Raw genomic sequence first — 40,958 nt, forward strand, 5'->3', positions numbered from 1 at the left:
TCGACGTGCTCACGGGGTGCTCCTCAGTTTCGGGCATGGCGGACCGGGCCGTACGGCTCCGGGGGCTGGCCGGCCGGAGCCCTTCCAGGGGCGTCCGGCCGTACCTCCATGCTCCTTCCGGTGATCATGGTTTCTCGTCGCTCCGCCGGACGGTTGGCCCGACCACCGCTGGGCGTACGCCCAGGTGACGCCCTCCTCCTGCGGTATGACACCGACCCTGATCGGAAGGCCGATGGCCGGATCGGGCGGGTCGAGTGGCCAAATCACGAACTGTTCGTCAGATGGCAAGGAAACATGACAACTTCCCCGCCTCGGAACATGCGAAAGGGGATGCCGGGCGACTAGGCTCAGGGGAGGCCCGCACGGGGGCGGAGCGCTGCTCTCGGTTCCGTCGGCAGGGCCGGGTCCGCAGAAGCCCAGATGGTGGAACGCAGACACGGGCAGCTTAAAACTGCTTGGCCGAGAGGCCGTGCCGGTTCGAGTCCGGCTCTGGGCACCGATTCGCGGGGGCGCCGACCGGCGTCCCCGCCGGACGTCAGCGGCCGAATCCTTCTCGCGGCGGATGCCGATCCCTTTGCCAAGCCATTACCCTTGTGCTGCGGGCGGTGCAGTGCCGCCACGGAGGGAATGAGCAATGAGAAGCAGCAACCCGGTCTTCTCGCGGGAGGGGTCCTTCACCCGCGAGTCCGGCTACGCGGGTTTCGGGACCACCCAGGCCCCGCCGGCCGGGAGCCCCTACGCGGGCAGCCCCACCGGCGACAATCCGTACGGCAACAACCCGTACGCCAACAACCCCTACGGCCAGCAGTCCCGGCCGGGGGCGCCGCTGACCGACCAACAGCTCGCCGAGATGTACGACGCGCCCTCCGCCGGTCCCGCGGCGACGGGCCGGATGACGCTGGACGACGTGGTCGCGCGCACCGCGATGACGCTGCTCACCCTGGTCGCGGCCGGCGGTCTCGCCTGGTTCGCGCTGCCGGAGCGGAACTTCGGCCTGGCCGGCGTCGCTTCGCTGATCGCGTTCGTGGTCGGCATGGTGGTCTCCTTCAAGCGGAGCGTCAGCCCGCCGCTGATCCTGCTCTACGCGGGCCTCCAGGGCTTCGCGCTCGGTGCGATCACCAAGATGTTCAACAGCATCTGGGAGGGCATCGCGATCCAGGCGGTGCTGGGCACCGCGGCGGTGTTCGCGGCGATGCTGATCGCGTACAAGACCGGGCGGATCCGGGTCACCGCGCGCTACACCCGGATCGGCATCGCGATCGCCATGGGCTTCGTGCTGCTGATGCTGGTCAACATGGTCGCCTCGCTGGTCTTCGGCGCCGACATGGGGCTGCGCAACGGCCCGCTGGGCATCGTGGTCGGCCTGGTCGGCATCGGCCTCGGCGCGTTCTTCCTCTCGCTGGACTTCGCGGCGGTCGAGGAGGCCATCGCGCAGGGCGCGCCGCAGAAGGAGTCCTGGCGGGCGGCCTTCGGGCTCACCCTGTCGCTGGTCTGGATCTACGTCGAGATGCTGCGGCTGATCGCGATCCTGCGCGGCGACGACTGATCCTCCGCCGTATCAGCACCGCTGTACCACCACTGCCCCCGGGCCCCGGAGCGACCGCTCCGGGGCCCGGCGGCTTTCCTTCCCGGTGGCCCGTATGCTCGCGGCATGTCCGAGACGTCCGATGAGAAGACCCTGGCCGAGGCCGTCGACGCCCTGGCCGACCGGTTCCGTGCGATGCCGCAGAGCCGGCTGCTCGGGGCCGTCGCCGGACACTCCTCCCGGGCCGCGGCCGGACTGGCGCTGGCCCGCTGGCTGGCGGTGACGGCCCGGGCCGCCGAGGCGGTCGGGGCGGACGGCGGGTCGGAGGCCGGGTCGGACGGCGTGCCCGCGCACGAGCTGCCGGACGCCGGGGCGTTCGCCGTCGGCGACCAGCTCGCCGTGGTCGGGCACGACCTGGCGGCGGCACTGGCCGCGCTCCCCGGGGACGCCGCGGTGGCCCTGCCGGACGGCCCGGTGGCGGCCGAGGCGGTGCGGGCCCTGGCCGTGCGACGGCTGGCGGAGGTGTCGGCGGCGCTCTGACGGGCGCCGGCGGCGTCGCCGGCCCCAAGCCCAGTCGCCGCCCCCCCGAGGGCCAAGGCGCCACCCCGAGGACCAAGAAGACGCGCCGAGGGCCGGCCGGATCGGTAACCCCTCGATCCGGCCGGCCCTCGGCGTTCGCGCGCCCGGGTCGGCGCGCTCGGGTCAGATGCTGGCCACCACCCGGTCGGCGAGCACGTACACGGCGTCCTCGTCGGTGGAGAAGGTCAGCGAGTAGGAGCCGGAGAACCGGGAACCGCCGAGCAGTCGGACGTTCTCACCGGCCCGGACGGCGTCGATCAGCCGGTACGCGGCCTCGCGGTCGCCCGGGGCCACGCAGAGCGTGGTGCCGTCGGCGAAGGCGTAGACGTCCAGCGTGCCGAGCGGTCCGGGGCGGACGTCGACCAGTGCGGTGCCCTCGTCGGCCAGCGTGGTCAGCCGGGTGTCGGTCCACTCCCGGGACGGCGTCTGGCTGGGCACGAAGTCGGGGTGCGAGGGGTGGCGGCGCGGGTCGGGCGCGGTGGCCGGGGCCTCCTCGACGGCGGCCTCGGCGTCCAGCAGCCCGGACTCCAGGCCGGTGGCCAGCAGGTCGGCCTCGCGGCGGGCCCGGGCGTCCCCGGTGCCCTCGCCGACCGGGTGGCCGCCCGCGGGGTGGCCGGCCGGGTGCGTCGGGCGCAGCGGGCTGCCGCCCTCGGGACCGGTCTCGCCGGGCCGGGTGCCGCCGTCGCCGATGAGGTCCTCCAGCGCCGAGCGCAGGGCCTCGCCGAACTCCGGGTCCATGGTGCCCGGGTGGTCGGCGTTGTCGGCGGCCTCGTTCGGCCCGGTGGGGCGGGGGAAGAAGAGCGGCCACTCCTCGGTGGTGCTGAACACACCGGCGAACGGGGAGTCGAACAGCGGCGCGTCCTCGGCCGCGCGGGCCTCCTGCTCGGCCCAGAACGCCCGGGCCTCGGTGATCTCCCGCTCGCGGTCGGCGGCCAGGGCCTCGGCGACGGCCCGGCGTATCGCGGCCTCGTCGGGGGCCGGGGCGACGGCGTCCCGTGCGTCCAACCGGCGGGAGATTCCCCGGAGGTGGACCAGCACGGTGGTCGACACGGCGATCAGGATCAGCAACAGGATGGTGTAGACGGCGCTCACGGAACGTACTCCTAGGGAGGAGTGGAACGGGGTTACCTCTCCACACTGCCCCATCCGATGCTGTTACCGCAGTGGCCAATGTCCAATTTGTCAGTGACTTTCGCTGTTGTCCCCAAATTGTTAGGTAGGACCGCTCTACGCAGCGGAGTTGATCCGCTCCGCACCGTCGATTTCCGGGCCGAAAACGAAAGAAAAGAGGGCCGGACCGACCTCGCGGTGTGATCCGGCCCTCAATTACGCTGTGTCACTCCAAATGGGTGGTCTGGACCCTTCGGGGTTGACAGCGCGAGACCTTTCGGGGTTGACGGCGCGAGGTCAGCTGAGGCGCTCCAGGACCATCGCCATGCCCTGGCCGCCGCCGACGCACATGGTCTCCAGACCGAACTGCTTGTCGTGCCACTGCAGCGAGTTGATCAGGGTGGTGGTGATGCGGGCGCCGGTCATGCCGAAGGGGTGGCCGACCGCGATCGCGCCGCCGTTGACGTTCAGCCGGTCCAGGTCGACGCCGAGGTCCCGGTAGGAGGGGATCACCTGGGCGGCGAAGGCCTCGTTGATCTCGACCAGGTCGATGTCGCCGATGGACAGGCCCGCCCGCTTCAGTGCCTGCTTCGAGGCTTCGACCGGGCCGTAGCCCATGATCTCGGGGGAGAGCGCGCTGACGCCGGTGGAGACCACCCGGGCGAGCGGGGTGATGCCCAGCTCGCGGGCCTTGGTGTCGGACATGACGACCAGCGCGGCGGCGCCGTCGTTCAGCGGGCAGCAGTTACCGGCGGTCACCGTGCCGTCCGGGCGGAACACCGGCTTGAGCCCGGAGACGCCCTCCAGCGTGACGCCCGCGCGCGGGCCGTCGTCCGTCGAGACCACGGTGCCGTCGGGGGTGGTGACCGGGGTGATCTCGCGCTGCCAGAAGCCGGCCTTGATCGCCGCCTCGGCGAGGTTCTGCGAGCGCACGCCGAACTCGTCCTGCTCGGCGCGGGTGATGCCCTTGAGCGCGGCGAGGTTCTCGGCGGTCTGGCCCATCGCGATGTAGGCGTCCGGCAGCAGCCCGTCCTCGCGCGGGTCGTGCCACGCGCCGCCGCCCTCCTCCGCCCGCTCGGCCGTGCGCGCCCGGGCGTCGTCGAACAGCGGGTTCATGGTGCCCGGCATGCCGTCCGAGCTGCCGTGGACCGACCGGGAGACGGTCTCCACGCCGGCCGAGACGAAGACGTCGCCCTCGCCGGCCTTGATCGCGTGCAGGGCCATCCGGGTGGTCTGCAGCGAGGAGGAGCAGTACCGGGTGATGGTGGTGCCGGGCAGGTAGTCCATGCCCATCTGCACCGCCACGATGCGGGCCAGGTTGTGGCCCTGCTCGCCGCCGGGCAGGCCGCAGCCGAGCATCAGGTCGTCGATCTCGCGCGGGTCGAGCTGCGGGACCTTGGCCAGTGCGGCCTGGATGACGTGCGCGGTCAGGTCGTCCGGGCGGACGTCCTTCAGGGAGCCCTTGAAGGCCCGGCCGATCGGCGAACGGGTGGCGCTGACGATGACGGCTTCGGGCATGGCGGGCTCCTCGCTGAGTGGCGGCGGACAGGCGTCCGGGAGGAAAGTTACCGTCTGGTAGCTCAGTCGTCACCCGCCCCGGTGTGTGAGCTGGCCGACGTGTTGCCGGGCACCGGACCGGCCTTGCCGGAGAGCCCCCCGGGCAGGCCCTCGGAGAGCGCCCCGGGCAGGCCCTCGGGCACCCCGTCGGAAGGCCCGCCGACCGGCTCCCCGGCGGCCCAGGAACCCGGCAGGCCGACCCGCAGCCGGTGGCGCAGCAGCGCCCAGCGCCCGGCCGCGCCGTCCTCGCCGCCGACCGCCGCCACCTCGCTGCCGGCCCGGTCGGCCGCGGCGGCCGCGGCCACCGCCACCGGCAGTACCGCCTCGCCGCGGACCGGCCCGTCGGCGTCCCGCTCCTGCGGCCAGAGGCCCAGCGCGGCGCAGACCGAGGGCAGGACGGCCATCGCGGCCGTCGCGTAGCCCTGGGCCGAGGGGTGGTAGCGGTCGGCGGCGAACATCTCCGGCCGGGCGGCGAACTCCGGGCCGAGCAGTGAGCCGAGCGAGACCGTCCGACCGCCCGCCTCCACCACCGCGATGGTCTGCGCGGCGGCCAGCTGGCGGCTGACCCGGCGGGCCACCCAGCGCAGCGGCGGCCGGACCGGCTTGATGGTCCCGAGGTCGGGGCAGGTGCCGACCACCACCTCGCAGCCGGCGGCGCGCAGCGCCGCGACCGTGTCGCCGAGCTGGCGCACCGCGAGCTGGGCCGGGCTGTGCCGGGTCACGTCATTGGCGCCGATCATGATCACGGCGATGTCCGGGCGGCACGACAGGGCCTGCTCCAGCTGGCCGGGCAGATCGGCGGAGCGGCCGCCCGAGAACGCCACGTTCACCAGCCGGACCGGGCGCTCGGCGACCGAGGCGAGGCCCGCGGCGAGCAGCGCCCCCGGGGTGTCCCGGGCCCGCAGCACCCCCAGGCCGGCCGCGGTGGAGTCGCCCAGGAAGGCCAGCACCAGCGGCGGCTGCGGCGCGGCGGCGCTGTCGGCGAAGGCCTCGCCGTAGACGCCGTCGGCCCTCGGCGGGTCGCCGTCCAGAATGCCGATGGCCTGGACGGCCAGCTTGCTCTCGGTCAGCAGCAGGCCGACCAGGCCCACCCCCAGTACCCCGAGCCCCCCGCCGCCGTACGCCGCCGCGGTGGCGATCCGCCGGGCCACCCGGGCCCGCGACTGCTGTGTTCCTGGCACCCCGTGCCCCCTTCGCGTCCTCGTGCCACCCCGACGGGTGCCGTTCCCGATGCGTGTACACCCCTAGTACCCGCCTCGGGCGCGGCCTACGACGGGGCGTGGGCCGTTCGTGGTGCGGCACGGGCTCTCCGGGGCGGCCGGTACGCCCTAGGCTTGCGGTACCGACAGCACTCGTATGCCCACACATCGGGAGGACCCCCGTGCGGTACCACAATTCGATCATCGACCTGGTCGGCAACACGCCGCTGGTCAAGCTGAACAAGGTCGCCGAGGGGATCAGCGCCACCGTGCTCGCCAAGGTCGAGTACTTCAACCCCGGCGGCTCGGTGAAGGACCGCATCGCCGTGCGGATGATCGAGGCGGCCGAGGCGTCGGGCGCCCTGAAGCCCGGCGGCACCATCGTCGAGCCGACCTCCGGCAACACCGGTGTCGGTCTGGCGATCGTGGCCCAGCAGAAGGGCTACAAGTGCATCTTCGTCTGTCCGGACAAGGTGTCCACCGACAAGATCAACACCCTGCGCGCGTACGGCGCCGAGGTGGTCGTCTGTCCGACCGCTGTCGCCCCCGAGCACCCGGACTCGTACTACAACGTGTCCGACCGCCTGGTCCGGGAGACCCCGAACGCCTGGAAGCCGGACCAGTACTCCAACCCGGACAACCCGGCCTCGCACTTCCACTCCACCGGTCCGGAGCTGTGGGAGCAGACCGGCGGCCGGATCACCCACTTCGTGGCGGGCGTCGGCACCGGCGGCACCATCTCCGGCACCGGCAACTACCTGAAGGAGGTCTCCGGCGGCAAGGTCAAGGTGATCGGCGCCGACCCGGAGGGCTCGGTCTACTCGGGCGGCACCGGCCGGCCGTACCTGGTCGAGGGCGTCGGTGAGGACTTCTGGCCGACCGCCTACGACCGCGACGTCGCGGACGGCATCGTCGCCGTCTCCGACAAGGACTCCTTCCAGATGACCCGCCGCCTGGCCAAGGAGGAGGGCCTGCTGGTCGGCGGCTCCTGCGGCATGGCGGTCGTCGCCGCACTGGAGGTGGCACGCGGGCTCGGCCCGGACGACGTCGTCGTGGTGCTGCTGCCGGACGGCGGCCGGGGCTACCTGTCGAAGATCTTCAACGACGACTGGATGGCCGACTACGGCTTCCTGCCGTCCGCCACCGACGAGGCGCACATCGGCGAAGTGCTGGCCCGCAAGGACGCCATCGAGCACGAGGGCATCCCGCAGTTCGTCCACATGCACCCCAACGAGACCGTCGCCGAGGCGGTCCGGGTGCTGCGCGAGTACGGCGTCTCGCAGATGCCGGTGGTCTCGCCGGGCGCCGGCCACCCGGACATCATGGCCGGCGAGGTGATCGGCTCGGTGGCGGAGAAGCTGCTGCTGGAGGGCGTCTTCGCGGGCGACATCCAGCTGACGGACACGCTGGACCGGGTGATGTCCAAGCCGCTGCCGGTGGTCGGCTCGGGCGAGACCGTCACCAACCTGATGTCGGTGCTGGAGAAGGCCGACGCCGCGGTGGTGCTGGTGGAGGGCAAGCCGCAGGGCATCGTCACCCGCCAGGACCTGCTCGGCTTCCTCGCCGGCAGCCGCGCCGGCCACTGAGGCCCGCCGTGCGCCGACCCGCGGTCAGCCGCCGCCCCCGACCCGGTGGCTGAGGAACCGTACGGTACGGGTTCCGTTTCCGGGCGAACCGGTACACCGGCGTCATCTCCGTGCAGCACGGGCTTAACACGACTGCGGCATGGTTGTGCACACGGCAAGACGCCGAACGGGACGACAACGACCGGCCGGGAGCGGCTCCCCGGCGGCACGTCCGTCCCGGGCACGACGGTCGGTCCTGACCCGACCGGTGGTGTCCCTGTCCGCGGAGGCGCCGTCGTCCCGCCCCTGCCCGGCTCCGGCCGGCTGCCAGGGTGAGGCGGCTCCCGGACACCCGCGCCGCTCGGCGCGTCCGCACGGCTCCCGGGTGGGGGAGCAGGGCGGAAGCGGTGGGGCCGGTCCCTCCTCGAAGGGGGGACCGGCCCCGCTGCTTTTCTCCGGCGCCTCCCGGTGAACGGGATCCCGTAGTCTCGGCGCATGACCAGCACTGACACGACCGGCCAGGACAGCCCGCGCTACGTCCGGCTCAGCATCGAGCTCATCGCCGAGATCACCGACGAGGGCGCCCTCAAGGCGGCGGCGCTCGAGCAGGTGACCGCGGACGAGTACCTCGACGACGAGGAGCGCGCGCAGTCCGTCGAGGCCATCGAGGTGGACCCGGCGGGCTCGCTCGCCCACTTCATCGACCCGGTGGCGCTGCTCGGGGACGTCCCGGGCGTCGAGCTCGCCTCGGCGACCTGGGAGTCCGCGAACACCGACTTCGACCCCGAGGACGGGGAGTGGGACGAGTACGCGGTGGAGGAGTCGGCCGAGTAGGGCTCGCCCGCCACTTCCGACGAAAGCCCGGCCTGCTGTCCGCAGGTCGGGCTTTTTGTCCATATTTGGCACTTGGTTTCGTCTTCTCATACGATCGCAAGCCGTTGGTGTTGGAACCGTGAACGTACGGATTGCGTTTTTGTATCCGTAATGCCCGGATGAAGCAGTAGGGAGTGGGCGACGTGACGGCACGGGACGGTCAGGGCCGGTCGGCCGCGAGCAACTGGAGCCGGCGCGGCGTACTCGCCGGCCTGGTCGGCGCCCCGGTGCTGCTGCTGGCGGCCTGCAACGACACCAAGGGCGCGGACAGCGGCGCGGGCACCGGAACGCCGGGCACCGCGGGTTCCGGCGGCACCGGCAGCACCGGTTCCGGAGGCGGTTCCGGAGGCGGAGAGCCGACGGCCGTCGCCACCAGCACCCCGAAGACCTCCGTCGCGGTGATCACCGTCACCCCGGCCGACGGCACCACCGCGGCCGGCTTCAGCGACCCGGTCCGGGTCGCCGTCGCCGGCGGCACCCTCACCTCGGTCAAGGTCACCGACTCCACCGGCAAGGCGCTGGCCGGCGGGCTGTCCGACGACGGCACCGTTTGGACCTCCGCCGCCTCCCCGGCCAGCGGCACCAAGTACACGGTGACCGCCGCCGCCGTCGACAAGGACAAGCTGGAGGCCGATGCCAACGCGGTCTTCACCACCGCGACGCCGGCCAACACCTTCGTGGGCTACTTCACCCCCGAGGACGGCTCGGTGGTCGGCGTCGGCATGCCGGTCTCGATCAACTTCAGCAAGCCGGTCACCGACCGCAAGACCGTCCAGCAGGCCATCACCGTGGTGGCCGAGCCGGGCGTCGAGATCGTCGGGCACTGGTTCTCCAGCACCCGCCTCGACTTCCGCCCGCAGGACTACTGGGCCAAGGGCACCAAGGTGACCGTCAAGCTCCGGCTCAAGGACGTCCAGGGCGCCAAGGGCGTCTACGGCACCCAGTCCAAGGACGTCCGCTTCACCGTCGGCCGGGCCCAGACCAGCGTCGCCGACCTCGCCGCCAAGAAGCTCACCGTCACCACCGACGGCCAGGTCAGCGCCGTCTACGCGATCTCCGGCGGCTCGCCCGAGTTCCGCACCTGGGGCGGGAAGATGGTGATCACCGAGCAGTACCAGCAGACCCGGATGAACTCGCAGACCGTCGGCCTCGGCAGCGAGTACGACATCCCGGACGTGCCGCACGCCCAGCGCCTCAGCACCTCCGGCACCTTCATCCACGGCAACTACTGGTCCCCCGCCTCGACCTTCGGCAGCCAGAACACCAGCCACGGCTGCGTCGGCCTGCGCGACGTCAAGGGCGGCCAGGACGCCAACGCGGACGGCTACAAGTTCTTCAAGAGCTCGATGGTCGGCGACGTGGTCGAGGTCACCAACTCCGGCGACAAGACCGTCGTCCCGTCCAACGGCCTCAACGGCTGGAACATGGCCTGGGCCGACTGGAAGGCCGGCAGCGCGGTCTGACGCCCCGGGCGCCGCGGCAGTGCCACCCGCGCGGATCCCGACACCGATCTCGACGCGGCTCGCGGACCCGGCTAGCGGACCCGATCGGACTGATCGGGCTGGTCGACCTGCGGCCGGCCGGCGGAGCCTGCGGATCGCCGCCGAACGCGAGGGCCGAAATCCGCCGGACTCCCGGGGGCGGCGGCGGGAGGGTGGGCGTATGACGACCACCACTCCTCCCGTCCCGACCGCCCGAACCTCCCCGACCGTCCCGACTTCCCCGCCCGTCCTGACCGTCCGGGCGATCGACCCGGCCGTGCACCGCGCCCTGCTGGTGCGCGACGACGCAGGTCGCCCGCCGGTCCGCTCGGTCGACGACACCGGCGGCGCCCCGCTGCGCTGCTGCCTGGCCCGGGCCGCGGCCGGGGAGCGGATCGCCCTGCTGAGCTACGCGCCGCTGCGGCGCTGGGCCGCGGAGACCGGGGCCGAGCCCGGCCCGTACGAGGAACTCGGCCCGGTGTTCGTGCACGACGGCCCGTGCGAGGGCCCGGCGACCGGGGAGGGCTGGCCGGAGGGCTTCCACGGCGGGCAGCGGGTGCTGCGCGCCTACGACCGGCGCGGGCACATCCTCGGCGGCGTCGTGGTGCTGCCGGAGACCGCCGAGGCGGGCGCGGCGGAACTGCTCGCCGACCCGGAGACGGCCGTGGTGCACGTCCGGGCGGTGGAGTTCGGGTGCTTCATGCACGAGGTCCGTCGGGGCTGACCGGCCCGGCCGGCCCAGTGCTCACGAGCGCTTGGCGTAGTCCCCGTAACCCTGCCAGTCCAGGACGACCGCCGGCTCGTCGCCGACCACCCAGGCGTCGTGACCGGGTGGGCAGACCATGAAGTCGCCGGGGCCGAACTCGCTCTCCTCGCCGTCGTCCATGACGATCTTCAGCCGTCCCGAGATCATGTAGCCGACGTGCGCGGCCTGGCAGCTGTCCGTCTTCGCGATCGGCTTGACGTGCCGGGACCACTGCCAGCCGGGCCGGAACACCGCCCGCCCGACGCCCCCGGCGTCCAGGTGGACACCAGGCGCAGCTCGCCGGTGTCCGCCTCGAACGGGCGGACCTCCTCGGCATCGGTGTCGAAGTTCCTGCGGATGAGACCGGCCATGGGGTGCTCCTCGGCTCTCCTCGGGACAGGAGCGGCCGCGCCACCGGGGCGGGTGGTGCGGCCGCCGTCCTGGTCCCTCCAGTCTGCGCCCGCCGGGCCCGGGGCGGAAGCCGGGCGGCTCAGCCCTGGGTGCCCGTCCTGGCCACCCCGATCGGGCAGCTGGCGCCGGTGCCGCCCAGACCGCAGTAGCCGTTCGGGTTCTTGGCGTCCGACAGGTACTGCTGGTGGTACGGCTCGGCCGGGAAGAACGGGCCGGCCGGGGCGATCTCGGTGGTGATCGGGCCGAGGCCGAGCGCCGTCAGCGCCGGCTGGAAGGCGTCCCGGGTCGCGGTCGCGGTGGCCGCCTGGGCGGGGGAGTGGGTGTAGACCGCGGAGCGGTACTGGGTGCCCACGTCGTTGCCCTGCCGGTTGCCCTGGGTCGGGTCGTGCGCCTCCCAGAAGGTCTTCAGCAGCCGCTCGTAGGAGACCACCGCCGGGTCGAAGACCACCCGGACCGCCTCGGTGTGCCCGGTCAGGCCGCTGCACACCTCCTCGTACGTCGGGTTCGGGGTGTGGCCGCCCTGGTAGCCGACCAGCGTCGTCCAGACGCCGGGCAGCCGCCAGAACGTCCGCTCGGCGCCCCAGAAACAGCCGAGGCCCAGGTCCGCGACCTCGAACCCGTCGGGGTACGGGCCGGTCAGCGGGTGGCCGAGGACGGTGTGCGGCTCGCGCAGCGTGAAGTCGGGGGCCGCCCGGCCGGGCAGCGCCTGGTCGGCGGGGACGAGCGAGGACTTGTGGCGGTTGAACAGCACGGCCTGCTCCAACGGTTCGAGAAGGGTTGCGGAGGTTCCAACGCCGTCGCCCGCCCGGGGATTCCGGCCGGTCCCGGCGGCCGGGCGCCTTCCGGGCGCTTTCCGGGCGGCGGCCGGGCGTTCGCCGACTACGCTCGGAGCATGACCGAGCACCAGCTTCCCCAGGGCTTCGAGACCCTCGCCATCCACGCGGGTCAGGAAGCAGACCCCCAGACCGGGGCCGTCGTCACGCCGATCTACCAGGTGTCCACCTACAAGCAGGACGGGGTGGGCGGCCTGCGGGGCGGCTACGAGTACAGCCGCAGCGCCAACCCGACCCGCACCGCGCTGGAGGAGTGCCTCGCCGCGCTGGAGGGCGGCTCCCGGGGCCTTGCCTTCGCCTCCGGCCTCGCGGCCGAGGACACGCTCCTGCGCGCCGTCCTCAAGCCGGGCGACCACATCGTGATCCCCAACGACGCCTACGGCGGCACCTTCCGGCTCTTCGCCAAGGTGCTGACCCGCTGGGGCGTCGAGTTCTCCGTCGCCAACACCCAGGACCTGTCCACGGTCCGCGAGGCACTGCGGCCCAACACCCGCGCGGTCTGGGTGGAGACCCCGTCCAACCCGCTGCTGGGCATCACCGACCTGGCCGCGCTGGCCGAGATCGCGCACGGCGCCGGCGCGCTGCTGGTCGTCGACAACACCTTCGCCAGCCCGTACCTGCAGCAGCCGATCGCGCTGGGCGCCGACGTGGTCGTGCACTCGACCACCAAGTACATGGGCGGCCACTCCGACGTCGTCGGCGGCGCCCTGGTGATCGCCGAGGCCGGCCTGGCCGAGGAGGTCGCCTACCACCAGAACGCGATGGGCGCGGTCTCCGGCCCGTTCGACGCCTGGCTGGTGCTGCGCGGCATCAAGACCCTGGGCGTCCGGATGGACCGGCACAGCTCGAACGCCGAGAAGGTCGCCGAGCTGCTGGCCGGCCACCCCAAGGTCAGCCAGGTGCTGTACCCGGGCCTGCCCGAGCACCCCGGCCACGACATCGCCGCCAAGCAGATGAAGGCCTTCGGCGGCATGGTGTCGTTCCGGGTGAACGGCGGCGAGGAGGCGGCGGTCGAGGTCTGCAACCGGGCGGAGCTGTTCACCCTCGGCGAGTCGCTGGGCGGCGTGGAGTCGCTGATCGAGCACCCGGGCCGGATGACCCACGCCTCGGTGGCCGGTTCGGCGCTGGAGGTGCCGGCCGACCTGGTGCGGGTCTCCGTCGGCATCGAGTCGATCGACGACCTGCTGGCCGACCTCCAGCAGGCGCTGGGCAAGTAGCGCCCGTCACGCGCTAGGCGCCCTGCCGGCCCGCCGAGTACGACTCCATCGAGTGGTTGAAGCGGGCCAGCAGGGCGCAGAACACCCGCTGCTCCTCGGGTGGCCAGTCGGCGACCAGCTGACGTGTCAACTCCGTCCGCCCCGCCCGGACTTCGGCCAGCCGGTCGGAGCCGAGCGGGGTCAGGGCGAGCCGGACGGCGCGCCGGTCGGCCGGGTCCTGCACCCGGCCGACCAGGCCGGCCGCGACCAGCGGGGCGACCTGCCGGGTGACGGTGGAGGAGTCGACCCCCAGCGCGTCGGCCAGGGCCTTGACGTTGGCGGGCCCGAGGCGCTCCAGCCGCTCCAGCAGCAGGTAGGCGGCCCGGACCAGGGCGGCCACTCCGTCGGATCCGCGGACCTGTTCCATTCTGCGGGCGAACACCGCCAGCTGGTACTGCAGTTGCGTGTGGACGGGGTCGGTGAGGTCGGAGGCCAGGGGCGAGGTCGTCGTCATCGCGGCTCACGATCATCATGCGGTGAGAGAGGCTCAGCAGCAGCAGCGTACGCGGGCCGGGCGGGCCCGGGAACAGGGCCGACGTCCCCGGACGGCGCGTCGCCGGGCCGGGGGCCCGGCCCTAGGCTGCTGTCATGCACAGCTGGCCGATCACCCTCGACGATGTCCGCGGCGCCCAGAAGATGCTCGCCGGCGTGGCCCGGACGACGCCGATGGAGGGCAGCCGCCACCTTTCCGCGCTGGTCGGCGCTCCGGTCCACCTGAAGTGCGAGAACCTCCAGCGCACCGGCTCGTTCAAACTGCGCGGGGCGTACGTCCGGATCGCGGGCCTCTCGCCGGTGCAGCGGGCGGGCGGGGTCGTCGCGGCCAGTGCCGGCAACCACGCCCAGGGGGTGGCGCTGGCGGCCTCGCTGCTCGGGGTGCGCTCCACCGTCTTCATGCCGCTGGCCGCGCCGCTGCCGAAGGTCGCGGCGACCCGGGAGTACGGCGCCGAGGTCCGGCTGCACGGGACGACCGTGGACGAGGCGCTGCGGGCGGCGCAGCAGTACGCGGAGGCGAGCGGGTCGGTGTTCATCCACCCGTTCGACCACCGGGACATCGTGATCGGGCAGGCCACGGTCGGGCTGGAGATCCTGGAGCAGTGCCCTGAGGTGCGGACCGTGCTGGTCGGGGTGGGCGGCGGCGGTCTGCTGGCCGGGATCGCGGCGGCGGTCAAGCCGCTGCGGCCGGACGTCCGGGTGGTGGGGGTGCAGGCGGCGACCGCCGCCGCGTACCCGCCCTCGCTGGCGGCGGGGCGTCCGGTCTCGCTGGAGCGGTTCGCCACCATGGCCGACGGGATCATGGTGGGCCGGCCGGGGGACGTGCCGTTCGAGATCGTCAACACCCTGGCGGACGGGGTCCGCACCGTGTCCGAGGACTCGCTGTCCCGGGCCCTGCTGCTCGGGCTGGAGCGGTTGAAACTGGTGGTGGAGCCGGCCGGGGCGGCGCCGATCGCGGCCCTGCTGGAGCAGCCGGACTCCTTCGAGGGGCCGGTGGTGGCGGTGCTCTCCGGCGGCAACATCGATCCGCAGCTGATGCAGCGGGTGCTGCGGCACGGTCTGGCGGCCGCCGGCCGGTACCTCTCGCTGCGGGTGCGGCTGGCGGACCGGCCGGGGGCGCTGGCGGGGCTGCTCGGGGTGCTGACCCGGGTCGACGCCAATGTGCTGGACTTGGCGCACGTGCGGGTCGATCCCCGGCTGGGGCTCACCGAGGTGGAGGTGGACCTGCACCTGGAGACCAAGGGACCGGAGCACTGCGCGGCGGTGCTCGGCGAGCTGCGGGACGCGGGGTACGTGGTCTCCGCGTAGGGGTCCGGGGGCTCCGGAGTCGCTGGGCCACCGGGATTGGGGGCAAAGTGGGACAGACCGAATATTGTCCCGCGCAGTCGTCCCCGCCCTTCCGCCCTCCCCGAGGAGATGAGGCAGGCCCATGGCGCCAGCCATCCAAGCCGAGAACCTGGTGAAGACCTTCGGCGACGTACGAGCCCTGGACGGCGTCAGCCTCGACGTCCCCGAGGGCACGGTGCTCGGGCTGCTCGGCCCGAACGGCGCCGGCAAGACCACCACCGTGCGCGTCCTCACCACCCTGCTCCAGCCCGACTCCGGCCGTGCCACGGTGGCCGGTGTCGACGTCCTCAAGCACCCGAACCGGGTCCGCAGCCTGATCGGCCTCTCCGGCCAGTACGCCGCGGTCGACGAGTACCTCACCGGCTTCGAGAACCTCCAGATGGTCGGCGAGCTCTACCAGATGCCGGTCCGCGCGGCGAAGGCCAGGGCGCTCGAACTGCTGGAGTGGTTCAACCTCACCGAGGCCAAGGACCGCATCGCCAAGACCTACTCCGGCGGTATGCGCCGGCGCCTCGACCTGGCCGCCGCCCTGGTGGTCCGGCCGCCGGTGATGTTCCTGGACGAGCCCACGACCGGCCTCGACCCCCGCAACCGGCTCGCCCTGTGGGAGGTCATCGAGACCCTCGTCGAGCAGGGCACCACGCTGCTGCTCACCACCCAGTACCTGGAGGAGGCCGACCGCCTCGCCCACGACATCGCCGTGGTCGACCACGGCCGGGTGATCGCCCGGGGCACCGCCGACCAGCTCAAGGCGCAGATCGGCGGCGAGCGGATCGAGGTCGTGGTGCACCGGGCCGACCTGGTCGGCGAGGCGGTGGCCGCGCTGTCCGGCTACGCGCTGGGCGAGCCGGCGCTGGAGAAGAACACCCGCCGGATCACGGTCCCGGTCAGCGGCGGCGCCAGGGTGCTCGCGGACGTGATCCGCGAGCTGGACGCCCGTTCGATCGAGATCGACGACATCGGCCTGCGCCGGCCGACCCTGGACGACGTCTTCCTCTCGCTCACCGGTCACCACACCGAGGCCGACCAGGAGGAGTCCGGCGGCAGGGGCCGCGCCGACGGCTCCGATCCGGACGAGCGGGCCGTCCCGGCCGGGAAGGAGCGGTGAGATGACCAGTGCCACCGAGCACGCCATCGGCGGTGCGGTGCCCAAGCAGCGCCGGGGTGCGGCCGCCGTGCTGCACGACTCGTGGGTGGTCGCCAAGCGGAACCTGCGCCGGATGACCCGGATACCCGAGATCGTGGTGTTCGGGCTCATGCAGCCGGTGATGTTCGTACTGCTGTTCTCGTTCGTCATGGGCGGCGCGATCCGGATCCCCGGGACGGAGTCCAGCTCCTCGACGTACATCCAGTTCCTGATGGCCGGCATCTTCGCCCAGACCGTCACCTTCGCGGTGGCCGGCGCCTCGGCCGGCATCGCCGAGGACATGTCCAAGGGGCTGGTGGACCGGTTCCGCTCCCTGCCGATGACCCGCTCGTCGGTGCTGGTCGGCCGCACCCTGGCGGACCTCTGCCAGACCGCCTTCACCCTGGTGGTGCTCGCGGTGGTCGCGGTGCTGGTCGGCTGGCGGATCCACCACGGGTTCTGGTCCGCGCTGGGCGCGTTCGGGCTGCTGCTCCTGCTCGGCTACGCGTTCTCCTGGATCGGCGCGCTGATCGGCCTCTCGGTGCGCAGTCCGGAGGCGGCCACCTCGGCCGGGCTGATCTGGCTGTTCCCGCTGACCTTCATCTCCAACGCCTTCGTGCCGGTCAGCTCGATGCCGGGCTGGCTGCAGGGGATCGCCTACTGGAACCCGTTCAGCGCCACCGTGCAGGCCTGCCGCAACCTCTTCGGCAACCAGGTCGGGCCGGTGGACGACGTCTGGCCGATGCAGCACGCGGAGCTGATGTCGGTGCTCTGGTCGGTGGTGATCATCGCGGTGTTCTCCTGGCTGTCGGTGCGCAAGTACCGCTCGGCCGCGGGCTGAGCCGGGCGGGCGCAGGCGAAAGGGCGGCCGTGGCAGGTGCCACGGCCGCCCTTTCGCGCGTCCGTCCGTCCGGCCTTCCGCCCGTCCGGCCTTCCGCCCGTCCGCGCTTCTGCCGGAGCGGCGGGGGAGGATCAGCCGGCGTAGGGCTTGACCTCGATGATCTTGACCATGGCCCGCTTGCCGTTCGGCAGCTCGTACGTCGCCTCGTCGCCGATGGTCTTGGCGTCGATGGCGCGGCCCAGCGGGGACTGCGGAGAGTAGATCTCCAGGTCGTCGTCGCCGGCCACCTCGCGCGAACCCAGCAGGAACTTCATGGTGTCGTCCACGTCGCCGTCGAAGGCGACCGTGACCACCATGCCCGGAGCGACCACGCCCGAGTCGGCCGGGGCCTCGCCGACCTTGGCACGCTCCAGGAGCTGGGTGAGCTGGCGGATCCGCAGCTCGTACTTGCCCTGCTCCTCCTTGGCCGCGTGGTAGCCGGCGTTCTCCTTGAGGTCACCCTCCTCGCGCGCGGCCTCGATCTTCTGCGCGATCTCGATCCGCCAGGGGCCGGTCAGGTGATCCAGCTCGGCCTTGAGCTGGTCGTAGCCGGACTGAGTGAGCCAGGTCACGTTCTCGCTGGTCTGGGTCACGGGTGCTCCTCGTAGGTGCTGGGGCTGTGCTGAGGGTGTGAGTCGTCAGCGCGTAGGTGGATGCTGATAACGGTCTTAACTACAAAGCAACGCCCGCTCCCGTACCAGCTGGTGCGGAAGGGGCGAAACCATGAGCCTAACAACTCCTGCCGACAATCGGGAGGGTCGTTGGCGCGTCATTGACGGCGGCGTTGCGCCGAGGTGTACGGGACGGGCCGAGGAGTTCGGGACGGTGTCCGGGATCGGTGGGCGGGACTCCCTACGGATGCCCGCCCGCCCGGGCGAATATGCGCCCGCCACCGGGCCGGCCGCCACCGGATTCCCGGGCGGGTCGGCCTTCCCGTGCCCTTCGGGTCCGCCCTGCGCGGGCGTGGTGCGGGCGTGGTGCGGGTGCTACGCCGGTGCTACGCGGGTGTGCAGCCCAGCAGCTCGGCGGTGGTGCCGCGGGCGGTGGTCCGCAGACTGACCACCGCGTCGTAGCCGGTGCCCGCCGCGGGGACGGGGAAGTCGGCGACCCCGACCACCGCGCCGTCCTCGCCCTGCGAGCGGACGGTGCAGCTGCCGGCCGTGCCCTCGGTCTTGCGCACCGCCAGGTGCAGCTGGAGCTCGCTGTCCGAGAGCGCCTGGAAGGTCGGCACGGTGCCGTTGATCCGGGTCTCCCGGATCAGGTACGAGCTGCCCAGCCAGGCGATCAGGCCCAGCGCCAGTACCCCGCAGACCGCGCCGATCACCTTGAGCCGGCGGTCGGTCTCGCGGTCGCCGCGCCGCCCGTAGCGCCCCTCGGGGAGCCGCGGGGTCCGGGTGCCAGCACTCATGGGGCTCAGTCCTCTCGTGAGGAGGAGGCCGCGCGGGTGGTGCGGGGGAATGCGGGGCTCCTCCAGTCCGTCACTATAGGAGGGGCACGCCCGCGGCCGGTCCGGCGGGGGCGGGGCTCGGCCGTGTCGGCGCCGTACGCCGCGGCCGGTCCCGCGGTGACGCGGCCCCGAGAGCGGCTCGGACGGTGGGCGGACCGGATGGCGCGGGACGCCCGGACATTTGTGGAAGGAACGCACGCGTTGACTGAGCAGTTGCGACTGATGGCGGTGCACGCACACCCGGACGACGAGTCCAGCAAGGGCGCGGCGACCATGGCCATGTACGTCGACCAGGGGGTGGACGTGCTGGTGGCCACCTGCACCGGGGGGGAACGCGGTTCGGTCCTCAACCCGAAGCTGCAGGGCAAGCCGGAGATCGAGGAGAACATCCACGAGGTGCGGCGCAAGGAGATGGACGAGGCCCGCGCGATCCTCGGGGTCAAGCAGGCCTGGCTGGGCTTCGTGGACTCGGGCCTGCCCGAGGGCGACCCGCTGCCCCCGCTGCCCGAGGGCTGCTTCGGCCTCCAGGACGTCAAGGAGGCGGCCGAACCACTGGTCCGCCTGATCCGGGAGTTCAAGCCGCAGGTCATCACGACCTACGACGAGAACGGCGGCTACCCGCACCCCGACCACATCATGACCCACAAGATCACCATGGCGGCCTTCGACGCCGCCGGGGACCCCGACGCCTACCCCGGGGCCGGCGAGCCCTGGCAGCCGCTGAAGCTCTACTACAACCACGGCTTCCCGATGGGCCGGATCCGCGCCCTGCACAAGTACCTCAGCGAGAACGGCCACGAGTCCCCCTACGGCGAGTGGATCGCCGGCTGGGAGAAGAGCGGCCGCACGGAACGCGAGATCACCACCCGGGTCCGCTGCGACGACTGGTTCGAGACCCGGGACCGCGCGCTGATCGCGCACGCCACCCAGATCGACCCGGACGGCCCGTGGTTCCGCGTCCCGCTGGAGGTCCAGCGCGAGGTGTGGCCCACCGAGGACTACGAGCTCGCCCGTACCCTGGTCGACGTGGACCTGCCGGAGGACGACCTGTTCGCCGGTCTGCGTATCCCCAGCCTGACGGCCGAGTCGGCCGACACGCGGGACTGAAGCACCCCCCGACGGCCCGGCTCCCCGTGAGCCGGGCCACCATAGAGATATGAGTGCCCCCGTGAACCTCACCCACCTCGCCGCCGAGCTCGCCGTCGACGACGCCAAGGTCACCCCCGGCCTGCTGGGCTTCGTCGTCTTCGCCGCCCTCGGCGTGGCCACCTGGTTCCTGGCCAAGTCGATGAACCGCCAGTTCAAGAAGGTCGACTTCGCCGAGGAGCCGGAAGCCCCGAAGGAGTGAGGCCATGCCCCCCTCCCGGGCGCCGATGCGCAAGGATGGGGGGCATGCCGAACCGCCTCGCCGACGCCACATCCCCCTACCTGCAGCAGCACGCCGACAACCCGGTCGACTGGTGGCCGTGGGGGCCGGAGGCCTTCGCCGAGGCGGAGCGCCGGGGGGTGCCGGTGCTGCTGAGCGTGGGGTACGCGGCCTGCCACTGGTGTCATGTGATGGCCCACGAGTCGTTCGAGGACGACGGGACGGCCGGGTACCTCAATGAGCGGTTCGTCGCCGTCAAGGTCGACCGGGAGGAGCGGCCGGACGTCGATGCCGTGTATATGGAGGCGGTCCAGGCGGCGACCGGGCAGGGGGGCTGGCCGATGACCGTCTTCCTGACCCCGGAGAAGGAGCCGTTCTACTTCGGCACCTACTTCCCGCCCGAGCCCCGGCACGGCATGCCCTCGTTCCGGCAGGTGCTGGAGGGTGTGCACGCGGCCTGGCGGGACCGGCGGGAGGAGGTCGGGGAGGTCGCCGGGCGGATCCGGGCCGATCTGGCCGAGCGGGCCTCCGTCTACGCGGTCGGCAGCGGGGTGCACACGCCGCCCGGGGAGGCCGAGCTGCACCAGGCGCTGGTCGGGCTCAGCCGTGAGTTCGACGAGCGGCACGGCGGCTTCGGCGGGGCGCCGAAGTTCCCGCCGGCCATGGTGGTCGAGTACCTGCTGCGCCACCACGCCAGGACCGGCTCCGAGGCGGCGCTGGAGATGGCCGTCCGCACCGGCGAGGCGATGGCCCGCGGCGGCATCCACGACCAGCTCGGCGGCGGCTTCTCGCGGTACGCGGTGGACGCCGGCTGGGTGGTGCCGCACTTCGAGAAGATGCTGTACGACAACGCGCTGCTGCTCCGCGCGTACCTGCACCTGTGGCGGGCGACCGGCTCCCCGCTGGCCCGCCGGACGGCGCTCTCCACGGCGGACTTCCTGCTGCGCGAACTGCTCACCCCCGAAGGCGCGTTCGCCTCCGCACTGGACGCCGACAGCCTCGACGAGGAGACCGGCGTCAGCAGCGAGGGCGCCTACTACGTCTGGGAGCCGGGCCAGTTGGTCGACCTGCTCGGTCCGGCCGACGCGGCCACCGCCGCCCGGCTGTTCTCCGTCACCGCCGGCGGCACCTTCGAGCACGGCACCTCCGTCCTCCAGCTCCTGGCCGACCCCGAGGACCCCGCCGAGTACGAGGCGATCAGGGCGCGGCTGCTGGCGGCCCGCGCGGAGCGCCCGGCGCCCGCCCGGGACGACAAGGTGGTCGCCGCCTGGAACGGCCTCGCCGTCGCCGCCCTCGCCGAGACCGGCGCGCTGCTGGACCGCCCCGACCTCGTCGCGGCCGCCGAACGCGCCGCGGACCTGCTGCTCGCCGTCCACCTCACCCCCGACGGCCGGCTGCTGCGCACCTCCCGCGACGGCCGCCCCGGCGCCAACGCGGGCGTGCTGGAGGACTACGCCGACACCGCCGAGGGCTTCCTCGCGCTGTACGCCGTCACCGGCGAGGCGGAGTGGCTCCAGCTGGCGGGCGGGCTGCTCGACACCGTGCTCCGGCACTTCACCGACGAGGCGACCGGCGCCCTCTACGACACCGCCGACGACGCCGAGGAACTGATCCGGCGCCCGCAGGACCCGACCGACAACGCGACCCCGTCCGGCTGGACCGCCGCCGCGAACGCGCTGCTCGGCTACGCCGCCTACACCGGCTCGGAGCGCCACCGGACCGCCGCCGAGCGGGCGCTGGGCATCGTCGGGGCGCTGGCCGCGCGTGCGCCCAGGTTCGTCGGCTGGGGCCTGGCGGCGGCGGAGGCGCTGGCCGACGGGCCGCGCGAGGTCGCGGTGATCGGCCCGGCCGCAGACCCGGCGACGGCCGCCCTGCACCGGACCGCCTTGCTGGGCACCGCGCCCGGCGCGGTGGTCGCGTTCGGCGAGCCGGGCGCGGGCAGCGACGACGTCCCGCTGCTGGCCGGCCGGCCGCTGGTGGACGGCGCGCCCGCCGCGTACGTCTGCCGCCACTTCACCTGCGACGCCCCGACCACCGATCCGGCCGTCCTCGCCGCCCGGCTGGGCGCGCTCCAGGACGTGCCCGGGCGGTAGAAAACGCGGTGGTGCGAGGCGGGGAGGGCGGGGGAGGATGGGCCATGCCCTGGACCATCAGCAGCTCCCTCGACGACTTCCGTGCCCGGGCCGGCGGGTTCCTCGCCGCGCATCCGGCCGAGAACACCGTCCTGCTCACGATCACGGACCGGCTGGCGGCGAGCGGCCCGCACTACTACGGCGACGGCGTGCCGGTGTTCGGCTGGTGGCGCGCCGAGCCGGACGGGCCGGTCGCCGGTGCGTTCGTGCGGACGCCGCCGTTCACCCCGCGGTTGGGACTGATGCCGGAATCGGCCGCGGCCGAGCTGGCCGCCGAGCTGGCCGCTGAGTCGGCCGCTGAGTCGGCCGCTGGGTCGGCCGCCGCCCCGGCCGGCTCCGCGGTGCTCACCGGAGCGGGCGGGAGTGCGGCGGCGACGCTGGCCTTCGGGGCCGCCTGGGCCGCGGCCACCGGCACCACGAGCGCCGTCAGGAGGAACGAACGGCTGTACCGGCTGGGCGAGTTGGTCGATCCGCCACGCCCGCCGTCCGGCCGGTCCCGGCTCGCCGGAGCGGCCGACCGCGAGTTGCTGGTCCGCTGGTTCACCGAGTTCGCCGAGGAGGTGGACATCCGGATCACCAACGTCGCGACGGTGGTGGACGACCGGACCGCCGTCGGCCACCTGCACCTGTGGGAGGACGGCGGGCGGCCGGTCGCGGTGGCGGGGGCCGGTGCGGTGATCGCCGGGATGTCGCGGATCGGGCCGGTCTACACCCCGGGCGACGCCCGCGGCCGGGGCTACGCCAGCGCGGTCACGGCCGCCGCCTCGGCCGCCGCCCTCGCCCGGGGTGCGGCGGAGGTGCTGCTCTACGCCGATCTCGCCAATCCGACCAGCAACTCGATCTACCAGCAGATCGGCTACCGGCCGGTGGAGGACTGCGTGGAGCTGGCCTTCGGCGACTGAGGTCCGCCGACGGCCGACAGTCGCGACCTTAGCCGGGACCGCCCCCCGTGACCGGTACGACCGGCGTGCCCGCTACTCCCAGTCCCAGCTGATGCCCAGGATGCAGGGCCGCAGGGCGGTCGCGACCAGGTGGACGCAGTGGTGGCCGTCGAGGGTCAGCTCCTCGGTCTCGTGGGGCCGTTCGGCGGGCGAGCGGCGGGCGAAGCGGTGGCAGCGCACGGGGAGCGCCTCCGGGTGGAAGGTGACCTGGAGGACGTACTGGCCGGCACCCGAGTTGAAGCCCCGGACGTACTCGCAGCTGGGAGTGGGGGACGGGGCGTCGTCGAAGCCGTAGCCGAGCAGATGGGTGTCGCCCGCGCGCAGCCGTCGGTCCAGCAGGAGTTCGGCGACCAGCAGGTCGTGGGCCTGGTCGCGGCGGATGCGGCCGGGGCGGCAGTTCTCCTCGGCGCGGACACCGACCCGGGTGATGTCGCTGCCGGGGTCGCCCTGGTGAATGGCGAGGTAGCGGTCGATCCCGTCGCGGTGGGCGCGCAGGGCGTGCTGGGAGTCGCGCCGGCTCAGCCGGCGGTCGGCGCCGATCCGGATCCGTTCGATGTGGGTGATGGTGTGCAGTCCGGTGTCGCGCGGGCTGGACAGCTCGGTGAGCAGGTCGTCGACGGCGGTGGCCGGGCTGATGAGGTCGCGGTAGGGGCGGACGGGCGGGCCGGCCGGCTCGGCGGGTGCGCCGCGCCGGGGGCCCAGCAGTCTGGTGAGGGAGTGCGCGGGGAGGTCCAGGACCCGCTCCAACTCCCTGACGGCGCGCAGTGACTCCGGCCGTTCGGGGCGGCGGTGGCCCTGCTGCCAGTAGCTGAGGCTGGTGACCCCGATGTGGACGCCGCGCAGCGCGAGGTGGTCGCGGACCCGGTGCAGGGCGAGGCCCCGGACGGCGATGGCGGTGCGCAGGGCGAGATGGAACGGGCCGGTCCGCAGCGCGGTGGCGAGGTCGGGGTGGTCGGTCCGCTGCATGCGGCCTCCTCGGGTGGCGGACGGGGGGCGGGCCCGGTCGGTCGTGAATATTCACATGTGGAGGGGGGTTTGTCACCGGTGAGGGCGTGACTGGCAGGGGTTCCCGGGCCGGCGTTCACAACGGGGCGGGTGCGTTCACACCCGGCGGAAGGGGTGCCGAGGGGCGTTGACCGGCCATGTCAACAGCGCGATGCTCAGTGGCGCGATCCGGACCGCACCCCCACACCTCTCAACTCCTCTGCTTGTCGCAAGGAGGAAATCCCCCATGTCAGTCACACGGACACGCCTGCGCCGCACCGTCTCGGTGCTCGCACTCGGCGTCCTCGGCCCGGCGCTCAGCGTCGCGGCCGTCACTCCGGCCCAGGCCACCCCCACGGCCTCGTCCACCCCCGTCCAGGCCCAGGCCCAGGCCCAGCGGGTACGGCCCGCCGCCGCGGGCGCCACGGCCGATCTGGCCGGCACCTTCAAGAAGCTCAACATCACCATGCAGCAGCAACAGCAGACCAACTGGTGCTGGGCGGCGAGCGGCAACACCATCGCCACCTGGTACGGCTACACCTACAGCCAGAACCAGTTCTGCAATGCCGCGTTCGGCCGTTCGATCAACTCCGGCTGCCCCAACAGCCAGGCCACGCTGGGTGATGTGCAGAACGGTCTGAGCTGGATCGGCATCAACCCGGGCTCCTACGTCACCGGCTATCTCCGCTACAGCACGGTGCAGACCGAGGTGAACGCCGACCGGCCGATCGAGACCCGGATCCAGTGGAGTTCCGGCGGCGGCCACATGCACGTGGTCTACGGGTTCGACACCTCCAACAACTGGGTCTACTGGGGCGACCCGTGGCCGTCCAACACCCGCTACAACTGGGCGGACTACAACTACTACGTGTCGAACGGCACGTTCTCCTGGACCCACTCCCTGTACCGGATCGGCGCGTGAGGGGCGACATGAGCAGCATGCGTGAGGCCGCGGCCGTCCGCGGCGCGACGATCGTCCTGCTGGCCGCCGGTCTCGGCCTGGCCCTCGCCCCGGCCGCCTCCGCGGCCGGATCCGGCGGGGTGCCCGAGCCGGTGCCCGCGGCGGAGCTGGCCCAGGCCCGCGGCGCGGTGCAGAGTCCGGCCGTGCTGGACCAGGTGGGCCGGTTCTTCGCCCGCAAGGGCGCCCCGTCGGCCGGCCGGCTCCCGGTCGGGCAGCTCACGGTCGGGGCGGCGGAAGAGGCGTCGGGTGCGGCCGCCGCCGCGCCCAGGCTGGCCGGTGACACCGTGCCGGTGTACCTGCTGGACGCGGACTTCGTGTCCGGCTCCCCGGGCGCCCCGGTGGCCCGGGCCGAGTTCACCGCGAGCAAGGTGGTCGCGGCGGACGGCCAGGTCGCCTCGGTCTGGACGGTCAAGCAGAACGACGGCTGGCGGGTCGTCAACATCGCCACCGGCGGCGACGAGAGCGACTACGCGGCGCGGGCGGTGGCCGGCGGTGGCGGTACGGCGTTCCGCGAGCCGCAGATCAACGCCTGGTACGTGCTGCGGGACGGCCGGGTGCTGCCGCTGGACGACGAGGCGCGCCGCTCGGTGGGCGAGGCCGGGGTGAGCCTGGCCGCGTACCAGGGGCTGGTCCGGCAGCGGTACGGCGACAAGCTGCCCGGCTCGGCGTACGACCGGGCGGGCAAGGGCGGCGGCTACGAGCCCGGCGCTGCTCAGGCCGCCGGTTCTCCGGCGGACGGCGGCACCGCGCTGCCGGCGGTGACGGCGGCCGCCGCCCTGGGCGTCACGGCGCTCGCGGGCGCGGGCCTGGCGCTCCGGCGGCGGGCGGCGGTGCGGGCGGTGAATCGGCTCTAGGGACCGGAGCGGACAGCGAACGGCGGACCGGCGGCGGGGCGTTGAGCCCCGGCGCCGGTCCTGCCGTGCGTCATGACCCGGTGAACCCGTCCTCCAGGATCGCGAAGGTGCGGTGGACGAGGTCGGCGATGTCCTCGGTGCCGCCGCCCTCGGCCCACTGGAGCACGGTCTCCGTGGTGGCGGCGCCGATCGCGGCGGCGGTGATCCGCATCGCGAAGGTGGGCTCCCGCACTCCGGCCCGCCGGGTCAGCGCGGTGAGGTAGAGCCGCTGCGGTTCGTTGCCGGTGTCGATCATCCGGGCGCGCAGCGCGGGCACGTCCTTGGTCAGCCGCAGCCGGACCAGCAGTTCTTCGCGCTCGTGCTCCGGCAGTTGCCGCAGCAGCCCGATGAGGGCCTCCCGGCAGGACCGCAGGAACGGTTCACCGGCGGGGCGGGCGAGCAGGGCGTCGATCATCGCCGGGTCGTACTCGTCCGTGAGGACGAGGTCCTCCTTGGTGGCGAAGTACCGGAAGAAGGTGGAAGGCGAGACCTCGGCGGCGGCCGCGATCTGGTCGACCGTGGTGTTCTCGTAGCCCTGCTCGGCGATCAGCCGGTAGGCCTCGCGCCGGATGGTCTGGCGGGTCTTCAGCTTCTTCCGCTCGCGCAGCGACAGCGGCGCCTCCAGCATCGCCTGGACCGGGTCGTCCGGTCCGGCCGGAGGTGCCGTTGCCGACTGCGGTGCGCTCATGTCTTCGATTATCCGTGATCGGTCGCGGGCACGACGGTCCCCCCGGGCTTCTCCGGCTCCCCGACGGGCGCGGCCCCGGCGGGCCCGGCCGGCCCGGCGGCGGCCCCGGCACCCGCGACCGCTGCCCCGACACCCTCGACGGCGGTCCCGGCACCCGCGACCGCTGCCCCGGCCGGTTCGGCGGCCGGCATCCGCAGCGCCACGAGCACCGCCGACAGCACCGCGATCACCCCCGAGACCAGCAGCACGACCGTCATCCCGTGCACATACGCGCCGTGCGCCGAGGCGGCCAGGGCGGGGTCGCCGGTCGCGGCGGCGACCGCGTCGGCGGCGACCACCGAGCGTCCGGCCCGCTCGGCCGCGCCCGCCGCGAGCCCGCCGGTGTCCAGCGCCCCCCGGTAGGAGTCGGCCAGCAGGCTGCCGAAGACGGCCACCCCGATCGCGCCGCCGACCTGGCGGAAGGTCTGCAGCAGTCCGGAGCCCACCCCGGCCCGGGCGGGCGGCAGGGTGAGCAGGGCGGTGGCCTGCGCGGTGATCAGCGACAGGCCCATGCCGACCCCGAGCAGGGTGAGCCAGACGGCGGCGAGGGCGTAGCCGTCCGAGACCTCGGTGCGGCTGCCGAGGAGCAGCGCGCCGGCCAGCAGGGCCAGCCCGAGGACGATCACGGCCCGGGGGCCGGTCCTGGCGACGAGCCGGTCGCTGAGCCGGGCGGCCACCATCAGGCCGAGCATCATCGGCATCAGCCGCAGGCCGGTACCGAAGGCGTCGGCGCCGAGGACGCTCTGGAAGTACAGCGGGAGGACGAAGAAGGCGCCGAACAGCACCAGTGACACCAGCGTCGCGGCGACCGTCGACCAGCGGAAGCCGCCGTCGGCGAGCAGGGCCAGGTCGAGCATCGGGTGCTGCTGCCGTCGGCTGCGCAGCACCAGGGCGGTGAGTGCGACCAGCGCGCCGCCGACCGTGCCGAGGACCAGCGGGTCGCTCCAGCCGCGCTCGGGGCTCTCGATGATGCCGTAGGTGAGCGCGGCCAGTCCGCCCGCGCCGAGCAGGGTGGCGGGCAGGTCGATCCGGGGCGCGGCCGGGTTGCGGGTCTCCGGCAGCAGCAGGGTGCAGGCGGTGATGCCGATCACCACCAGCGGCAGGTTGATCGCGAAGATCGCGCCCCACCAGAAGTGCTGGAGCAGGAAACCGCCGATCAGCGGACCGAGCGGGGTGCCGACGGCCAGCGAGGCGGCCAGGATCGCGGTGGCGCGGCGCTGCTCGGCGGGCGGGAAGAGGCTGGGGATCACCGCCATGGACATCGGCATGACGAGCGCGCCGGCCAGGCCCATCGCGGCCCTGGCGGCGATCAGTGTGCCCGGGCTGTCGGCCAGCATGCCGACGGCCGAGGCGAGACCGAAGAGGGCCAGGCCCAGGGTGAGGGTGAAGCGGCGGCCGAAGCGGTCGCCGATCAGCCCGGCCGGGAGCATCACGGCGGCGAACACCACGGTGTAGGAGTCGACGATCCACTGCTGCTGTCCGGTGGTGGCCTGGAGCTGCGAGGCGAGCGTGGGCAGGGCCACGTTCAGGACCGTCATGTCGAAGCTGATCACCAGGACGCTGAGTGCGACCGCGACGAGGGCGAGCCAGCGCCGCGGGTCAGGCCCGGGTGGGGCCGCCTGATCGGTGGGCGGGGTGGACACGGGGAACCTCCGGGAACCTGCGAAGGGAGTCTCTCTCAAATGAGAGTAGCTCTCAAAAGGTGGCTCCCGTCAACATCGGATCATGGTTCCCGATTGACTACGCTGCGTGATGTGACCTGGAAGTGCGCGTTCCGCACGGGGAATTGACGCAACGTTGATCTGCCGTTCGCCGCTTTCGGGCGGTTGCGGGTGACTGTCGGTAGATAGCATGTGGCCGTCGGTCAGTGCTGGCCGGTGCGTGCCGAGAGCGGAGAAGGGGTGGGGCGGCACGGGCCGACCACGAGCCCGGCGCAGGAAGGGGAAGCCGAAATGGCCGATCGGGAGTCGGGCGCCCAGGTCTGGGGCGCCGCAGTGGTGGTGGCTTCGGCCCTGGCCGTGGTCGCGGCCTATCTGATCAACGGCGCCGCGCTGGTGCTGGTGGTCGCCGGGGTCGAGGTGCTGCTGTTGATGGTGTACGTGGGCCGGCGCTGGCGGCTGCTCCGCCAGGCGCCCGAGCCGGACCGCCGGGCGGCGCCGAAGGGCCATCGGACGACGGGTGGCACCGTGGACGCCGCGCACTGCGAGCGCTGCCGCCGGGCCCGGGAGGCGATCGACGCGCGGCAGGCCGGGCGCCGGCCGCGGACCTGGTACGCGCACGACCACCACGACCGGTCGCGCGAGCGCCGCCGCGAGGGCCCGCACGAGCACGGGGCGCACGAGCGGGCGCCGCACGAGCGCGGGTCGCGCGAACACACGCCGCACGAGCACGGGGCGCGCGAACACACGCCGCACGAGCACGGGGCGCACGAGCACGCGCCGCACGAGCACGGGGCGCACGAGCACGCGCCGCACGAGCGCCCGGTCCGGGAGTGGACAGCGGAACGGGTGGCCGTCCGGTCGCACGACCGGTCGACCGCCCGTCACGGGGCGCCGGGCTCAGCCGGCCGCGCTGTAGGCCACCAGTGAGACGCCGACGTACTGGGTGATGAAGGCCCCGAGGGTGAAGGCGTGGAACACCTCGTGGAAGCCGAACCAGCGCGGTGACGGGTCCGGCCGCTTGAGCCCGTAGACCACGCCGCCGATGCTGTAGAGCACCCCGCCGACGATCATCAGCACCATGACCGCGACCCCGCCCGCGTGCAGGAAGTCCGGCAGGAAGAACGCGGCGGCCCAGCCCAGCGCGAGGTACACCGGCGTGTACAGCCAGCGCGGCGCGCCGACCCAGAAGACCCGGAACGCGATCCCCGCCAGCGCACCGCCCCAGACCGCCCAGAGCAGCACCTGCCGGGCGGCGCCGTCCAGCAGCAGGATGGTGAACGGCGTGTAGGTGCCGGCGATGATCAGGAAGATGTTCGCGTGGTCCAGCCGGCGCAGGATCGCGTCGCCGCGCGGGCCCCAGGTGAACCGGTGGTAGACCGCGCTGACCCCGAAGAGCAGCCAGGCGCTGGCCGAGTAGATCGCGCACGCGACTCTCGCGGGCCCGGGTTCGGCCAGGCAGATCAGCACGATCCCGGCGGCCACGGCGGCGGGGAACATTCCGGCGTGCAGCCAGCCGCGCCACTTCGGCTTGAGCGGCGCACGCTCCGCGTTCTCCAGGAGCTCAGCAGTCATGAGCCGCATGCTACCCGCTACCTACGGATCCGTAGGTTACCCACCCGTAGGAAGTGGCGCTCATCACGAGTTGGACGTTTTGGAGTGTTGGCGCAGGGGGCGAAGGGGACTCCAGGCCCCCTGGGGCCTTCTGCTACTGGCTGGTAATCATCCTTACTGTAGTAAAAGATGCGTCAACTTCGCCTTCTTGCCGTGTTCCGGGCCAAGGTGCGGAGCTACGCTGCAAGCACCCTCAACCCCCGCTACGCCGTCTCCCCGCCGGGATGGCGTGAAACGGAGCGATCGTGTCGAACGAGAACTCGGCTGCTCTCAGCGCCGCGCCGACCCGCCACCAGCGTCTGCTGGCGTGGGTGCGCGAGATTGCGGAGATCACCCAGCCGGACCGCGTCGAATGGTGCGACGGTTCCGAGGAGGAGTACCAGCGCCTCGCGGACCTGCTCGTCGCCCAGGGCACTTTCAAGAAGCTCAACGAGGACAAGCGACCCAACTCCTACTACGCCGCGTCCGACCCCACGGACGTGGCGCGGGTCGAGGACCGCACCTTCATCTGCTCCGAGCAGGAGAAGGACGCCGGCCCGACCAACCACTGGAAGGCCCCCGCCGAGATGCGGGCCATCTTCCAGGGCGAGCAGGGCCTGTTCCGCGGCGCCATGAAGGGCCGCACCATGTACGTCGTCCCGTTCTCGATGGGCCCGGTCGGCTCCCCGCTGGCCGCGTACGGCGTCGAGATCACCGACTCCGCCTACGTCGCGGTGTCGATGCGCGTGATGACCCGCATGGGCCGCGCGGTGCTGGACCAGCTCGGCGAGGACGGCGACTTCGTCAAGGCCGTGCACACCGTCGGCGCCCCGCTGGCCGAGGGCCAGGCGGACGTGCCGTGGCCGTGCAACAGCACCAAGTACATCTCGCACTTCCCGGAGAGCCGCGAGATCTGGTCCTTCGGCTCCGGCTACGGCGGCAACGCCCTGCTGGGCAAGAAGTGCTACGCGCTGCGCATCGCCTCGACCATGGCCCGTGACGAGGGCTGGCTGGCCGAGCACATGCTCATCCTGAAGCTCACCCCGCCGTCGGGCGAGGTCAAGTACGCGGCCGCCGCCTTCCCGTCGGCCTGCGGCAAGACCAACCTGGCGATGCTCCAGCCCACCGTCCCGGGCTGGAAGGTCGAGACGATCGGCGACGACATCGCCTGGATGCGCTTCGGCGCCGACGGCCGCCTGTACGCCATCAACCCCGAGGCCGGCTTCTTCGGCGTCGCGCCGGGCACCGGTGTCGACACCAACGCCAATGCGATCGACACCCTCTGGGGCAACACCGTCTTCACCAACGTCGCGCTCACCGACGACGGTGACGTGTGGTGGGAGGGCCTCACCGACGAGCCGCCGGCCCACCTGATCGACTGGCGGGGCAACGACTGGACGCCGGAGTCCGGCACCCCGGCGGCCCACCCGAACGCCCGTTTCGCCGTTCCGGCCGCGCAGTGCCCGACCATCGCCCCCGAGTGGGAGGACCCGGCGGGTGTGCCGATCTCGGCGATCCTGTTCGGCGGCCGCCGGGCCACCGCCGTCCCGCTGGTGACCGAGTCCTTCGACTGGCAGCACGGTGTCTTCCTCGGTGCGAACATCGCCTCCGAGAAGACCGCCGCGGCCGAGGGCACCGTCGGCGAGCTGCGTCGCGACCCGTTCGCGATGCTGCCGTTCTGCGGCTACAACATGGGTGACTACTTCGCCCACTGGCTGAAGATCGGCGCCGCGGCCGACGCCGCCAAGCTGCCGAAGATCTACTACGTGAACTGGTTCCGCAAGAACGCCGACGGCCAGTTCGTCTGGCCGGGCTACGGCGAGAACAGCCGCGTGCTGAAGTGGATCGTCGAGCGCCTGGAGGGCAACGGCGAGGGCGTCGAGACCCCGATCGGCGTGCTGCCGACCGTCGAGGGCTTCGACCTGAACGGCCTGGAGCTGTCGAAGGAGGACCTCGACCTGCTCTTCACCGTCGACGCCGACATCTGGCGTCAGGAGGCCGCGCTCGTCCCCGCCCACCTGGAGCTGTTCGGTGAGCACACGCCCACCGAGCTGTGGGACGAGTACCGAGACCTGGTCGCCCGCCTCGGCTGAGCCTGAGCCTCAGCAGGAGCGGTAGAGAGACCGGTGTGCCGCACGAACCGCGCACCGGTCAGCGACAGGACGGCCGGAGACCCGACGGACGATCTTTCCCCGACCAAGGAGATCGCCCGACCGGGGCTCCGGCCGTAGCGCTTTTCCGGGCGCCCCGCAGCGGCTCGCACGCCGGAGCGCGCGCACACCGGAGCGCCGGAGCGCCCGCACCTCGCAGTGCCGAAGCGCCCGCACCCCGCAGCGCCTCGCGGCTGGAGGTGCCCTGCGGCCGGGAGCGTCCTGCGGCCGGGAGTGTCCTACGGCTGGGTGTATCCGCTCAGGAAGGTGCCGATCCGGGTGACCGCGTCGGTGATCTCCTCCGCCCGCGGCAGGGTGACCAGCCGGAAGTGGTCCGGCTCGGGCCAGTTGAAGCCGGAGCCCTGGACCAGCAGGATCCGCTCGGCCCGCAGCAGGTCGAGCACCATCCGGGCGTCGTCCTTGATCTTGAACACCTTCGGGTCCAGCCGGGGGAAGGCGTACAGCGCGCCCCTCGGCTTCACGCAGCTGACCCCGGGGATCTCGTTGAGCAGCCGGTACGCGGCGTCGCGGGACTCCAGCAGCCGTCCGCCGGGCAGCACCAGGTCCTTGATCGACTGCCGCCCGCCGAGCGCCGCGGCCACCGCGTGCTGGGCCGGCATGTTGGCGCACAGCCGCATCGAGGCCAGGACGGTCAGGCCCTCGACGTAGCTGCGGGCCCGGGTGCGGTCCCCGGAGAGCACCATCCAGCCCGAGCGGAAGCCCGCCACCCGGTAGGACTTGGACATGCCGTTGAAGGTGACGCAGAACAGGTCGGGGGCCAGGGTGGCCAGTGGGATGTGCTCGGCGTCGTCGTAGAGGATCTTGTCGTAGATCTCGTCCGCGTAGATCACCAGCTGGTGCCGGCGGGCGATCGCGACCAGGCCCTCCAGCACCTCGCGCGGGTAGACCGCGCCGGTGGGGTTGTTCGGGTTGATCACCACCAGCGCCCTGGTCCGGTCGGTGACCTTCGCCTCGACGTCGGCGAGGTCCGGGTACCAGTCGGACTGCTCGTCGCAGCGGTAGTGGACGGCGGTGCCGCCGGCCAGCGAGACGGACGCCGTCCACAGCGGGTAGTCAGGGGCGGGGACGAGCACCTCGTCGCCGTCGTCCAGCAGCGCGGTCATCGCCAGCTGGATCAGCTCGGAGACGCCGTTGCCGAGGAAGACGTCCTCGACCGTCAGGCCGTGCAGCCCGCGCTCCTCGTAGTGCATCACCACGGCGCGGCGGGCGGAGAGCAGGCCCTTGGAGTCGCCGTACCCGTGCGCGGAGGAGAGGTTGCGCAGGATGTCCTGGAGGATCTCCGGCGGCGCGTCGAAGCCGAACAGCGCGGGATTGCCGGTGTTGAGCTTCAGGATGCGGTGGCCCTGCTCCTCCAGCCGCATGGCCTCTTCGAGCACCGGACCGCGGATGTCGTAACAGACATTGGCGAGCTTGCTGGACTGGATGACCTGCATGCCTGCCTACTCTAGGGGCACGAACGGGCGGCCCGGCGCGTGTCGTGGGACACCCGCCGGACCGCCCGGACGCTGCTGTTCCGCTACCCCTTCGATCGGGAGGCGCAGGTCTCAGCCGGCCTTCCAGATCAGCGGCTGGGTGTCCAGAACGCTACCGAAGACGAGGAACTGCGGCGGGGTGCCGTCCGGAACGAGATAGACGGCACACTGCTGCTGGCTCGCGCCGTCGGCCAGGGTGCCCGGCTTCTTGCCGGTGTCGCACTGCGGGATCGACTTCAGGACGGTCGGGGCGGCCAGGATGCCGGTGCCCTTGGGCTCGGTCTGCACCTTGAACCGCATCATGAAGTACTCGTCCTGCAGCGGTGCGCCGGTCCTGTTGGTGAAGTTGACCGTCACGTAGTACGGGGTCTTCCCCGCGGTGTCGGCCGGCTTCCAGTTGTACGGCGCGATCTCGGCCGCGGTGCCCTTGACCACCGAGACCGGGGTGACGTCGGCCTTGGTCTTGCCGAGGTAGCTGCCGGTGGCGGTGAGCGCGAGCGGGTTCTCGAAGGTGATCTTGCTGCCGCCGCCGCTCGCCCCGCCGATCGGGTTGCCGCTGGTCGCGGCCGAGGGCAGGCCGCCGGCGGTCGGGCTGCCGCCGCCGGCCGCGCCGCCCGCCGCACCGGCCGCCGGGGCCGAGGTGGGCGCGGCGCCGGTCGGGGCGGCGGAGATCCCGCCCGCCGGGGCGGAGGTGGGCGCGGCGCCGGTCGGGGCGGCGGTGCTGCCGCCCGCCGGGGCGGAGGCCGGGGCGGTGGTGGCCGCCGGGTCGTCGTTCTCCGGACCGCAGGCGGTCAGCGCGAGCGCGAGCGCGGCCACCGGAACGGCCGCGCGAAGAGTGTGCCGAAGCTTCGTCAAGGTGTGTCTCCCCCGAGGATGATGTGGTCGGTGCGGAACCGTGGATCCGAGGATCCGCGGTGTCGTCAGTGTCGGACGCGGACGGTGTCCGGTCGGTTCCGGAGCGGAACCCGCCGGATCGTACCGCCACCGGAGGAGGAGAGGGCAAGCCGTGATCGCGATCGTGCTGGGAGCGGTCCTGGCGGGGCTGCTGGTGGCACCGGCCCTGCGCGGACTGGTGGTTCGGTACGCCGTGCCCGAGGAGCAGCCGTGGTGCCTGGCCTGTCCGGCCTGCGGGCGCGCTCTGCGCGGCCTGCCGCCCACCGGCGGCTGCCCGGGCTGCCGGACCGGACTGGGCCCGGGCCCGTGGCGGGTGGAGGCGGCCACCGCCGCCGCGGCCGCCGCCGCGCTCACCGCGGCCCACCCGGCGGACGCGGTGCTGCTGCTCTGGCTGGCCGGCCCCGGAGTGGTGCTCGGCTTCACCGACGCCCGGGTGCACCGGCTGCCCTATCCGCTCACCTGGACGCTGGCGGCGGGCCTCGCGCTGCTGCTGACGGTGCTGGAGCTGGTGGACGGCAGCCCGGGGACGCTGCTGCGCTGCCTGCTGGTGGCGGTCGCCGCCGGGGTGCTGTTCGAAGTCCCGGTCCAGCTGAGGCGGATGGGCCCGGGGGACACCGTGCTGGCGCTCGGCCTCGGGGCGCTGCTCGGCCGGTACGGCTGGTCCGCCGCGCTGGCGGGCCTGGCCGCCTTCGTGCTGCTGGCCGGGCTCTGGTCGGTCGGCGTCCTGCTGGTGGCCCTGGTGCGGCGCCGGCCGGTGCGGGGCCGGGAGGTGCCGCTGGGTCCGTTCATGCTGCTCGGCACCCTGGTGGCGGTGCTCGGCCACTCCGGCTGAGACGCGGGGGCCGTGCCCTCATGAGACGCGAAGGGGCCGTGGCCTCACGAGACGAGGAGCCGGGCCCTCCTCGGGACATACGGCCGGGAGACGCGGACGGGCCCGCCGTACCGGTCGGGTACGGCGGGCCCGGCGCCGGCGCGCCGGCCCCACCCTCAAGGGGAGGCGCGCCGCGGGGGTGCGGTCCTCGGGGTTACGGCATCTGGTGGACGAACGGGCCGACCGTGTTGGAGAAGGCGTTCCCGTTGACGGAGTCCCAGTTGGTGGACCAGGTCATCGCGCCGCGGATGGTCGGCCACTTGGCCGGCGGGACGAAGCTGCCGCAGTTCTTGCCGGTGGCCAGGCAGTCCAGCGCGTTGTTGACGACGCTCGGCGCGACGTAGCCGCCGCCGGCCGCCTTGCCGGAGGCCGGGACGCCGATGCCGACCTGGTCGGGCCGCAGGCCGCCCTGGATGTGGGTGCAGACCTGGGAGGTGATGAAGTCGATGGTGCCCTGGTTGTAGACCTTGCCGTCGCAGCCGTTCATGCCGCCCGAGTTGTAGAACTGGGTGTTGACGACGGTCAGGATGTCCTTGGTCTTGAGCGCCAGCTGGAAGTAGGAGCCGGCGGTGGAGTACATCCCGATGGTCTCCGGGGCCATCGTCAGGACGAAGCCCGGGCCGACCTTGGCCTGCAGGGCGTGCAGCGCGTCCGCGAGGTAGGTCGCGTTGAGGCCGTTCTCCAGGTCGACGTCCAGGCCGTCGAAGCCGTAGTCCTTGATCACGGCGGCGGCGGTGTCGACGAAGGTGGCCGCGGCGGCGGCGTCGCCGACCTGGATGGCGCCGTTCTGGCCGCCGATGGAGATGATGACCTTCTTGCCGGCCGCCTGCTTGGCCTTCACGTCGGCCCGGAACTGGGCGTCGGTGTAGCCGCCGAGACCGGCCGAGAGCTCGGCGTCCAGCTTGAAGGTGACGGCGCCGGGGCGGTTGGCGACGGCGTCGGCGAAGGACACCGCGATGATGTCGTACGCGCTCTGGACGTCGCTCAGCTTCTGGAGGTTGTTGCCCTTGTTGTCGAAGTTGTGCCAGTAGCCGGTGACGACGTGCTTGGGCAGGCCGGTGGCGGGGTTGCCGGTGCTGGTCGCGGTGGGGGTCGGCGTGGCGGTCTGGGTCGGCGTCGCGGTCGCCGTAGGGGTGGCCGTCGCGGTCGGGGTCGTGGTCGCCGTGGGGGTGGCGGTCGCCGTGGGCGTCGGCGTGGGGGTGACCGTCGGGGTGGCGGTCGGGCTCGGGGTGGAGGTGCCGCCCGGGCCGCTCAGCACCACGTCGTCGGCGAGGTAGGCGCTCTGGCCGTACCAGCCGTGCAGGTAGACGGTGACGCTCCGGGCGCTCGCGCCCGTGGTGAAGGTGCTGGAGAGCTGGTTCCAGCTGTTCTGGTTGGACCAGCTGCTCGGGTCGGTGCCGCCGGTGCCGCGCGCGCCGAGGTAGACGTAGGAGCCCTGGACCCAGGCACTCAGCGTGTAGCTGGTGTTGGGCAGCACGCTGATGGTCTGGGTGCACTCGGCGGTGTCGGCCGCGCCCGGGGTGGCCTGCAGCGCGCCCGAGCCGGAGTGGACCGGAGTGGTGACCGCGCTCGCGGAGCCGGTACAGGTCCAGCCGCCGAGCGAGCCGTCGAAGCCGCCGTTGGCGACGAGGTTCCCGGCGGCCGCGTTGGCGCCCCCGGCGAAGAGGGCGAGGCCGGTGCCGGCCAGGGCCAGGGCGGTGGCGCCGGCCGCGAGGGCCGGGACGGGGCCGCGGCGGCGCTTGTGCGACGCGGGCCGGTTCAGCGTACGGGCCATGGAGGTGCGCTCCTGTGGGGGAGGAGCGGCCGCCGCGGTGGGGGGCGCGGCGGCCGCGTGTGGGGGAGGGGAGGTCCGCAGTACTGCCTCGAGAGGGGCGGTTCCGGTACGCCGTTCCGCCCTGGCACAAAAGCTGGACTAGACCATTGGGGGTCGTCAAGCATTGAACCGTCGGCTTACGGATTCCTTAAGGAAGGAGAGACCGTTCCGTATCCGGCCGCCGGCTGTTCCCCCGGCCGCCCCCGGGGCGCCGCTCGGGTACCTTCCGGCCACCCGCGCCCGGCTCGCGGCGACAGAGTCCGCACAGGACCGTGACCCTCCCGCGACCTGCGGCTTTCCCTGCCACCACAGCGCGGGAGTAGGCTGCGCCGGGGGTTCTGAAGCACCCGGTGAAGTGAGCACGGAGGGGCCGAAAACCATGGGTCTGCGCGATGTCGTCGAACGCACGCCGGGTCTGCGCGTCCTGCTGGACGGGATGTACGGCCTCTACGGTCGCCGGGTCGAGGTGCACCTCGCCCGCACGCCGCACCACATCGGGGTGATCCTCGACGGCAACCGCCGCTGGGCCAAGGCGACCGGCGGCTCCACCGCGTACGGCCACCAGCGCGGCGCCGACAAGATCAGCGAGTTCCTCGGCTGGTGCGACGAGACCCACGTCAAGGTCGTCACCCTGTGGATGCTCTCCACCGACAACCTCTCCCGCCCGGCCGACGAGCTGGTGCCGCTGCTCGGCATCATCGAGGACGCCGTCACCGGCCTGGCCGCCGCCCGCCGCTGGCGGGTCAACCCGGTCGGCGCGCTGGACCTGCTGCCGCAGCACACCGCCGACGTCCTGAAGCGCGCCGCCGACGAGACCGCGGGCATCGAGGGCATCACGGTCAACGTGGCCGTCGGCTACGGCGGCCGGCACGAGATCGCCGACGCCGTCCGCTCACTGCTCCAGGAGCACGCCGGCCGGGGCACCTCGATCGAGGAGCTGGCCGAGGTGCTGGACGTCGAGCACATCGCCGAGCACCTGTACACCAAGGGGCAGCCCGACCCGGACCTGGTCATCCGCACCTCGGGCGAGCAGCGGCTCTCCGGCTTCCTGCTCTGGCAGAGCGCGCACAGCGAGTTCTACTTCTGCGAGGCGTACTGGCCGGCCTTCCGCAAGGTCGACTTCCTGCGGGCGCTGCGCGCCTTCGAGCAGCGCAACCGGCGACTGGGCCTCTGACGGGGCGGCGCCGTGCCCCGTCCGGGAGCGGCGTCCTCCGGGGCGTCGGGACCGGCCTCCCCAGGGGCGTCGGGATTGACCGCCGTAAGAGCTGGCCTACCCGGTGGCAGGGCGAGGCCAAACGTTCACTTGCAATGATCCGTCAGTTCTTCGAGGGCGCGAATGCACCGCCCCCCGCCTGGGAATACTCCGATCAGACCGGCTCCGAGGCCACCGGGGCAGCGGGGCCGGCTTGCCGCGGATGACGCAGGGTCATCCGCCCTGGAGGCCTAGTGGTCAGTTCCAAGAGCCGCCGGACACCAGACCGGCGCACGTACGTTCTCGACACCAGCGTGCTCCTGGCGGACCCGCTCGCCATGACCCGCTTCGAGGAGCACGAGGTCGTCCTCCCCGTGGTCGTGGTCACCGAGTTGGAGGCCAAGCGGCACCACCCGGAGCTGGGCTATTTCGCCCGCCAGGCGCTGCGACTGCTCGACGACTTCCGGATCCGGTTCGGGCGCCTCGACGAGCCGATCCCGGTCGGTGAGCTCGGCGGCTCCATCCGGGTCGAGCTCAACCACTCGGACACCTCGATACTGCCGGTCGGCTACCGGGCCGGCGGCGGCGAGGCCGACAGCCGGATCCTGGCGGTGGCGCGCAACCTCCAGGCCGAGGGCTACGACGTCACCGTCGTCTCCAAGGACCTCCCGCTGCGGATCAAGGCGTCCTCGGTGGGTCTGCTCGCCGAGGAGTACCGGGCCGAGCTGGCGATCACCTCCGGGTGGACCGGCATGGCCGAGCTGCACGTCCCCGCCGACGACGTGGACGCGCTGTTCGCGGCCGGCCACGACGCCGGGGTGGACGTCCAGGGCGTCGACGAGCTGCCGGTGCACACCGGGCTGGTGCTCACCTCCGAGCGCGGCAAGGCGCTCGGCCGGGTCACCGGCGACGGCCGGGTCCGGCTGGTGCGCGGCGAGCGCGAGGCGTTCGGCCTGCGCGGGCGCAGCGCCGAGCAGCGGGTGGCGCTGGACCTGCTGCTCGACCCGGAGGTCGGCATCGTCTCGCTGGGCGGCCGGGCCGGTACCGGCAAGTCCGCGCTGGCGCTGTGCGCCGGCCTGGAGGCGGTCCTGGAGCGGCAGCAGCACCGCAAGGTGATGGTGTTCCGGCCGCTGTACGCGGTCGGCGGGCAGGAGCTCGGCTACCTGCCGGGCTCCGAGTCGGAGAAGATGAGCCCCTGGGCCCAGGCGGTCTTCGACACCCTGTCCGCCGTCACCACCCCGGACGTGATCGAGGAGGTCATCTCCCGGGGGATGCTGGAGGTCCTGCCGCTCACCCACATCCGAGGGCGTTCCCTGCACGACGCCTTCGTGATCGTGGACGAGGCGCAGTCGCTGGAGCGCAACGTCCTGCTGACGGTGCTGTCCCGGATCGGCCAGGGCTCGCGGGTGGTCCTCACCCACGACGTGGCGCAGCGGGACAACCTCCGGGTCGGCCGGTACGACGGCGTGGTGGCGGTGGTGGAGAAGCTGAAGGGGCACCCGCTGTTCGCCCACATCACGCTGACCCGCTCGGAGCGCTCGCCGATCGCGGCGCTGGTGACGGAGATGCTGGAGGACGTCCAGCCCTGATGCGGACTTTCCGGACTTTCCGGAATCCGAAGGGCAGTTGGGGACAAATCAGTTAATTCCCGGTATAGGGCCCGCTCCTGACGGAGCGGGCCCTTGTCCCTTTCATCACATCGAGTGCTTTCTGTCCGGTGAACGCCAGGACGGTGAATGTGACATCCGCCACGCAACAGGGAATTGCGTCGACAGTGCCCGGTGCGGCATGGTGAGGGTTCTGTCAGGCCCCGCGTACGGCATGGCAGGGCTTCCGGGAGACCGGGGGCCCGGCCCGGACGGTCCACCAACTCCGGTCGGTGGACGCACAATTGAAGACCTGAGCCGTACGCCGCCCGATCACAACGCCCGGTCGCCTCACCTCGACCGGACGCCGGGTCAGCACCTCCCGTGACCAGCACCGTACGGAGGGCAGCGCCAAGGGGCATGTTGCGCCCGTACGGTCACGCGTGGGCGATGCTGGAAGGAAACCATGTGACTCGGATCTCGGTCCGGGGAGTTGCTGTCGCCTCCGCCACCGCCGTCACCGCTGTTGGTGCCGTGGTGGGTGTGGCGTCGGGCAGCGAGGGCAAGACGACGCAGACGATTGATGTCGCCGGCGCGACGCTGCTTGCCGAAGTCCCCTCCGGCGCCCAGGCGCAGACCATCAGCGACAACATCGGCACGCAGGCATCCGCCCAGCAGGCCGCTGCCGACGCCGCGGCCAAGGCCGCCGCCGAGCAGAAGGCCGCCGAGGAGGCAGCGCGCCAGCAGGCCGCCGCCGAGGCGCAGGCCAAGGCCGACGCCGCCGCCAAGGAGGCCGCAGACGCGGCGGCCAAGGTCGAGGCGGAGAAGGCCGCGAAGGCCGCCGAGGAGAAGCGGAAGGCCGACGAGGCCGCCGCCAACCGCTCCAAGGCGCGTTCGGCGATGGCCGCCACCGACAGTGCCCCGTCGACTCCGCCGGTCTCGGTCAGCCCCGGTTCGGTGCAGGAGCTGGCCCAGCAGATCGTCGGCAGCGACGCGCAGTTCCAGTGCTTCAGCCAGATCGTGAAGCGCGAGAGCGGCTGGAACTACACCGCCACCAACAAGAGCTCCGGCGCGTACGGCCTGGTCCAGGCGCTGCCCGGCTCCAAGATGGCCTCGGCCGGTGCCGACTGGCGCACCAACCCGGCTACGCAGATCCAGTGGGGTCTCGGCTACATGAACAGCCGCTACGGCAGCCCCTGTGGCGCCTGGTCGTTCTGGCAGTCGCACCACTGGTACTAGGAACACCCGCCGCGGGGCCCCCCGCGGGGGGGGGGGGGG

General features: G+C 72.7%; 37 protein-coding genes and 1 tRNA gene. 23 read left to right on the forward strand and 15 right to left on the reverse strand.

Annotated features, from left to right (window positions below; genetic code table 11):
- Positions 1-414: 414 nt before the first annotated feature.
- From SM793_RS30240 to SM793_RS30250, 3 genes are all read left to right on the forward strand, one after another.
- A tRNA-Leu gene (locus tag SM793_RS30240) sits at positions 415-496 on the forward strand.
- A 138-nt stretch (positions 497-634) separates the two neighbouring features.
- Entirely contained in the window at positions 635-1,546 is a 912-nt protein-coding gene (locus tag SM793_RS30245) for a Bax inhibitor-1/YccA family membrane protein (protein WP_320441495.1), read from the forward strand.
- Positions 1,547-1,651: 105 nt separating this feature from the next.
- Complete coding sequence (locus tag SM793_RS30250; RefSeq protein ID WP_320441496.1) at positions 1,652-2,065, forward strand: hypothetical protein; 414 nt, start codon at positions 1,652-1,654, stop codon at positions 2,063-2,065.
- A gap of 162 nt (positions 2,066-2,227) precedes the next feature.
- Here SM793_RS30250 and SM793_RS30255 read toward each other — a convergent pair whose 3' ends face one another.
- From SM793_RS30255 to SM793_RS30265, 3 genes are all read right to left on the reverse strand, one after another.
- Positions 2,228-3,196 (reverse strand): hypothetical protein, encoded by a 969-nt coding sequence (locus SM793_RS30255; protein WP_320441497.1) that lies wholly within the window; start codon positions 3,194-3,196, stop codon positions 2,228-2,230.
- A 315-nt stretch (positions 3,197-3,511) separates the two neighbouring features.
- Positions 3,512-4,732 (reverse strand): acetyl-CoA C-acetyltransferase, encoded by a 1,221-nt coding sequence (locus SM793_RS30260; protein WP_320441498.1) that lies wholly within the window; start codon positions 4,730-4,732, stop codon positions 3,512-3,514.
- 62 nt (positions 4,733-4,794) lie between these two features.
- Positions 4,795-5,952 (reverse strand): SGNH/GDSL hydrolase family protein, encoded by a 1,158-nt coding sequence (locus SM793_RS30265; protein ID WP_320441499.1) that lies wholly within the window; start codon positions 5,950-5,952, stop codon positions 4,795-4,797.
- A gap of 200 nt (positions 5,953-6,152) precedes the next feature.
- Between SM793_RS30265 and SM793_RS30270 the strand changes: the two genes are divergently transcribed.
- The 4 genes from SM793_RS30270 (at position 6,153) to SM793_RS30285 (ending at position 10,613) form a co-directional block, all read left to right on the forward strand.
- Positions 6,153-7,556, forward strand: coding sequence for a cystathionine beta-synthase (locus tag SM793_RS30270; RefSeq protein WP_320441500.1), 1,404 nt, complete (start codon positions 6,153-6,155; stop codon positions 7,554-7,556).
- Positions 7,557-8,030: 474 nt separating this feature from the next.
- Entirely contained in the window at positions 8,031-8,369 is a 339-nt protein-coding gene (locus SM793_RS30275; protein ID WP_320441501.1) for a hypothetical protein, read from the forward strand.
- 182 nt (positions 8,370-8,551) lie between these two features.
- On the forward strand, positions 8,552-9,871 hold the full coding sequence (locus SM793_RS30280) for a L,D-transpeptidase (RefSeq protein ID WP_320441502.1): 1,320 nt from the start codon (positions 8,552-8,554) through the stop codon (positions 9,869-9,871).
- A 199-nt stretch (positions 9,872-10,070) separates the two neighbouring features.
- Positions 10,071-10,613 carry a DUF1203 domain-containing protein gene (locus SM793_RS30285; RefSeq protein ID WP_320441503.1) on the forward strand — a complete coding sequence of 181 codons (543 nt, stop codon included), beginning with the start codon at positions 10,071-10,073 and terminating at the stop codon, positions 10,611-10,613.
- Between the two features lie 21 nt (positions 10,614-10,634).
- Here the strand turns inward: SM793_RS30285 and SM793_RS30290 are convergent, their stop codons facing one another.
- Positions 10,635-10,886: a cupin domain-containing protein gene (locus tag SM793_RS30290; protein WP_413816067.1), complete on the reverse strand. Its 252-nt coding sequence runs from the start codon at positions 10,884-10,886 to the stop codon at positions 10,635-10,637.
- 238 nt (positions 10,887-11,124) lie between these two features.
- On the reverse strand, positions 11,125-11,796 hold the full coding sequence (msrA, locus tag SM793_RS30295) for a peptide-methionine (S)-S-oxide reductase MsrA (protein WP_320441504.1): 672 nt from the start codon (positions 11,794-11,796) through the stop codon (positions 11,125-11,127).
- 141 nt (positions 11,797-11,937) lie between these two features.
- On the opposite strand from msrA, the gene SM793_RS30300 reads away from it, so the two are divergent.
- Complete coding sequence (locus SM793_RS30300; RefSeq protein ID WP_320441505.1) at positions 11,938-13,095, forward strand: cystathionine gamma-synthase; 1,158 nt, start codon at positions 11,938-11,940, stop codon at positions 13,093-13,095.
- Positions 13,096-13,108: 13 nt separating this feature from the next.
- On the opposite strand, the gene SM793_RS30305 is transcribed toward SM793_RS30300, so the two are convergent.
- Positions 13,109-13,588, reverse strand: coding sequence for a MarR family winged helix-turn-helix transcriptional regulator (locus SM793_RS30305; RefSeq protein ID WP_320441506.1), 480 nt, complete (start codon positions 13,586-13,588; stop codon positions 13,109-13,111).
- A gap of 134 nt (positions 13,589-13,722) precedes the next feature.
- Here SM793_RS30305 and ilvA point away from each other — a divergent pair, with 134 nt between their 5' ends.
- The 3 genes from ilvA to SM793_RS30320 all read left to right on the forward strand — a co-directional run bounded on the left by ilvA (position 13,723) and on the right by SM793_RS30320 (position 16,940).
- Complete coding sequence (ilvA, locus tag SM793_RS30310; RefSeq protein ID WP_320441507.1) at positions 13,723-14,934, forward strand: threonine ammonia-lyase; 1,212 nt, start codon at positions 13,723-13,725, stop codon at positions 14,932-14,934.
- Between the two features lie 121 nt (positions 14,935-15,055).
- Positions 15,056-16,081, forward strand: a complete 1,026-nt coding sequence (locus tag SM793_RS30315; RefSeq protein WP_320441508.1) for an ATP-binding cassette domain-containing protein — start codon at positions 15,056-15,058, stop codon at positions 16,079-16,081.
- Between the two features lies 1 nt (position 16,082).
- Positions 16,083-16,940: an ABC transporter permease gene (locus SM793_RS30320; protein WP_320441509.1), complete on the forward strand. Its 858-nt coding sequence runs from the start codon at positions 16,083-16,085 to the stop codon at positions 16,938-16,940.
- A gap of 131 nt (positions 16,941-17,071) precedes the next feature.
- On the opposite strand, the gene greA is transcribed toward SM793_RS30320, so the two are convergent.
- Both greA and SM793_RS30330 read right to left on the reverse strand, forming a co-directional pair.
- On the reverse strand, positions 17,072-17,572 hold the full coding sequence (gene greA / locus SM793_RS30325) for a transcription elongation factor GreA (RefSeq protein WP_266271246.1): 501 nt from the start codon (positions 17,570-17,572) through the stop codon (positions 17,072-17,074).
- Positions 17,573-17,976: 404 nt separating this feature from the next.
- Complete coding sequence (locus tag SM793_RS30330; RefSeq protein ID WP_320441510.1) at positions 17,977-18,387, reverse strand: DUF4307 domain-containing protein; 411 nt, start codon at positions 18,385-18,387, stop codon at positions 17,977-17,979.
- Positions 18,388-18,627: 240 nt separating this feature from the next.
- Between SM793_RS30330 and mca the strand changes: the two genes are divergently transcribed.
- The 4 genes from mca to SM793_RS30350 are packed head-to-tail and all read left to right on the forward strand — an operon-like array spanning position 18,628 to position 22,826.
- Complete coding sequence (mca, locus tag SM793_RS30335) at positions 18,628-19,533, forward strand: mycothiol conjugate amidase Mca (protein ID WP_320441511.1); 906 nt, start codon at positions 18,628-18,630, stop codon at positions 19,531-19,533.
- A gap of 49 nt (positions 19,534-19,582) precedes the next feature.
- The gene (locus SM793_RS30340) at positions 19,583-19,774 is read left to right on the forward strand and encodes a hypothetical protein (RefSeq protein WP_030307612.1); all 192 of its coding nucleotides are present in this window, start codon (positions 19,583-19,585) and stop codon (positions 19,772-19,774) included.
- 44 nt (positions 19,775-19,818) lie between these two features.
- Entirely contained in the window at positions 19,819-21,885 is a 2,067-nt protein-coding gene (locus SM793_RS30345) for a thioredoxin domain-containing protein (RefSeq protein ID WP_320441512.1), read from the forward strand.
- 44 nt (positions 21,886-21,929) lie between these two features.
- Positions 21,930-22,826: a GNAT family N-acetyltransferase gene (locus SM793_RS30350; protein ID WP_320441513.1), complete on the forward strand. Its 897-nt coding sequence runs from the start codon at positions 21,930-21,932 to the stop codon at positions 22,824-22,826.
- 72 nt (positions 22,827-22,898) lie between these two features.
- On the opposite strand, the gene SM793_RS30355 is transcribed toward SM793_RS30350, so the two are convergent.
- Entirely contained in the window at positions 22,899-23,831 is a 933-nt protein-coding gene (locus SM793_RS30355; protein WP_320441514.1) for a hypothetical protein, read from the reverse strand.
- 265 nt (positions 23,832-24,096) lie between these two features.
- Between SM793_RS30355 and SM793_RS30360 the strand changes: the two genes are divergently transcribed.
- Both SM793_RS30360 and SM793_RS30365 read left to right on the forward strand, forming a co-directional pair.
- Positions 24,097-24,771 (forward strand): papain-like cysteine protease family protein, encoded by a 675-nt coding sequence (locus SM793_RS30360; protein ID WP_320441515.1) that lies wholly within the window; start codon positions 24,097-24,099, stop codon positions 24,769-24,771.
- An 8-nt stretch (positions 24,772-24,779) separates the two neighbouring features.
- On the forward strand, positions 24,780-25,664 hold the full coding sequence (locus SM793_RS30365; RefSeq protein ID WP_320441516.1) for a hypothetical protein: 885 nt from the start codon (positions 24,780-24,782) through the stop codon (positions 25,662-25,664).
- Between the two features lie 70 nt (positions 25,665-25,734).
- Here the strand turns inward: SM793_RS30365 and SM793_RS30370 are convergent, their stop codons facing one another.
- Both SM793_RS30370 and SM793_RS30375 read right to left on the reverse strand, forming a co-directional pair.
- Positions 25,735-26,391 carry a TetR family transcriptional regulator gene (locus SM793_RS30370; RefSeq protein WP_320441517.1) on the reverse strand — a complete coding sequence of 219 codons (657 nt, stop codon included), beginning with the start codon at positions 26,389-26,391 and terminating at the stop codon, positions 25,735-25,737.
- 8 nt (positions 26,392-26,399) lie between these two features.
- The gene (locus SM793_RS30375; RefSeq protein WP_320441518.1) at positions 26,400-28,073 is read right to left on the reverse strand and encodes an MFS transporter; all 1,674 of its coding nucleotides are present in this window, start codon (positions 28,071-28,073) and stop codon (positions 26,400-26,402) included.
- Positions 28,074-28,382: 309 nt separating this feature from the next.
- On the opposite strand from SM793_RS30375, the gene SM793_RS30380 reads away from it, so the two are divergent.
- Positions 28,383-29,018: a hypothetical protein gene (locus SM793_RS30380; RefSeq protein ID WP_320441519.1), complete on the forward strand. Its 636-nt coding sequence runs from the start codon at positions 28,383-28,385 to the stop codon at positions 29,016-29,018.
- Here SM793_RS30380 and trhA read toward each other — a convergent pair.
- Positions 28,989-29,672 (reverse strand): PAQR family membrane homeostasis protein TrhA, encoded by a 684-nt coding sequence (gene trhA / locus SM793_RS30385; protein WP_320441520.1) that lies wholly within the window; start codon positions 29,670-29,672, stop codon positions 28,989-28,991. The two genes, SM793_RS30380 and trhA, sit on opposite strands and share 30 nt — an antisense overlap.
- A 275-nt stretch (positions 29,673-29,947) precedes the next feature.
- On the opposite strand from trhA, the gene SM793_RS30390 reads away from it, so the two are divergent.
- Entirely contained in the window at positions 29,948-31,774 is a 1,827-nt protein-coding gene (locus SM793_RS30390; protein ID WP_320441521.1) for a phosphoenolpyruvate carboxykinase (GTP), read from the forward strand.
- 296 nt (positions 31,775-32,070) lie between these two features.
- Here SM793_RS30390 and SM793_RS30395 read toward each other — a convergent pair whose 3' ends face one another.
- Together SM793_RS30395 and SM793_RS30400 are read right to left on the reverse strand one after the other, a co-directional pair.
- Entirely contained in the window at positions 32,071-33,285 is a 1,215-nt protein-coding gene (locus SM793_RS30395; RefSeq protein ID WP_320441522.1) for a pyridoxal phosphate-dependent aminotransferase, read from the reverse strand.
- Between the two features lie 111 nt (positions 33,286-33,396).
- Positions 33,397-34,179 carry a hypothetical protein gene (locus tag SM793_RS30400; protein ID WP_320441523.1) on the reverse strand — a complete coding sequence of 261 codons (783 nt, stop codon included), beginning with the start codon at positions 34,177-34,179 and terminating at the stop codon, positions 33,397-33,399.
- A gap of 151 nt (positions 34,180-34,330) precedes the next feature.
- Here SM793_RS30400 and SM793_RS30405 point away from each other — a divergent pair, with 151 nt between their 5' ends.
- Entirely contained in the window at positions 34,331-35,050 is a 720-nt protein-coding gene (locus SM793_RS30405; RefSeq protein ID WP_320441524.1) for a prepilin peptidase, read from the forward strand.
- Between the two features lie 193 nt (positions 35,051-35,243).
- Here the strand turns inward: SM793_RS30405 and SM793_RS30410 are convergent, their stop codons facing one another.
- Positions 35,244-36,863 (reverse strand): chitinase, encoded by a 1,620-nt coding sequence (locus SM793_RS30410; RefSeq protein WP_320441525.1) that lies wholly within the window; start codon positions 36,861-36,863, stop codon positions 35,244-35,246.
- Between the two features lie 418 nt (positions 36,864-37,281).
- Here SM793_RS30410 and SM793_RS30415 point away from each other — a divergent pair, with 418 nt between their 5' ends.
- The 3 genes from SM793_RS30415 (at position 37,282) to SM793_RS30425 (ending at position 40,919) form a co-directional block, all read left to right on the forward strand.
- Positions 37,282-38,076: an isoprenyl transferase gene (locus tag SM793_RS30415; RefSeq protein WP_078896623.1), complete on the forward strand. Its 795-nt coding sequence runs from the start codon at positions 37,282-37,284 to the stop codon at positions 38,074-38,076.
- A gap of 272 nt (positions 38,077-38,348) precedes the next feature.
- Positions 38,349-39,683, forward strand: coding sequence for a PhoH family protein (locus tag SM793_RS30420; protein WP_320441526.1), 1,335 nt, complete (start codon positions 38,349-38,351; stop codon positions 39,681-39,683).
- A 465-nt stretch (positions 39,684-40,148) separates the two neighbouring features.
- On the forward strand, positions 40,149-40,919 hold the full coding sequence (locus tag SM793_RS30425; RefSeq protein WP_320441527.1) for a transglycosylase SLT domain-containing protein: 771 nt from the start codon (positions 40,149-40,151) through the stop codon (positions 40,917-40,919).
- Positions 40,920-40,958 lie beyond the last annotated feature (39 nt).

Source organism: Kitasatospora purpeofusca (genome assembly GCF_034043715.1).
Classification (GTDB): Bacteria; Actinomycetota; Actinomycetes; order Streptomycetales; family Streptomycetaceae; genus Kitasatospora; species Kitasatospora purpeofusca_A.

Excerpts from the sequence above, each read along its gene's own strand:
- SM793_RS30245 (WP_320441495.1), top strand. The coding sequence starts at position 635 with ATGAGAAGCAGCAACCCGGTCTTCTCGCGGGAGGGGTCCTTCACCCGC.
- SM793_RS30250 (WP_320441496.1), top strand. The coding sequence starts at position 1,652 with ATGTCCGAGACGTCCGATGAGAAGACCCTGGCCGAGGCCGTCGACGCC.
- SM793_RS30260 (WP_320441498.1), bottom strand. The coding sequence starts at position 4,732 with ATGCCCGAAGCCGTCATCGTCAGCGCCACCCGTTCGCCGATCGGCCGG.
- SM793_RS30275 (WP_320441501.1), top strand. The coding sequence starts at position 8,031 with ATGACCAGCACTGACACGACCGGCCAGGACAGCCCGCGCTACGTCCGG.
- SM793_RS30285 (WP_320441503.1), top strand. The coding sequence starts at position 10,071 with ATGACGACCACCACTCCTCCCGTCCCGACCGCCCGAACCTCCCCGACC.
- SM793_RS30300 (WP_320441505.1), top strand. The coding sequence starts at position 11,938 with ATGACCGAGCACCAGCTTCCCCAGGGCTTCGAGACCCTCGCCATCCAC.
- SM793_RS30305 (WP_320441506.1), bottom strand. The coding sequence starts at position 13,588 with ATGACGACGACCTCGCCCCTGGCCTCCGACCTCACCGACCCCGTCCAC.
- ilvA (WP_320441507.1), top strand. The coding sequence starts at position 13,723 with ATGCACAGCTGGCCGATCACCCTCGACGATGTCCGCGGCGCCCAGAAG.
- SM793_RS30315 (WP_320441508.1), top strand. The coding sequence starts at position 15,056 with ATGGCGCCAGCCATCCAAGCCGAGAACCTGGTGAAGACCTTCGGCGAC.
- SM793_RS30320 (WP_320441509.1), top strand. The coding sequence starts at position 16,083 with ATGACCAGTGCCACCGAGCACGCCATCGGCGGTGCGGTGCCCAAGCAG.
- SM793_RS30330 (WP_320441510.1), bottom strand. The coding sequence starts at position 18,387 with ATGAGTGCTGGCACCCGGACCCCGCGGCTCCCCGAGGGGCGCTACGGG.
- SM793_RS30340 (WP_030307612.1), top strand. The coding sequence starts at position 19,583 with ATGAGTGCCCCCGTGAACCTCACCCACCTCGCCGCCGAGCTCGCCGTC.
- SM793_RS30345 (WP_320441512.1), top strand. The coding sequence starts at position 19,819 with ATGCCGAACCGCCTCGCCGACGCCACATCCCCCTACCTGCAGCAGCAC.
- SM793_RS30350 (WP_320441513.1), top strand. The coding sequence starts at position 21,930 with ATGCCCTGGACCATCAGCAGCTCCCTCGACGACTTCCGTGCCCGGGCC.
- SM793_RS30355 (WP_320441514.1), bottom strand. The coding sequence starts at position 23,831 with ATGCAGCGGACCGACCACCCCGACCTCGCCACCGCGCTGCGGACCGGC.
- SM793_RS30360 (WP_320441515.1), top strand. The coding sequence starts at position 24,097 with ATGTCAGTCACACGGACACGCCTGCGCCGCACCGTCTCGGTGCTCGCA.
- SM793_RS30365 (WP_320441516.1), top strand. The coding sequence starts at position 24,780 with ATGAGCAGCATGCGTGAGGCCGCGGCCGTCCGCGGCGCGACGATCGTC.
- SM793_RS30370 (WP_320441517.1), bottom strand. The coding sequence starts at position 26,391 with ATGAGCGCACCGCAGTCGGCAACGGCACCTCCGGCCGGACCGGACGAC.
- SM793_RS30380 (WP_320441519.1), top strand. The coding sequence starts at position 28,383 with ATGGCCGATCGGGAGTCGGGCGCCCAGGTCTGGGGCGCCGCAGTGGTG.
- trhA (WP_320441520.1), bottom strand. The coding sequence starts at position 29,672 with ATGCGGCTCATGACTGCTGAGCTCCTGGAGAACGCGGAGCGTGCGCCG.
- SM793_RS30395 (WP_320441522.1), bottom strand. The coding sequence starts at position 33,285 with ATGCAGGTCATCCAGTCCAGCAAGCTCGCCAATGTCTGTTACGACATC.
- SM793_RS30410 (WP_320441525.1), bottom strand. The coding sequence starts at position 36,863 with ATGGCCCGTACGCTGAACCGGCCCGCGTCGCACAAGCGCCGCCGCGGC.
- SM793_RS30415 (WP_078896623.1), top strand. The coding sequence starts at position 37,282 with ATGGGTCTGCGCGATGTCGTCGAACGCACGCCGGGTCTGCGCGTCCTG.